A 41,359-nucleotide genomic window follows, 5' to 3' on the forward strand; every position below is an offset into this window, starting at 1 on the left:
TGATCTTCTAGCGGGCCGGGTTCTCGGGCGGACGGCGTCGGGCGGGGGTGCGGGCTGGGACCGCGCCCCCGCCCGACGCCTGCCCGGACCGCTCCAGCAGGGCGAGGTAGTCGTCGAGCCGGGCCGCGCCGGTAAGCAGCGCGCGGCCTCGGGCCAGGAGGCGGGCCTGCCACGCGTCGAGGAAGGCGGCCAAGTCCCCCGCGCCACCGGCGGCCCGCAAGGATTCCACGAAACGGGCCACCTGGGGCAGCGGGTGGTGGCCGCGGCGGAGCTGCCGGGCCACTTCGGCATCGCGCACGGACTCCGGCCCGTAGACCCGGTGACCGGTGGCGCGGTCGCGCTCGGGGCGCAGGATGCCCGCCGCCTCCCACGTGCGCAAGGTCGCCGGGTGCAGGCCGAGCCGCCGCGCGAGTTCGCCCACCGACAACGGCGGAGAAGCGGTGGCGGCGGGCGTGCCCGACAGGTCGTCCAGGGCGGCTGCCACCTCCGAGCGGGTGCGGCGCTCGGCGGTGAGGGCGGCGTGGGCCGAGTCGATGAGCCGGTAGGCGGCGTCGAGGTCACCCCGGTGGGTCGCGCGCAGGATCTCCACCGCCTGCTGGTGGCCGTGGCCGGGGCGCAGCGCGAGGAACGCGCGGAGAGCCTGGGCGTGCAGGGGCGTGTAGTGCCGGTACCCGGAGCCGGTGCGCTCGGCGGGCGGCAGCGCGCCCGCGTCCTCGTAGTTGCGCACGGCCTGGGCGGACAGGCCGTGCTCCCGCGCGAGGTCGACCGGCCGCACGTGAACCCCCTTTGAAGCTTTCGGCACTCAACACCACGGCAACGACGACGAAGTTTCACCCGAGTGTTCAACGATACTGTCAAGGACCGTTCCGAACGGAAGGGTCCACCATGTCCACCACCCACCCCGTCCCCCTCGACGACCCGGCGAGCCTGGGGCGCGCCCTGGACGACCTGTTGGTCACCCGGCCCGCACTGCTCGCCCTCGGGGAGCCGACCCACGGCATCGAGGCGTTCCCCCGGCTGCGCAACGACGTCCTGGCCCATCTCGTCGACCGCGGCTTCCGCTCGATCGCCCTGGAGACGGACGCCTTCGCCGCCGCCCTCGTCGACGACTACACCGCGGGCGGTAACTACGACGTCGACACCCTGGACGTCGACACCGTGCTGGCCCAGGGCTTCAGCCACGGGTTCGGCAACGTGCCGGGCAACCGCGAACTCCTCGACTGGCTGCGCGAGCACAACGCGGGCCGTGCCCCCGAGGACCGCGTGCGCTTCCACGGCTTCGACGCCCCGCTGGAGAGCTCGGGCGCGCCGAGCCCGCGCACAGCCCTTACCCGCGCCGTCGAGCACCTCCCCGAGGCGCTGCGCCCACCGTCCACGTGCGACCTCGACGCGCTGCTGGGCGAAGACGAGCCGTGGACGAACCCCGCGGCGATGTACGACCCGACCGCCTCGATCGGCGGCTCCGAGCGGGTCAGGTCCCTGCACGTCGCCGCCGACGACGTGGTGAGCGCCCTGCGCCGCGCGTCCCCCGCGCTGCGCCAGGCCGACCCCACGGGCTTCGACCTCGCCGTCGCCCACGCCCGCACGGCCCGGGGCCTGCTGCGCTACCACGCCGCCATGGCCCGCGACACCCCCGACCGCATCGGCACCCTGCTCAGCCTGCGCGCGGAGATGATGGCCGACAACCTGCTGTCCATCGTCGAGCAAGAGCAGCAGCGCGGCCCCACCCTGGTGTTCGCCCACAACGCGCACCTGAACCGGGCACTCTCCCGCATCCCCGTGGGTGGGCAGGACGTCAGCTGGGCGAGCGCGGGCGCTCTCGTCGCCCTCACCCTCGGCAGCCGCTACGCCGTCGTCGTGACCGACTCCAACCCGAACAGCGAACCGGGCACCCTGCAAGGTGAGATGGCCGCGCAGACCCGCACCCGCAGCCTGTTCCAGGGCGGTGCGCTGCCCAGCGGTGCGGCGGGGAAGCCGATCCTGCCCGGCCACATCCCGCTCACGCCGGACGACCTCGCCGCCGCCGACGCCGTCATCTTCGTCGCGGACACCGACGGCACGCGCCACCAGTACTGGTGACGGTCACTTCACCCCGGTGCGGCTCACCCCCTGCACGAAGTACCGCTGGAACACCAGGAACAGCAGCACCATCGGCAACACGGACAGCAGCGCGAACGCCATGGTGCCGCCGTAGTCCGAGCCGTACTGGCCCTGCAGGTAGAGCAGGCCCACCGGGGCGGTGAACAGGCGGTTCTCCTTCAGCGCGATCAGCGGCCAGGCGAAGTCGTTCCAGCTCTGGAGCAGGGACATGAAGAACAGCACCGCCAGCAGCGGCCGCGACAGCGGGAGCACGATGCCGAAGAACACCCTGGCGTGCCCGGCGCCGTCGATCCGCGCCGCCTCCACCAGCTCGCGCGGGATGTCCAGGATGGACTGGCGGGCCAGGAACACGCCGAACGCCGAGGCCACCGCGGGCAGGATGACCGCCCAGTACGTGCCGTAGAGGCCCAGGGAGATCACGAGCTTGAACTGCGCGACCATGATGACCTGCACGGGCACCATCAGCGTCGACAGCGCCACCAGGAACACCGCCCCGGACCCGCGGAACCTCAGCTGTGCCAGGGCGTAGCCCGCCATCGTGCTCGTGGCGACGATGAGCAGCGACGACACCAGCGCGATCGCCACCGAGTTGCCGAACCACGTCAGCACGGGGTAGCTGTCGAACAGCGTGGTGAAGTTGTCGGTGGTGGGCGCGCCCGGCCACAGCCGCAGCCCGCCGCCGAGCAGCTCGGCGCGGCTGGTGAACGCGACCACGACCATCCAGTACAGCGGGAACAGCAGCACGGCGGCGAGCACCAGCGCCAGCAGCAGCCGCACGACCAGCCCCACCCGCTCGCGCACCGCGGCGCTCATCCGGTCACCTCCGCGGACCTCGCCGCGCGCCAGCGCAGCACGGTGAAGGCGAGGGTGAGCAGCAGGAGCACCACGCCGATCGCGGCGGAGTAGCCGTGGTCGCGGGTGGTGAACGCGGTGTCGTAGGCGTAGGTGACCAGCACCGACGTGGCGTCGCGCGGGCCGCCGCCGGTGAGCACGAAGACGATGTCGAACACCTGGAAGGAGTAGATCACGTTCATCACCACCAGGAAGAACGACGAGGGCGCCAGCGCGGGCACCGTGACGGCGCGGAAGCGCTGCCAGCCGTTCGCGCCGTCCAACCGGCACGCCTCGTGCAGGGTCGGGTCGACGTTCTGCAGGCCCGCCAGGTAGATCAGCGCGTTGAACCCCACCCGCCACCACAGCGTCACCAGCACCACCGAGGCGAACGCGGCGGTGCCCCCGGACTGCCACTGCACCGCGGGCAGGCCCAGGGCGCCGAGCAGCCCGTTGAGCACGCCGTTGTTCTCGTTGAACACCAACGCCCCGGTGAGCGCGGTGGCCACCCCGGACACCGCCATCGGCAGCACGACGACGGAGCGGAAGAACCCGCGCGCGGGCAGCAGCGAGTTCAGCAGCACCGCCGCGCCCAGGCCCAGCGCCATCGACACGGGCGTCACCACGGCGGTGAACAGCGCGGTGTTCGCCGTGGCGCGCCAGAAGTGCGGGTCGCCCAGCAGGCGGGTGTAGTTGTCCAGACCCGTCCAGGACGCGTCGCCGAAGCCGGTGTCGCGCTGGAAGCTGATCGTGACCGCCCACACCAGCGGCAGCAGCGCGAACAGCACCAGCACCAGCAGGTACGGCGAGAGGAACGCCCACGCCGCGCGCGCCTCCTGCCCGCCGCCCGCCCGACGCGCACGGGCCACGCCCGCCCCCGCGCTCACGGGGTGCGCGCCGTGGCCGCGGCGATGCCCTCGGACAGCGCCGCCAGGGTCGCACCGGTGTCGCGGTCGCCCACGAACGCCTCCTCCAGTTCGTCGCTGAGCACCGCGTTGATGGCGTCCATCGCGGGCGAGGCCACCTGCTCGGCGTCCTGCGGCAGCACGGTCGTGGCCTGCCCGAGGAACACCGGCGTCAGGTCGGGCCGGGCGGTGAACCGCAGGCCGCCGGAGACCAGGTCGCGGCGGGTGGGCAGGGCCGAGGACGCCACGCAGAACGAGCGCATCGGGTCCTCGCGGGTGACCAGCTCCAGGAACGCCGCCGCCAACTCGGGCTTGGCCGTGCCCGCCGTCGCGACCAGGGCGTTGCCGCCGAGGTCCCCGCCGCCGCGCACCCCGCGCGGGGCGAACGTGGCCCCCCACTCGAAGTCCAGCGTGGCGTCGGCGTCGGGCAGCAGGAACGCGCCGCCGAAGGTCATCGCCGTCGTCTGCCCGTACCAGGTGTCGCTGGCGTAGGTGGTCGACTTGACCGAGGAGTTCGGCGGCACGAACCCGCGCCGGAAGAACCCCTGGGTGAACTCCAGCGCCGCCCGCCCGGCCGCCGAGTCCACCGCGGGCGCGCGCAGGTCCGGCGCCAGCACCCGGCCGTCGGCCTCGAACAGCCACGACAGCCACCGCGTCACCCCGGTCAGCTGCCAGTTGACCGCGAACGGGTACCGGTCCGGCGGCAGCGCCCGCCGCAGCGCCACCGCGACCTGCTCGAACCGCTCCCACGTCCACGCCTCGTCGAGGGTGGTGGGGATGTCGGTGATCCCGGCCGAGCGCAGCGCCTCGGCGTTGTAGAGCAGCACGGAGGTGTCGGTGTGGTGCGGCACCCCGAAGGTCCGGTCCCCGCGCCGCACCGCCCGCCACATCGCGGGGGTGAACCGGTCCCCGAACCCGGCGGGCAGGTGCGGGCCGAGGTCGAGCAGCTGCTGTCCCCCCGCGTACACCCCGAACGTGTCGTAGTCCACCCGGAACACGTCCGGCGCCTGCCCGGCCTGCAACTGCGCGTCGATGTTGGTGAAGAAGTTCTCGTACGGCGCGGTGTTGATGAGCACCCGCGTCCCCGGGTTCTCCCGCGTGAACGCGGCGGCCAGCTCGCGGAAGGCGCCGAGTTCGGCCTCCGTCCCCCACGTGGTGAACGACAACGCCCCCGGGTCGCCCGCCGCCGACCGCCGCGGCACGAACCCGCACGCGGAACCCCCCACCACCGCGACCACCGCACCCGCTGCGGCCAGGAACGCCCTGCGCCCCAACCGGTTCGGCCCAGCGCTCACCACACCGCCACCGACGCCCCGCCGCACGCCCGGCCGCCGACCGCCGTCTCCCCCGCAGGCTCTGCCATGGGCTCAATCTTGCAGCCTCACCCCCGGTTCGGCTGGCCGCCGAGCGCTCAGGGCTCGGGCGCGGGGCGGCCGCCCGAAGTGGACAGCGCCCGCTCGACCCTGACGCGCAGGTCCCGCACGACGTCGTGCCTGCCCTGTTCCCGGCACAGCCGCTCGGCCTCGGACCACGCCGCCGCCGCGCGGTCGGCGCGCCCGGCGCCGCTGTGGGCCTCGCCCAGCCGGATCAGGGTGTGGGTGCGGGCGTAGGTGCTGCCGAGGCTGTCCAGCAGCGCCGCCGCGCGCTCCAGGTGGCGGGTGGCGTCGGGGTCGCCGCCGCGGAGCGCGATCTCACCGAGGCTGTCGAGCGCCGCCGCCTCCAGGTCGCGGTCGCGCGCCCGCCGGGCGCGGCTGAGCGCCTCACCGCACAGCCGCGCGGCCGTGTCGTGGTGGTCCAGCCGGGAGTGGTAGAGGCCGATGGCGTTGAGCACCTGGATCTCGGCGCGCCCGAGGCCGAGCGCGCGATACCCGCCGAGCGCCTGCGCCGCGTGCTCGACGGCGCCGAGGTGGTCGTCGAACTCGCCGAGCGCCCACGCGAGGGTGTGGTGGGCCTGGGCGGTGCCGAGGTCGTCCCCCGCCGCTTCGCGCAGGGCCGTGCGCAGGTGGGTCAGCGCCACGCGCCGGTCGCCGCGGCGGGCGTGCGCGGCACCGAGCAGCCGGTGCGCGAGCGCGTGGGCCGTCGGGTCACCCAGCCGTTCCGCCGCCGCGCACCCGAGCGCGAGGGAGGTGACGTGGTCGGTGTCGTGGCCGCGCCGGTGGTGGTAGGTGTGCAGCGCCCACGCGAGGTCCCAGGCGCCGCGGTGGTCCCCCAGCCCGGCGGCGGTGCCCTGGGCGGCGAGGAGGCAGGCGTGCTCGGCGTCGAACCACGCCAGCGCGCGGTTCCTCGACCCCTCGTCCCCGCCCACTCCCGGCGGGTGCCTGCCCGGGTCGAGGGCGCGGTCGTGGGCGGTGGCGGCGCGGCCCAGGTGGGCGATGACCCGTCGCTGCGCGGCGCCCACCTCCTCGGGGTGGGCGCGCGCCTGCGCCTCGGCGTGCGCGCGGACCAGGTCGTGCATCCGGTACCGGCCCGGCACGGGGGCGTGCACCAGCGACACCGCCTCCAAGTCGTCGAGCAGGCGCGCCACCTGGTCGGCGTCCACGCCCACCAGCGCCGCGGCGTTGTCGACACCGGTGTCCGGGCCGGGGCAGGCGCCGAGCAACCGGTAGAGGCGGCGCTGCTCCGGGTCGAGGTGGCGGGTGGACCAGGACAGCACGGCGGGCACGCTGGCGGCCGGATCGGCGTCGGAGAGCGCGTCCAAGCCCGCGCGCCGGATGTGCCCGACCAGGTCCGCGACGCCGAGGTGCGACCGGGTGCGCAGCCTCCCCGCCGCCACCGCCAGGGCGAGCGGGAACCCCCGGCAGGCCTCGACGAGGTCGGCGGTACCGGGGTCAGCGCCGACGGCGGCGCCCAACCTGGCGGTGAGGAGCGCCAGCGACCCCGCCCGGTCCAGCGGCGCCAGGTCGACGTGGTGGGCCCACCGGGTGCTCACCAGGCCGGTGAGCCTGCGCCTGCTGGTGATCACGGTCGCGCACCGCCCACCACCGGGTAGCAGGTCGACGACCTGGGCCGCGTCGTGGGCGTTGTCGAGCACGACGAGCACCGCGCGGTCGGCCAGCGCGCTGCGCAGCAGGGCGGCGCGGTCCCGGGGATCGGTGCCCGCGTGCGCGGGGTCCACCCCCAGCGCGGTGAGGAATCCCCGGACAGCCGCGTCGGCGGTCACCGGTTCGCCCGGCCCGAAACCGCCGAGGTCGACGTGCAACTGCCCGTCCGGGAAGCGCGCCGCGCTGCGGTGCGCCCAGTGCAACGCGAGGGCGGTCTTGCCGATCCCCCCTGGGCCGGAGATCACCACGACGGGGTCCGGGCGTTCCCCCAGGACCGCGTCGAGGGCGCGCAACTGCTCGTCGCGGGCGCTGAGCACCGGGATGTCGGCGGGCAGCTGACGGGGCACGTCGGGCGGGGGTGCGGGAGCCCGCCCGGGGTGGGTGCCGTCGAGCAGTCGCGCGTGCAGCGCGGCGAACTCCGCACCCGGGCCGGTGCCCATCTCCGCGGCCAGGTCGCGCAGGTACACCTGGCAGGCCGCCAGCGCCTCGGCGTGGGCGCCCGCGGCGGCCAGGCAGCGCACGAGCAGCAGGTGCGTGGGTTCGCGCAGCGGGTTGGCCAGGGAGAGCGCCCGCAGCTCGTCCACCAGGGCGGGCGCGGGGCGGCCCGCGTCGAGCTCGCCTGCCAGCAGCGCCTCGGTGGCGGTGAGGCGCTGCTCGGCCAACCGCGCGCGGTCGCCGTCGAGCGCGGGCAGGTCCACGTCGGCGAACGGCTCGCCGCGCCAGCAGCCCAGCGCCGAGCGCAGCAGGTCGGCGGCGAGGTCGCGCGACGACGCCCCGCCCGCCCTGGACACCAGGTCGCGGAACCGGTGCAGGTCCACCGACTCGTCCGGCACGTCGAGCGCGTAGCCGTGCGGGGCGGACCGGACAAGGGTCTTCGCCCGGTCCCCGAGCAGTTGGCGCAGCGCCCGGATGGTCTGCTGGACCACGTTGCGCGGGTCCCTGGGCAGGGGACGACCGCCCGGGGACCACAGCAGGTCCACCACCCGGTCCACCGTGACGCCCGCGCCACGGGCCAGCAGCAGCGCGACCAGGACGCCCCGCCGGTTGGTGCCCGCGACCGCGACCTCGCGCCCCGCCGCGTCGCGGACCCGGAGCGGGCCGAGCACGTCGAAGGTGAAGCCCGCGACCCCCGAAGACGACACATCCTCAGCGTAGGTGGGGCAGGGGCGGCGCGCACGCCCCCCGGCAGGACAGATCGAGGACAACCCGGCAGCTCAGCGCCGGTTCAGCGCCGATTCAGCGATCCCGTCGACAGTTGACCAAGCCAACGAGCGGTTGGTGGACGACAACCGGAAGGCGGACGGCATGAAGCACATCGGCACGGTCCTCGCCCTGGCGGGGGCATTCGCGATCACGGGGGCGACCGTCGGGGCGACAGGCGCCTCGGCGTCCCCCGCGGGGGCGCAGAGCTGGCACGAGGCCAGCGTGGGGGGCGGCAACTCCGGCGGGGCGGTGACGCTCCGGGACTGCTACCACCCGACCCAGACCCCCACCACGAGCTGCGGCCCCGTCGCGTCGGTGCCCACCGGCACGGTGGTGCACGTGGTGTGCCAGGCGGGCGGCCAGAACATCTACGGCAACGCCGTCTGGGACTACGTCGTGACCCCCTACGGCGAGGGCTACATGGCGGACTACTACCTGTTCACCGGGTACGACGGCTGGATCCCGAGCGTCGACCGCTGCTAGCGCGCACCCCGCTCGGGGGACGGGCACCCGCCCGTCCCCCGAGCGCGACGGGGCTCAGGGCTTGAGGTCGCGCTTGAGGATCTTGCCGGTGGGGCCCTTGGGGAGGGTGTCGACGAAGGTGATGCCGCGGGGGTACTTGTAGGCGGCGAGGTGCTGCTTGCAGTGCTCGACCAGGTCCTGCTCGGTGGTGGTGGAGCCCGGTTCGAGGGTGACGTAGGCGATGACCTCCTCGCCGAGGCGGGAGTCCGGCTTGCCGATGACGGCGGCCTCGACGACGGCGGGGTGCTCGTAGAGGACTTCCTCGACCTCGCGGGGGTAGACGTTGTAGCCGCCGCGGATGATGAGGTCCTTGAGGCGGTCGACGACGAAGAAGTAGCCGTCCTCGTCCTGGTAGCCCAGGTCGCCGGAGTGGAACCAGCCGTCGCGGAGGGCGGCGGCGGTGTCCTCGGGGCGCTTGTAGTAGCCCTTCATGACGTTGTGGCCGCGGATGACGATCTCCCCGACGTGGGCCGCACCGCGCGGGAGCTCGGTGCCGTCGGGGTCGACGACCTTGGTGTCCACGCCCCAGATCGGCTTGCCGATGGACAGGACCTTGCGGTCCTGGGCGCTGGTGTTGAACGTGGTGGTGCTGGCGGTCTCCGACAGCCCGTAGCCCTCCAGCACGACCACGCCGGGGAACTTCTCCTCGAAGGCGCGGATCACCTCGCCGGGCATCGAGGCGCCGCCGGAGAGCGCGGCGCGCAGGCTGGTCAGGTCGCGGCCCTCGGCCGGGTGGTGCAGCAGGGCGACGAACATCGTCGGCACGCCCAGGAACAGGGTGCACCGGTGCGCCTCGACCGCGTCGAGGACGGCGGCGGGTTCGAAGCGCGGGACGAGCACGAGCGTGGCGCCGAAGCGCACCGCCACGTTGAGCACGCTGGAGAGCCCGAAGACGTGGAACAGCGGCAGCACGGCCACCGACACGTCGTCGGGGCGGGCGCCGAAGATCGAACCGGCCAGGGTGCAGTTCATGTAGAGCTGGAAGTGGCTCAGCTCGGCGCCCTTGGGCTTGCCGGTGGTGCCGCTGGTGTAGAGCAGCACGGCGGTGTCCTCGGCGGACCCGGCGTGGAACAGGCCGGTGTCCTGCGCGGCGAGCAGGTCGTCGAAGGGCAGCGCGCCCGCGGGCGGCGGGGCGCCGGTGGCGCTGACGACGTAGGTCGCCACCCCGCCCGCCCTGGCCGCGCCGTCGACGGCGGAGGCGGTGAACAGCTCGAAGGTGATCAGCGCCCGGGAGTCGCTGTCGGTGAGGTGGTAGGCGATCTCGGTCGCGGTCAGCAGCGGGTTGAGCGGCACCACGACCAGCCCGGCCTTGAGCGCGCCGAAGTAGGCGAGCAGGAACTGCGGCACGTTGGGCAGGTGCACCGCGACCTTGTCCCCCGGCCGCAGGCCGAGCCCGCGCAGCGCGGTGGCCACCCGCCCGGACAGCGCGTCCACCTGGGCGTAGGTGACCGCGCGGTCACCGGCGTGCGCGAGCGGTTTGTCCGGGTGGGCGGCCGCGGACTCGCGGAGGATCGTGGCGAGGTTGAACGACATCGATGTGGTTCTCCTTCACGCGTGCGGTGCCCGCGGCCGGGCCGGGTCAGCGGGCCTCTCGGGCGGCGGCCTGGCGGCGCAGCTCGCTCTTGGCCAGCGCGTTCTTGTGGACCTCGTCGGGGCCGTCGGCGAAGCGCAGCGTCCGCACGCCCGCGTACATCGCCGCCAGCGGGAAGTCCTGGGACAGGCCCCCGGCGCCGTGCACCTGGATGGCCTTGTCCAGGATCCACTGCACGGTCTCCGGGGTGGCGATCTTGATGGCCTGGATCTCGGTGTGCGCGCCCTTGTTGCCGACGGTGTCCATCAGCCACGCGGTCTTGAGCACCAGCAGCCGCAGCTGCTCCAGCTTGACCCGCGCCTCGGCGATCCAGGTGCGCACCACGCCCTGCTCGGCGATCGGCCTGCCGAAGGCCACCCGGTCCTCGGCGCGCGCGCACATCAGCTCGATGGCCCGCTCGGCGATGCCGATGCTGCGCATGCAGTGGTGGATGCGGCCGGGGCCGAGCCGGGCCTGGGCGATGCCGAAGCCCTCGCCCTCGCCGCCGATCAGGTTGGTCACCGGCACCCGCACGTCGGTGAACGACAGCTCGGCGTGCCCGCCGTGGTCGTGGTCGTCGTAGCCGAGCACGTGCATGGGCCGGTGCACCTCGACGCCCGGGGTGTCGCGCTCGATGAGGACCATCGACTGCTGGCGGTGCCGGTCGGCGGTGGGGTCGGTCTTGCCCATCACGATGAACACCGCGCAGTTGGGGTTCATCGCGCCGGTGATCCACCACTTGCGACCGTTGACGACGTACTCGTCGCCGTCGCGCTCGATGCGGGTGGCGATGTTGGTCGCGTCCGAGGAGGCCACGGCGGGCTCGGTCATCGCGAACGCCGAGCGCACCTCGGCGTTGAGCAGCGGGGTGAGCCAGCGCCGCTTCTGCTCCGGGGTGCCGAACAGCGACAGCACCTCCATGTTGCCGGTGTCGGGCGCCGCGCAGTTCATCGCCGCCGGGGCCAGGTGCCCGCTGCGGCCGGAGATCTCCGCGAGCGGGGCGTACTGGAGGTTGGTCAGGCCGCCGCCCTCGGCACCGGGCAGGAACAGGTTCCACAGGCCGAGCTCGCGCGCCCGCTCCCGCAGCTGCGCCAGGACCGGCGCGGAGTCCCAGGCCCACCTGTCGCCCAGCTCCGCGAGCTGCTGCCCGAAGACGGCCTCCGCCGGGTAGACGTGGCTGTCCATGAAGTCGAGCATCGTCGCCCGCAGCTCCTCGGTGCGGGCGTCGTAGGCGAAGTCCATCAGCGGTGCTCCTTCGGGGTCGGGCGGGCGTCGCGCTCCACACTGCCAGGCGCGGGTGCCCGCACGCCGTGCGGGCGCGATGGGCTCACGCCCGCTCCTCGGCCTGGTCGAGGCGCTGCTGGAGCTTGTTCATGCCCGCCAGCCAGCGGTCGGGCCGGGTGGCGCGGGCGCCGTAGTAGTCGGCCACCTCCGGGTGCGGGAGCACCAGGAACCGGTCGTCGGCCACGGCGCCCAGCAGCGCCTCGGCCACGTCCTCGGGCTCCAGCGCGCTGTCGCGGCTCAGCAGCTCCTTGAGCGGGCCGGAGGACTCCTCCAGCATCCGCGTCCGCACGCCCTGCGGGCAGATGGCGTGCACGCGCACCCCGCGGTGGTGGTAGGTGGCCGACAGCCACTCCGCGAAGGCCACCGCGGCGTGCTTGGTGACGGCGTAGACGGGGTTGCCCAGCATGGTGAGCAGGCCCGCGGCGGAGGCGGTGACGATGAACCGGCCCTCCCCGCGCTCGACCCACCCGGGCACCAGCAGCCGGGCGGCGCGCACGTGGGCGAGCACGTTGACCCCCAGCGCCAGCTCCCAGTCGTCCTCCGGGGTGCCCAGGCCGCGGCCGCGCTCGACGCCCGCGTTGGCGCAGAAGACGTCGACCTCGCCCAGGTGCTCGCGGGCCGCGGCGACCAGTTCGGCCACGCCCCGCTCACCCGCGGCGTCGCCGGGGACGGCGTGCCCGCCGACCTCCCCGGCCACCCGCGCGGCGGCGTCGGCGTCGAGGTCGTTGACGACCACCCGCGCGCCCTCGGCGGCCAGCCGCACGGCCAGCGCCCGGCCGATGCCGCGCCCGCCGCCGGTGACGACGACGCCCTTGCCCGCGAAGGCCCCGCTCACGACAGCCGCTCCAGCACCATCGCCATGCCCTGCCCGCCGCCGACGCACATCGTCTCCAGGCCGAACTGCTTGTCGTGCCAGCGCAGGGAGTTGATCAGCGTGCTGGTGATGCGGGCGCCGGTCATGCCGAACGGGTGGCCCACGGCGATCGCGCCGCCGTTGACGTTGAGCCGGTCCTCCTCGATGCCCAGCTCCCTGGCCGAGGCGATGACCTGCGCGGCGAACGCCTCGTTGATCTCCACCAGGTCGATGTCGGAGATCGCCAGGCCCGCCCGCGCCAGCGCCCGCCGCGACGCCTCGACCGGGCCCAGGCCCATGACCTCCGGCGAGAGCCCGGACACCGCCGTGGACACGACCCGCGCCAGCGGGGTGAGCCCGAGCGCGGCGGCCTTGGCGTCGGACATGACCACGAGCGCGGCGGCGCCGTCGTTGAGCGGGCAGCAGTTGCCCGCGGTGACCGTGCCGTCGGGCCGGAACACCGGCTTGAGCGCCTCGACCGCCGCCAGGGTGACGCCCCGCCGGGGGCCGTCGTCGGCGCTGACCACGGTGCCGTCGGGCAGGGTCAGCGGGGTGATGTCGGTGGCCCAGAACCCGGCGTCGATCGCGGCCTCCGCGAGGTTCTGGCTGCGCACGCCGAAGGCGTCCTGGTCGGCGCGGCTGACCCCCTTGAGCTGGGCGACGTTCTCGGCGGTCTGCCCCATGGCGATGTAGAGGTCGGGCAGCGCGCCCGCCTCGCGCGGGTCCGCCCAGACCTGCCCGCCCGCGGCGAACCCCTCGGTGCGCGCCTGCGCGTCGGCGAACAGCGGGTTGCGCGTGTCGGGCATGCCGTCGGCGTTGCCCTTGGGGTAGCGGCTGACCGCCTCGACCCCCACGGAGAGGAACGCGTCGCCCTCACCCGCCTTGATCGCGTGCAGGGCCATGCGGGTCGTCTGCAGGCTCGACGAGCAGTAGCGGTTGACGGTGGTGCCCGGCAGGTGGTCCATCCCCGCCAGCACGGCCACCGCCCGCCCCAGGTTGTTCCCCGCCTCGCCCGCGGGCTGGCCGACGCCGAGCACCAGGTCCTCGATCTCGGTCGGGTCCAGCTCGGGCACCTTGTCCAGCACCGCCCGGACCATCTGCACGGCCATGTCGTCGGGCCGCAGCGCGGTGAGGGAGCCCTTGGCGGCCCGCCCGATCGGCGAACGGGCGCAGGCGACGATGACAGCGTCCGGCATTGGGGAACCCCTTCCAGACTAAGCAGTCGCTTAGTCCGGCACCGAGCATGGCCCCCGCTCCCGACACCCGTCAACGCGCCGCCGATGTGACGGCGGACACAGTGTTGATGGGCTTCGCGTCCCGCCACCCGCCCCCGCGTCCCCGCCCGGCACGGTCCCCGACTCGGCACCACGGCCGCCTGTTCCGGCCAAGGCGACCCGGGCACAACGACATGGCCTTCGCGACCCGCCACCCGCCCCGTCGTCCCCGCCCGGCACGGTCCCCGACCTGCCACCACGGCCGCCTGCCCCGGCCGAGGCAACCCGGACACAACATCCGCGCTTCGCAACTGCCACCACGATGGGCCGCCCACCAGAGTGACAACCCTGGCCTAGCGTGCGGTCGCGCGGAGTCCGTCGAGGAAGAGGTCGGCGAAGGTGCGCCCCACCTCGTGCGGCGCGGGTCGCCCCTCCGGCCGCCACCACGTCGGCAGGTGGTGCACGGCCCCGAAGAAGAAGTCCACCGCCAGGTCCGCCCCCACGTCCCCGCGGAACACCCCGTCCGCCTGCCCCTCGCGCACCATCCCCCGGAACAGCTCGTGGTACCGCCTGCGCTCCCGCCGCACCTGCTCGCGCGACGCCTCCCCCAACTGGTGCAGCGACCGGAAGAAGATCGTCGTGCTCTCCAGGTTCTCGATCGTCGTCACCACCACGTCCGCCGCGGCCCCGTGCACCCGCTCGGCCACCGGCCCGGCCCCCGAGCAGAACCCCTCCAACCGCTCCACCTGCATCCGCAGCACCCGCGCGTAGATCTCCCGCAGCAGGTCGTCCTTGGACCGGAAGTAGTGGTACATCGCCCCCTTCGCCACCCCGGCCGCCGCGACCACGTCCGCCACCGACGTCCCCTCGAACCCCTTCTCGGCGAACAGCACCCGCGCCACGTCCACCAACCGCTCGGGAATGCGCTGCCCACCCCTGGACGACGGCGGCCGTCCCGTCCGCCGCACCGGTTCACTGGACACCCCGCCGATGCTACGTCCCGCCCCCACCACCCAACCCACCCCTGGTGGGTCACCACACTGGACGAGAAGGCGCCCACCACCCGCAGCCGAGCCCGGACAGCGGACCCACAAAGCAATCCCCCACTTGTCCAACGCAGCGAGAAGACCAGCGGTGCCGCATGCGTCCGCAGGTCAGCAGGAAGCCCCGGAACCCCTGCCCCTGCGGGCATCGCCGCCTGGTCCCCGCACTGCACGCGGGGGCAGTCCCGCGCCGCGCGGCGCACCTAGCGTGATGATCGCCTGCACCGGAGGACGGTGCGACTCCGGGAGGTTGTCATGGCGGGTCGGCGGCGGTTGTGGTCGTTGGTCGCGGGGGCCATCGCCTTCGTCCTGGTCGCGGTGGGGGTGGGGCCGGTGGTGCGGGCGGTCGCGCAGGCGGGGCCGACGCCGTTCCCGTGCGACGCGACGTACTACCTGATGCAGCCGTCCGGGGCGGGGACGGGGACCGACGACCTGGGGCGCGTCACGTTCCCCGCCGCCGGGCAGCCGGGTGGGGGCCGGTTCGAGCGGATCAGCACCCCGGACTTCAAGTTCAACGCCATCGGCTACAACCACCGCGACGGGCTCGTCTACGGGCTCACCCGCGGCGAGGCCGTGTCGCGGCTGTTCCGGGTGGGCGCCAACGGGGTCTACGACGTCCTGGGCGTGCCGCTCGACGGGGGGCTGCCCATGACCTACGACCAGTTCCTCGCGGGCACCTTCCTCGTCGACGGCACCTACGCCGCGCTCGTCGGCTCGGGCGGGCCGCTGGTGCGCTTCGACATCACCCAGCGGCCGCCGCGGATCATCTCCAAGGCGCCGCTGGCGGGCATCCAGTCCTCCGACATCGCGGTGAACCCCTACGACGACGGCGTCTACGCCTACGACCAGAACGGCGGCGGCCTGGTGCGCATCGACCCGGGCAGCGGCGCGATCACCAGGGTGGGCGGGTCGCCGGGGGCGGAGGTGATCCGGGCCCAGGGGTCGACGTGGATCGACGGCCAGGGGCGCATCACCCTGCTGGCGGGCGACGGCGGCGCGGACGGGCAGGACACCTTCTACCAGGCCGACTTCACCCCGGGCACGCGCACCTACGGCCCGTTGCGCCGCATCGGCGTCGAGCCGGGCCTCAGCGGGGCGGGCGACGGCGCGAACTGCGCCTACCGGGCCACCTTCGACAAGACCGCCGCGCCCACCTCCGTCGACGCAGGCGGCGAGGTCACCTACACCTACCGCGTGGTCAACGGTTCCGAGGAGGCCCGCTCCTACACCTTCCGCGACACCCTGCCCGACGGCCGCCGCTTCGTCGGCGACCCCACCGTCGACCCGCCGATCGGTTCGGTGGCGTTCAACGCCTCCCGCAGCAGGCTCACCATCAGCGGGTTGCAACTGCCCCGGGGCAACGACGTGACGATCACCGCCCGGGTGTCCGTGCCCGCCGACGCGCCCACCGCCACCGTGTACAACCAGGCGTTCCTCACCGGCGGGGGCCTGCCGGGCGACGGGCTGCCCTCGGACTTCCCCGGCACCGCCGACCCGGCCGACGCCACCCCGCTGGTGGTGCGCGCGCAGGCCGGGGCCGACCTGCGCATCACCAAGACGGTGGGCGGGTCGTCGGCGAACCAGGTGCAGCAGGGCGGCCGGTTCACCTACACGCTGACGGTCACCAACGACGGCCCCGCCGCCTCGCCGGCGTCGACCATCACCGACGACGTGCCCGCCCCGCTGACGCCCAGGGCGGCCTCCGACGGCGGCACCACCTCCGGCCGCACCGTGACCTGGGTGCTCGGCCCGATCCCCGCCCGCGGTTCGATCACCCGCACGCTGGAGGTGAGCGCGGACGGGCCTGCCGCGTCGTCGGTGTCGAACACCGCGACCGTGACACCCGGCGGGGGCGTGCCCGACCCCAACCCGGGCAACAACACCAGCACCCCGCCGGTGAGCACCACGATCACCACCCCGCAGCCCACCGCCGACCTCGCCATCAGCAAGCAGGGCCCGGACACCGCGCCGCCCGGCGGCGATGTCGTCTACCGCATCCTGGTGGACAACCTCGGGCCGTCCGCGGCCACCGGCACCCAGGTCGTCGACCGGCTGCCGGACGGCTTCACCCCGGTCTCGGCGTCGGCGGGGGGCACCATCAACGGCCAGACGGTCACCTGGAACCCCGCCGCCATCCCCGTCGACGCCGCGCCGATCGAGCTGACGGTGGTCGCGCGCGCCCCCGTCGAGGGCGGGACCGGCCGCAACACCGCCACGATCACCACCCTCGACGGCGGCCCCGCCGACCCGGTCCCGGGCAACAACACCAGCAACGAGGTCGTCACGGAGGTCACCCCCTCGGCGGATCTGGTGGTGACCAAGCGCGGCCCGGACACGGTGCAGCCCAACCAGTCCTACGACTACGCCATCACCGTCGACAACCTCGGCCCGTCCACCGCTCAGTCCACTGTGGTCACCGACCGGATCCCGGACGGCCTCGTCCCGGTCAGCGCGTCGGACGGCGGGGTCATCGACGGCCAGACGGTGACGTGGAACCTGGGCGCGGTCCCCGCCGCGGGCGGGCCCCGGCCGCTGACGGTGACCGTGCGGGCCCCGGCGGAGAAGGTGCAGGTGGCCAACCGGGTCACCGCCACCTCCACCACGCCCGACCCCGACCCCCGGACCAACACCAGCGAGGACGTCCCCACCGAGGTCGTGCCCTCCGCCGACTTGGTGGTGACCAAGGAGGGCCCGGAATCGGTGCCCGCGGGGAGCACGTTCGAGTACAGGGTCACCGTGGACAACCTGGGCCCGTCCACCGCCGAGTCCACTGTGGTCACCGACCGCGTGCCGGACGGGCTCGTGCCGGTCAGCGCGTCGGACGGCGGCGTGGTCAACGGGCAGACGGTGACGTGGAACCTGGGGGCCGTGCCCGCCGCCGACGGGCCCCGGCCGCTGACGATCACCGTGCGGGCGCCCGCGGAGGCCGTCCGCGTGGCGAACCGCGTGGTGGTCACCTCCCCGACCCCCGACCCCGACCCGGGCAGCAACACCAGCCAGGACGTCCCGACGGAGGTCGTCGCGCGCGCCGACCTCCAGGTCACCAAGTCCGGGCCCGCCGAGGTGGAGCCCAACCAGGAGTTCCCCTACGCCATCACCGTCGACAACCTCGGCCCGTCCACCGCCCAGGCCACCGTGGTCACCGACCGCGTGCCGGACGGGCTCGTGCCGGTCAGCGCGTCGGACGGCGGGGTCATCGACGGGCAGACGGTGACCTGGAACCTGGGGGCCGTGCCCGCCGCCGACGGGCCGCGCACGTTGACGCTGGTCGTCCGCGCCCCGGCCGAGGGCGCCCGGGTCGGCAACACCGTCGTGGTCGGCTCCCCCACCCCCGACCCCGATCCCGGGGACAACACCAGCGAGATCGTCACCACCGAGGTCGTGCCCCGGGCCGACCTGGCGGTGACCAAGACCGGCAAGGCCGAGGTGGTGCCCAACGAGGAGTTCTCCTACGCCATCACCGTCGACAACCTGGGCCCGTCGACCGCCACCGGCGTCGTCGTCACCGACCGCGTGCCGGACGGGCTGGTCGTGCTCGGGGCCTCGGACGGCGGGGTCGTGCAGGGCCAGACCGTCACGTGGAACCTCGGGTCGATCCCCGCCGCGGAGGGACCGCGCCCGCTCAGCGTCCGCGTCCGCGCCCCGGCGGAGGGGCTGACCGTCGACAACACCGTCAGCGCCACCTCGACCACCACCGACCCCGAGCCGGGCAACAACACCAGCACGACCGTGCGCACCGTGGTCGTCCCGGAGTCGGACCTGTCGATCGTCAAGACCGCGCCTGCCGAGGTCGTCGCCGGGCAGCCGTTCGACTACACCATCACCGTCACCAACCGGGGCCCGTCGACCTCGACGTCCTCGGTGGTCACCGACCGGGTCCCGGACGGGTTCACCCCGGTCAGCGCCTCCGACGGCGGCACGGTGGACGGCGCGGACGTCCGCTGGTCGCTGGGCACCCTCCCGCCGAACGGCACCGCCGTGCGCACCATCCGGGTCACCGCGCCCGCCGAGGGCGGGGTGGGCGACAACGTCGCCTCCGTCCGCCCCGGCCCTGGCGCCCCCCGCGACCCCAACCCCGCCAACGACGACAGCCCCACCATCCGCACGACCGCGACCCCGAGCGCCGACCTGGCCATCACCAAGACGGGACCGGCCACCGTCGTCGCGGGCTCCCGGTTCACCTACACCATCACCGTGGACAACCTGGGCCCGTCGACGTCCACCTCCTCGGTGGTCACCGACCGCATCCCGGACGGGTTCACCCCGGTCAGCGCCTCCGACGGCGGGACCATCGACGGGCAGGTCGTCACCTGGGCGCTCGGCGCCATCCCGGTCACCGCGCCGCCGGTGGTGCGCACCGTCGACGTGCTCGCCCCGGACGAGGGCGGCACGGCCAGCAACGTCGCCTCCGTCGTGCCGGGTGAAGGCGCGCCGGACGACCCGAACCCCGACAACGACCGCAACCGCCCGCAGGTCACCGTCGCCCAGCCGTCCGCAGACCTGTCCGTGGTGAAGACCGGGCTGGAGTTCGCCGACGCGGGCACCCCCTTCGACTGGACGGTCACCCTCACCAACGCGGGCCCCTCCACCGCCCGGCAGACCGTGCTCACCGACACCGTGCCCGCGGGGTTCACCGTGGGCACCGTCCCCGGCGCCACCACCGCTCCCGGCCCGGGTGGCACGACGGTCGTCACCTGGGCGCTCGGGGACGTCCCACCCGGGCAAACGCGGTTCACCGTGCCGGTGACCGCCCCCGCCACCGCGGGCTCGGGCCGCAACACCGCCGTGGTGCGCAGCAGCACCGACGACCCGGACGACCCCGGCGACCTCACCGGCACCAACACGGTGCAGGTGCGCGGGTTCACCCTGGCCAAGGCGGTGACCCCGCCGACGACCTCGGTGCGGCCCGGCGAGGTGCTGACCTACTCGATCACGGCCACCAACGGCAGCACCGTGGCCTACGACCAGGCCCACGGGCTCGCCTCCTTCCGCGACGACCTCACCGGGGTGCTCGACGACGCCGAGGTGGTGTCAGTCGACCCGGCTGCGGAGATCACCCGCGACGACACCGGGTTCACCTGGACCGGGCCCATCCCGGCGGGCCAGTCGCGCACGATCACCGTGGCGGTCCGGGTCGACAGCCCCACCGACGACGGCGACGACGTCCTGCGCAACACCGTCGTCGGCGGCACCAACTGCGCGACCGGGTCCACCGCGCCCGAGTGCTCGCCCGCCACCGTGCCGGTGCGCGAGCTGGGGCTGGTCAAGACCGTCGACCGGACCGTCGTGTCGCCGGGCGAGGCGGTGACCTTCACCGTCGCCGTCACCAACACCGGCGCCTACGACTACACCGAGCAGGACCCGGCCGCGATCTTCGACGACCTCACCGGCGTGCTCGACGACGCCGTGTTCGGCGACCTCGTCGTCGACCCCGAGGTGGGCACCCCCGGCCCGGCCCCCACCCGCGAGGACCCGGTGCTGACCTGGTCCGGCCCGCTCGCCGCGGGCGGCACGGTGCGGCTGGTCTACACGGCGACCGTGTCGAACCCGCAGACCGGCGACGGGCGCATCGTCAACCTCGTCTCCAGCGGGGAGGACCCGCGCTGCCTGCCCGCCGACCCGTGCGGACCCGCGGAGGTGCCGCTGGTGAAGGCGTTCCTGCTCGACAAGACCGTCGACCGCTCCGGCGGCGTGGCCCCCGGCGACGAGGTGACCTACACGATCACCGTCACCAACAGCGGCCAGGTCCCCTACACCGACGGCGCCGCCGCGTTCACCGAGGACCTGTCCGGCGTGCTGGACGACGCCGCGGTCGTCGAGGCCACCGCCGACTCCGGCACCCTCACCCGCGACGGCACCGACCTGCGCTGGGCGGGCGACCTCCCGCTCGCTGACCCACCGGGCACCGCGGGCGCGACGATCACCGTGCGCGCCAGGGTGTTCAACCCCGACCTGGACGGCGACCACTTCCTCGTCAACGTCGTCACCGGCTCCACCAACTGCCCACCGCCCGCGGGCAGCCCCACCGGCGGCAGCGAGTGCCGGGCGGGCGACCCCCTGCCGGTGAAGGGGCTGACCGTGGCCAAGTCCTCCGATCGAGCGGTGGTGCGGGCGGGCGCCCCCGTGGCGTACACGATCACCGTCACCAACACCGGCGAGGTCGACTACACCGACACCGACCCCGCCACCATCACCGACGACCTGTCCGGGGTGCTCGACGACGCCACCTACGCGGGCGGCGCCGAGGCCAGCACCGGGGAGCCCGTCACCGTCAACGGCACGATGTTGACCTGGCGCGGCCCCCTGGCCAAGGGCGCCACGACGACCATCACCTACCGGGTCACCGTGGCCCTGCCCGGCACCGGCGACCACCTGCTGCGCAACACCGTCACCGCCCCCGGCAGCAACTGCGCCCCCGAACCGGACGAGGGCACCACCCCCGACCCCGCCTGCTCCGGCGGCGACGACGGCCAGGACGGCACCGTGCGGGTCGCGGAGGTCCGCATCGAGAAGAAGCCCACCACCGACACCGCCACGGTGGGCGACACCTTCGGCTACGCCGTGACGATCACCAACGTCGGCACGGTCGACTACCTGGCCACCGAGCCCCCGACCACGACACCCGCGCCCAGCTCAACCGCGCCTCCCTCCACTGCACCTTCGTCGTCCGCGCCTCCGTCGACGGTGCCGGGTTCGACCGCCCCCGGCCCCGGGGTGCCCGCCACCCCGGCGGGCGTGGGCCCCGCGACCTGGACCGACGACCTCACCGCAGTCCTCGACGACGCCACCTACCTCGACGACGCCCAGTCCACGACGGGCAGCACCACCTACGCGTCCCCCCGCCTCACCTGGTCCGGCCCCCTCCCGGTGGGCGGCGCGGCCGCCACCACCTACTCCGTCCGCGTCAACGACCCCGCCTCGGGCGACGGCACCCTGCTCAACGCCGTCACCGGCCCGGAGAGCAACTGCGCCTGCGCGGTGACCACCCCGGTCCAGCCCAAGCCGGTCGCCCCCACCAAGCCCGGCGGCCTGGCCAGCACCGGCGCCGACGTCGGCTGGCTCCTGGTCACCGGCTTCGGCCTGCTGCTCCTGGGGTCCGCCGCCCTCGCCTACACCCGCCGCCGCACCATCCTCCTCGCCTACCGCCGCCGCCGCGCCGAGCGCGACTAGGAGCCCCCATGCGCCCCCACCTCCCCGCCCTGCTCACCACAGCCGCCCTCCTGCACACCGCCACCTGGGCACCGGCCGCCGCCACCCCGGAACCCGCCCTCACCATCACCATGACCGACGACACAGCGGAAACCAGCGAAGGCACCCCCCTGGACTACAAGATCACGCTCACGAACCCCGCGGCCGAGGAGCGCGCCGCGGACGTGGAACTGACCCTGCCGGTGGGCGCCAAGGCCACCGAGGTCCGGGACGGCGGAACCGCCCCCGAACCCTGGTTCGCCCACTGGTCCCTCACGATCCCCGCGAACGGGACCAGCACCGTGTCGGCCAGCTTCCAGGCAGGCGCCCCACGGCCCGACAGCAAGGGCTACACCGCCACCGCCTGCACGGTGCGGAACTACGCCCGGCTGTTGTGCGCCACGGACATCAACCAGGTCCCCGGCGCCCCGGACATCCACGCCGTTGCCGGGAAAGCGTCCACAGAGGATGGAGGGCCGCCCGTCCTGATCCCCATCGGCGTCGGCGTTCTCGTGGCTCTGGGGGCAGGGCTACTCCTCCACGCCCGGACCCGTTCCACTCCGTAGCTCTCCTTTCCGCTGCGCTCTCCTTTCCGCTGCGCGGGGCTCTCCGGCTGCGCCGGTTCTCCGCTGCGCGGGGCTTGCCGGCTACCGCCGGGGCCCCGACGTTCGCCGGGGATGGCGGGTTGGGTGGGTGGCCCGGTTGGGTGGATCCGCTTGGTCGGGGCCCCTATGACGATCATGTGCTGTCGGGCGGGAAAAGGCGGGCTGAAAAGATGCCCGCCCGTCCCGTTTGGGTAGCACATGATCGTCACCCCCGACCAAGCGAATCCACCCAACCGGGCAGAACCTGCCGCCCACGCTCGGCTTCTCGGGGTGATCACCTTGGCGGCCTCGTCATGCACGCTGGCGCGGGGGAAACCCGGGCAAGGGGACCCCTGTTTTCAACGTTACCGGCGGGGACCGGCAAAACTCGACCACCGCAGACGGGCTGTGGACAACTCGGCTGGCCAGCTCACAGCGCCGAACACCACGCCCTTCCTTCTTTGCCCACGACGCAACCACTTACGGATCGGGCAGCCCGGCTACGGACATGCTCGATGCGGTGGACTTGTTTGGGTGGGGAGGCGATCATGAGCTACCCTGTCCGGGTTGAGCGGGGCTCTTGTGGCCCCAGCTTTTCCCGCTCTCTCAGCTCATGATCGCCGTAGGGGCCTCGCCCAAACAGGTCCACCGCATCGAGCCCGCCACCACACGACCGGGCTTTCACGAGCCGAAGCCGCAGGCGAGGCGAGGTGGAGCAAACACCCACTCAGAGCAGGTTCGCTCGCCGGTACAGCGCCACGGCGGGCCGGGTCAGCAGACCGCAGGAGTCCAGGAAGTCCATCAGCCCCGCGCAACTCGTGCGCAGCACGGCCTTGTGGTGCTCGTTCGCCGCCGCCTCCCGGACAGCGCGGTCGACGTCGAGGCCTACGGTCGCGTAGACCTTCTTGCTCACCAGGCTCACGACGACGTAGTGGGCGACGAGCGCGATGAGGAAGGCGCTGGCGTGCCTGCGCAGGGGGGAGACCGCGGCGAGGTGTTCGCGGGTCTCGGCCCTGGCGAACTTCATGTGGCGGGATTCCTCGACCACGTGGATGTTGTTGATGGTGCGGATGAAGGGCAGCACCCGGTCATCGCGCATGCTGGCCCGCTGCAGGACGTCCAGGACCTCCTCGGCGACGAGGATGGCGGCGTAGGCGGCCTCGCCGCCCGCGGTGGCGCCGTACCAGCGGCCCGCGCGGACGAGGGCCTTGGGCGGGCGGTAGCCGGGGGAGCGCAGCTTGGCGGCGGCGCGGGCGAACATGATGGAGTGGCGGCACTCGTCGGCGACCTCGGTGAGGGCCCACTGGAAGTTGGGGTCCCGCGGGTCGTCGGCGTAGTAGTCGCGCAGGACGATCTGCTGCAGGACGGTCTCGAACCAGATGCCGGTGCACAGCACCGACGCGGTCTCCTGGCGGGTCAGCTCCGCGCGCTGGGCCTCGGTCAGCTCCGACCAGTACCGGGTGCCGTAGAGGGTGCTCCACTCCGGGCTCATGCCGTGCAGGGACTCGTCGAGCGGGGTGTCCCAGTCGACCTCGCGCAGGGGGTCGAAGGACAGGGTGGTGGCGGAGTCCAGGAGCCGCCGGGCGGCGGTCTCGCGCTTCTCGCCGGCGGTGCGGCGCTGCTCGACGCTGGTCATCCCGAACTCCTCGGTCAGCCGGTGCCCTGCTCCGGGCGGTCGGGACGCTCTAGGCTGGCGGGACCGACCACCCGCACCACCTCGGCGCGCCCAGCGACTTCGTTACACTTGACGCCCGAACTGTAAGGACACGCGGTGGGCGGTGTCAAGGATTTCGTTACAGGCGTCCGACGGTGTGTAAAGCGAGGCGGGTGTGGACGAGGCGGGTGCCTGCGGGGCGCGCGAGGCCAGGGCCGAGCGGCAGCGCGCGGCGATCCTCGACGCCGCCATGGCCTGCCTGGTGCGCGGCGGGCTCAAGTCCGACCGGATGCTCTCGGCGATCGCGCGGCAGGCGGGCATCTCCCGGCCCACCCTCTACCGCTACTTCGACAGCTACGAGGCCGTCCGCGACGCCCTCACCGAGCGCGAGCTGACCCGGCTGGTCTCCGACCTCGTCCCGCTGGCCGACGAGCTGACCTGGGACGTGCGCTCGTTCGGCGCGCTCATCGGCTACATCGTCACCTTCGTGCGCAACCACCCGCTGTTCAGCGCCGCCCCGGCCGACAACCGCGGCGCGCTGGCCCCGCAGTTCGCCAGCCAGGCCTTCCTGCCGCTGCGCTACGCCCTGTCGGTGCTCAAGCCGCGCATCGAGCAGCGCATCGCCGACGGCGCCATCCCGCCGATCGACGTCGAGTTCGCCGCCGACGTCTTCGGCCGCATCGTGCTGTCGTTCACCTTCACCAACGGCCTGGTCCCGCTCGACTCCGCCGACGACCTGGCCCGCTACCTCGAACGCGCGCTCACCCTGGTCCTGGGCATGGCCGTGGAGTCCCCCGGCGCCTGAGCCGCCCGGCGGTGCCCGCTCGGCGTGGTGCCCCGGACCCGCTTGAACGCCGCGCTGAAGCCGAACGCGTCGGCGTAGCCCACCGCGCGGGCCACGTCCGCCACCGTCGCCCCCGGCCGCTCCACCAGCAGGTCGGCGGCCAGGGCCATCCGCCGGTGCGCGAGGTGGGTCAGCGGCGGCTCGCCCACCAGGTCGGTGAACCGCTTGGCCAGCGTCGACCGCGACACCCCCGCGCGGCGGGCCAGCGCGGCCACGGTCCACGGCGCGGCCGGGTCGGCGTGCAGCAGGCGCAGCGCGGGGCCGACCACGGGGTCGTGCTGGGCCGCCCACCAGCTCGGGGGCGCGCCGCCGGGCCGGTCGAACCAGTCGCGCAGGGCGCAGACGAGCACCCAGTCCAGCAACCGGTCGAGCACGACCTGCTGGCCGGGGGCGTCCACGGCGACCTCGGCGGCGAGGTGGTCGAGCACCGGGTCCGCGGCGCCGCCGCCGGTGCGCAGGACCGGGGGCAGCGCGTCCAGCAGCCTGCCGCTGATCTCCCCGCGCACCGGGTAGGCGCCCACGACCAGGGTGGTGCCGCCCGCGTCGGGGTCGAGGTCGGCCCAGCCGAGCCGGTGGCGGGTGCCGCCCTGCTCGGGGGTGGCGCAGTCCTCACCGCAGACGATCGGCTCGGCGTCGGTGCCGGGGGTGTCGACGAAGGTGAAGGTGCCCGGGCCGCGCACGACGACCACCTCCCGGGCACCCACCGGCTCGGGTGGGGCGTCCTCGGGGACCACCCACCCGGACCCGGTGAGCACCGCGCACAGGGTCAGCGGCGCGCCGTCGACGAAGTGCAGTGCCCACGGCGGGGTCAGGGTGGAGCCGCCGAACAGCGACCCGTGCGCCCGGACCCCGCGGAATAGGTCGCTGAAGGCATCCACGTCGCCGAACCTACGCGATCCTGGACGCCCGCACAGGTGCCACGGCGTTCCACCCATGGCATCGTCCAGCCGGGGCGGGTTGGATCGGGGGCATGAGTTCGCAGAGCAGGCTGACCGACGACGACTTGGAGTTCCTGCGCAGGCCGCTGCACGGGTTCCTGTCCGTGGCCGCGGGACCGGTGCCCGCCCAGCCGCGGCCGGTGTGGTTCGAGGCGACGGCGGACGGGGTGGTGCAGCTGTTCACCGGGCCCGGCACGGCGAAGGTGCGGCGGCTGCGCGAGGACCCGCGCGCCTCGATCGTCGTCGCCGCGCCCGCCGGGGAGCGGGAGCGGTGGGTGGCGGTGGCGGGCCGCACCACCATCGAGACCGAGGGCGCGCACGACCTGGCGAGCAGGCTGGCCGAGCGCTACTGGGACCTCGACGACCCGGTGCGGGCCGCGGACCTCGCCGCGATCCTCGCCGAGGAGCAGGTGCGGATCGTCCTGCACCCCGAGTCCGTCCGCCGCTACACCTACTGACTCCCCGACTCCTGACGCCCCGGCCCCTGACACCCCGGCCGACCGATGCCAGCAGCCCCGACCGCCGGGCGACGGTCGGGGCTGCGTGTACAGCGGGGTGGGGCGGTCAGGGGTAGCTGACGACGTTCTGCGCCGAACCGCCGTTGGAGCTGTCGGCGCGCGGGCCGGTGTCGTTGACGACCGAGCGGATCGCGCCGCTGCCGTTGAGGAACACCGTGAGCAGGCTGGTCAGCCGCACGCCCGAGGTCCGCGGGACGCGGAAGGACATCCGGGACTCGATGTTGACGCCCTGGTTGAAGAAGCTGTAGCTGCCCAGGCCCCAGGCGCGGAAGGTGGTCACGCCGGGCACGACCTCCAGGGCCGGGTAGCCGGGGTTGGCCGAGTCCTCCTGCCAGGCGGCCTGGCTCGGCGGGTCGTAGGGGCGCTCGTTCTGGTACATGACCACGCGCCCGCGCTCGCCACGCCAGATCGTCTCGGTCTTCTGGAAGTGCTCGACGAACAGGCCGGTGGCGGTGACGTCCGCGCCGTTGACCACGAGGCCGTGGTCGCCGGTGTTGCGGGTCCAGCCGATGCCGGTGCCGTGGTCGCCGCGCCAGAGCCAGGTGTCGTCGAGCAGCACGTTCGCCGCGTTGACCTCCAGGCTGGTGGTCGCCTTGCCCTCCAGCGCGCCGCCGACCCGGACGAACAGGTCCTGGAGCACGACCGGGTTCGTGGTGCCGCCGCAGGTGCACGTGGTGCCCGAGCGGCCGACCTGCACCAGCACCGGCGAGCGGACCGGGCCCGCGTCGACGGTGAGGCCGTGCACCTTCACCCCGGCCACGTTGTCCACGGTCAGCGCGGCGTTGCCCGCCTGCGGGGTGATCGTGGGCAGCCCGAGGCCCAGCACGACGGTGTCGGCGCGGGTGACCCGGATGGGCTCGGAGTAGCGGTAGGTGCCCGGGGACAGCAGCAGGTGGCGGCCGTTGGCGAGCGCCTGGTTGACCTGGCTGACGCTGGTGCTCGGGGTGGCCACGAAGAACTGGCTCAGCCCCAGCACCCGCTCGCCGCTGTTGGTCCTGGTCGGCCCGCTGGAGTCGCGGCGCACCGGGGGCACGCGCACGGAGAAGCTGCCGCCCGAGCCGGACAGGTAGGGCTCCTCCATCGACACCGGCGTGGTCGCCAGGGTGGTGTAGGGCTGGGCGCCGGGCACGCCGAAGCTGGTGGCCGGGGCGCCGGGGGTACCTGCGAACACCTGGTTCCAGACGCCGTTGCTCCAGCTGCTCAGCTCGCTGTTGCGCACCAGGAACTGCTGCTGCGAGCCGTTGACGACCTCGCCGCGGAAGCGGGAGTCGGCGATGAACCCGCCGCTGGCGTACCAGGGGCCGTCGCCGCAGTAGTCCATCAGCGACAGCTTGCCGTTGACGTCCACGCGGCGCATCGGCGCGGCCTGCGACACCGCCCAGAAGTTCGTCGCGGCGCGGCAGCCGTCGCCGCCGGCGACGTTGATCGTGAGGTTGGACAGCGAGCGCCAGAAGTTGGTCAGCGCGATGCAGTTGCCGGTGCCGTTGACCTGGCACTGGTTGTAGACGCTGACCCGGCCGTTGATCTGCACGTCACCCGGCTGCGCGCCCAGGCCCGCGACCTCGGTGTAGTAGCCGACGCGCACCTCCAGCGGCGACTGCGCGCTGCCGTAGGTGCCCGGCTCGAACAGCAGGGCGTAGCGGCCGGGGCCGAACTCGGCGCCGGTCTGCTGGTTGGCGATGGCGTCGACCGTGGCCTGGATGTCGGCCTGCGCCATGCGGGGGTTGAACACGTAGACGTTCGCGCCCAGCTGCGGGGCGTTGGGCGCGATCACCGCCTGCGCGTGGACGGGGGCGGACGCCGAGGCCGGGGCGGCGGCGAGCACCGCACCGGCGGTCATGGCGACCACCGCGGCGGTGGCGAACCGCAGGGTTCGGGGGATCGATCTCAACGGGCTCTCCTATCCCGGGCTGGGACCTGCCCGGACCGCTGGTGACGGGCGACCGGGCGCGCGCCACTCCGTCGTGACTGAGGAGACCTGCACCACACTCTCGTGTGACGATCCGAGTACAGCACGCTTACTTACCGGTAAGCAAGTGAGTCGGGCAGAGCTTCGACCACCGAGAGGTGCGCCCGCGGTGGCACAGTGGCACCCATGCAGCCCCCCGCCGACCGAGAGGCCCCCGCGGGCACCACCACCGACCCGCTCAGCCGCAGCGACCGCACCCGCCTGCGCCGCGAGGAGATCGTCCACGCCGCCCGGGAGGTCTTCTCCGCCAAGGGCTTCCGCAACGGCTCGCTCTCCGACATCGCCGAGCGCGTCGGCATCACCCACCAGGGCGTGCTCCACCACTTCGGCACCAAGGAGCAGCTGCTCGTCGAGGTCCTGCGCGACCGCGACACCACCGGCCGGGCAGCCCTGGCCGACGCCAGCAACCCGCGCGGCGCGCGGTTCCTGCACCACGTCCTCAACACCGTCACCACCAACACCCGGCGTACGGGCATCGTGCAGGCCTACACGGTGCTGTCGGCGGAATCGGTGACCGAGGGGCACCCCGCGCAACCGTGGTTCCGGACGCGGTTCACCACGCTGCGCCAAGACCTGGCCGAGGCGCTGGGGGAGGCCTGCGACGCGGCGGAGCCGGTGGCGCGGGAGGAGTTGGAGCGGGGCGCGGCCGTGCTGGTGGCGGTGATGGACGGGTTGCAGGTGCAGTGGTTGCTCGACCCCGGGGCGATCGACATGACCGCCGCCGTGCGGATGACGATCGACGCGTTGCTGACCTCGTGGGGCGGCCGTCCGCTGGGTCCCGCCTAGAGTTGCACGACGGTAAACCCTGCCTTGATCAAACTGCACTGGAGTTAACCCGGAACCCCTCCTAGCGTTGTCCTCACAACGCCGAGGAGGACCCCGTGGACACCCTGACCCTGCTCCCCAGCATCACCGAAGCCGTGCGCGCCGCCGGTACCCGGCTGCTCGACGAGTACACCCCGGACGCCCGGCCCAGCGGGTCCGAGGCGATCTGGAAGGCCTTGCGCCACAACGACGAAGCCGTCCTCGACGTGCTGCGGCCCGCGCTGCTCGACCTGCGGCCGCAGGCGCGGTGGATGGACGACGAGCTGGAGTCCGGGGCGCTTCCCCCCGGTGAGTGGTGGGTCGTCGACCCGGCCGAGGGCAACATCAACCACGTGCACGGCCTGCCCGACTGGTGCGTCACCGCCACCCTCGTCCAGGACAACGCCCCCGTGCTCACCGTCGTCCACTCCCCCGTGGCAGACCGCGTGCACACCGCCCACGTGGGGCACGGCGCGCGGGTCGACGGCGTGCCGCTGCACGTGTCCGGCAAGGCGGACCTGGCGGCGGCGTTCGTCTCGACCGCGCAGGCCGCGCCGGGTGAGGACGCCGGGACGCTGTCGCGGATCAGCGCGTCGGTGGACGCGATGCTGCGCGCGGCCATGCTGGTGCGGGTGGCCGTGCCCGCCACGGTGCAACTGCTCGCGGTCGCCGAGGGGCACACCGACGCGTTCTGGCAGCACTCCCCCGTGATCTCCGGGCTCGCGGCCGGGGCACTGCTGGTCTCGGAGGCCGGGGGCGTCGTCACAGACCTCACGGGACGGCCGTGGGCGCCGGGCAGCACCGACTTCCTCGCCGCCGCACCAGGTCTGCACGCCGCCGCCCTGACCGCCCTCACGGCCTAAGCAACCAGGCCCTCACCAACCGAACGACAGGGGAACCACCATGACCACCATCGCCGTCATCGGCAGCGGGCGCGTCGGCACCGGCCTCGCCGCGGCCTGGCAGCGCGCGGGCCACGACGTCGTCATCGCCGCCCGCAGCACCCGCGCCGAGGCCGCGCGGGCCGCCGACGTCGTCGTCAACGCGCTGCCCGGGGACATCGCCGCCGAGCAGCTCGCGCCGCTCGCGGACGCCATCGGCGGCTCCGTCGTGCTCGACGTGAGCAACCCGCACTCACCCGGGCCGACCAGCGTGGCCGAGCAGGTCCAAGCCGCGCTGCCCCGCGCCAGGGTCGTCAAGGCGCTGAACACCATGCTGCACCCGGTCATGACCGCCCCGCTGCCCGGCGCCACGGCGTTCCTGTCGGGCGGGGACGCGGCCGCCAAGTCCACCGCGGTCGACCTGCTGGCCGACCTGGGGTGGGCGCGCGGGAGCGTGGTCGACCTGGGCGGGCTCGCGACCGCCCGGACCACGGAGTCGTTCACCGCCCTGGTGCCCGCGGTGTTCACCCACCACGCGGGCAGGCCGTTCGCGTTCTCCGTGGTGGCCTGACCCCGTCACCCCCACTGCCAGGCGATGCCGTGCACGCCGGGGCCGCACTTGGCCTGGAACGCGTGCACCACGTGCGACCCGTCCGGCACGAGCCTGCGCTTGCGGGTCGGCGGGGCGGGCACGGCGTCGCGGAAGTAGCTGTGGCAGCGCACCGGCAGCCGCGCCTCGTGGAAGCGGACGCGCTGGAGGAACCCGTGGACGGGCGTGCGGAAGCGGTGCTCGTGCAGGCGGGCGGGCGCGGGGCTGGGCCCCAGCTCGGTGGCGTACTCGACCACGGCGGTCTCGTTGCGCGCCAGGGTGCGGCCCAGGTGGATCTCGGCGGCGAGGTAGCCGTTGGCGTGGTCGGCCACCAGGTCGAGCAGGGTGCCGTCGCGGACCACCAGGTCCGAGGGCATGACCTCGCCCTCGTCCACCCCGTGCGCGACCAGGAAGCGGTCCTGGCCGTCGGCCACCGCGCGCAGCACCTGGGTGATCTCGACCCGGCGCAGGCAGCCGTCGGCGTCGAGGGTGCAGGTGCTGGCGACGTTGAGCGCCACCACACCCGCGTTGAAGTCGTCGAACGACCCGCCCAGCACCCGCTGGAACGGCGAGTCCGCGCCGTAGAGCTGGCTGCCGGTCACGCCCGCGCTGGCCGGGGTGCGACCGCGCGGCCGGGGCGGTTCCAGCAGGTCGAACAGGGTGTCGCGGGGCAGGTCGAGTATCAGCTCCAGCTCGCGCAGCGCGCGCAGCGACTTGTCCCGCTCCGGCCTGCTGCGGCCCTGCTGCCAGTAGCTCAGCGTGGCCAGGCTGATGTCCACGCCCCGGTCGGCCAGCCGGGAGCGCAGGCGCTGGAGGGTCAGGTCGCGGCGGGTGATGGCGGCGCGCAGGGTCTCGCTGAACCCCTGGGCGCCGACGACCTCGCCGCGCGGGGCCGGGGACCGGGTCACGGCAGCTCCCTCCACTCGCCACGGGGGTGGGAGTATCCCCCGCGGCGCGCCGCGACCGCCACCCGTGCGGCGACCGCGGCGCGCGCGCTCGGCGGGGGTCAGCTGGTGGTGTTGGCGGTGAGCCCGTAGTAGGACAGGGCGTCGCTCAGCGGCTGGAAGTACGACGACTTCCCGCTCTGGACGCCGCCGTTGTAGGCGCACTGCTGGCCGGTGGGGCCGCCGGAGGTCATGCCCTGCGCCTGGTTGCCGGAGATGTAGGCGCCGCCGCTGTCACCGGAGGACGTGCACACCGTGGAGCTGGCCAGGCCGCGGACGACGGTGTCGGGGCCGCCGTTCGGGTCGGTGTAGGTGACGGTGACGTTGTAGGCCCTGATCGTGCCGCAGGTCCAGCCGGTGGTGGCGCCGGACTTGCAGATCGAGGTGCCCACGGCCGCGCGCTGCGCGCCGCGCACGGCGATGGTGCCCGCCGCGCCCCAGGTGCCGACCGAGGTGGTGATGGAGTTGCCCGCGTCGAGCTTGGCGATGCCCATGTCGACGCTGGTGGTGCCGATGGCGAAGCGGGAGTTGGTGCCCTTGGCGAAGCGGGTGCCGTTGAAGTGCAGGGTCGGCAGACCCGCGACGCAGTGCCCGGCGCTGACCAGGTACTGCACGCCGGAGGAGCTGCGCGCGCCGAAGCCGACCGAGCAGTAGCCGGAGCCGCCGTTGATGGTCATCTTGCTGCCGGGGTAGATCGCGGCCTGGGTCGACAGCGGCGCGGTCGACTCGACCCGCACCGCGGGGCCGAACCGGGCCGCCTCGGCCAGGAACGCCTTGGCCTGCGGGCGGGAGGCGTCGTCGACGCGCACCGACACCACGTCGGCGGCCACGTCCACACCCCACTCCGCGATGCCGTCGGGCGCCTGGCGGGCGGCGAAGCGGTCCAACTGCTCCTGGACCCGGGTCAGCGCCGCCTCCCCGCGGGCCGGGGTGCGCGCCGCCAGGCCCGCCGACCGCGCCGTCGCCGCGGTGGCCGGGTCGGCGGTGTTGACGGTGAGCGTGCCGCCGCCGTCGACGAAGGAGCCGTCGACGACGAGGCCCGCCCGGGTCAGCTCGGCGAAGCGCTGCTGCTGCGCGGCCTCGCGGTCGAGCCGCGCGGCGGCGGTGGCCTCGTCCACCCCGAGGGTGCGGGCGAGCGCGGCCACCATCTCGGGCTGGTACCGGGCCTGCGCCGCCGTGGCCTGCGCCGCGGCGGGCTGCGCGGCCGCCGCCGACGCGGTGGCCACCGCGCCCGCGGGCACCAGCGCGCACAGCGCGGTGGCCGCGACCAGTGAGCGGTAGATCCCGGACCTGCCGAATCCGTTCGACATGCGTCGATGCCTTTCCTCGCCGGACCCCGCACGCGCAGGGGGTGGGCGGCACGGGGGCCACCCAGCGCGCGGATCTCCGGTGGCCGGCGGGACGACCGGCCGTGGAGCAGACTCTGCTCCCGTGCCCGCGCCCCGAGCAAGGGCCTCGACGACGGACTTTTTCACAGAGGGCGGACAATTCGTTGAACGCGGAATCCGACCGTCCACGTGCGACAGCGGGGTCGCGGACCGTTGCCGCGGGCCGACATCGACCGTCCCATCAGGAGAAGTCGAGCACCATCCTGCCGCGGACCCCGCCTGCGGCAAGGCGTTCGTGCGCCTCCCCCGCGTGCGCGGCGGGCAGCACGTCGGCCACCCGCAGCGCGACCTCCCCGGACTCGGCCTGCTCGCGCAAGCGCTCCAGGAGGTCGCGGCGCTCGGCACCCTCGCGCACGCGGATCGGGTGGAAGCGCAGCCCGCGCGTCCCGTCGCCCTCCCAGAAGCGCACGGTGGCCACCCCACCACCGTCCTTGACAGCGGCCGTCACCTTGTCGCCCTGCACCGCACCGTCGGCCAGCGCGTCCACCCCGTCCGGGAACAGCACCCGGATCCGCTCCGCGACGTCGTCGCCGCGGCGCACCACGTGATCAGCGCCGAACGAGCGCACCAACCCCTCGTCCTTCTCCGCCGCGTCGGCCACGACGGTGATCCCGTCCGCCTTGGCCAACTGCACGAGGTAGCCCCCGTAAGCACCCGCCGCGCCCGTCACCGCCAACACCTGCCCAGGCGCGAGGTCGAGCGCTTCCAGCGTCAACCGCGCGGTCAACCCGTTCATCGGCAGCGTCGAGGCCTCCGCGTGGCTCGTACCCGCGGGCGCGCGCACGACCGACCCCACGGGCAGCACCACCTCGTCCCGGTAGGCGCCGTGCTCGCCGGACGGCACCACGACCGCCATCACCCGCTCACCCGGCGCCAGGTCGGTGTCGGTGCCCGGCCCGACCTCCACCACCTCGCCCCCGACGTCCATCCCCGGCACGTCCGCCACGCCCGCCGCCCGATCCGCGTCCGTCCGCGACCCGTTCACGACCAGCGTGTCTGTCGGGTTCACCGCGGCGGCCAGCACCCGCACCCGCACCTGCCCGTCCCCCAACGCCTCCCGCGCGACGTCGACCTCCCGCAGCGCCTCGGGTCCGCCGTACTCCACCACTCCGACTGCACGCATACCGCGCACCTCCCTGGTCCGGATCCCGGTCCCCAGGTCCAACACCCCCGCCCCCGCCCGCTGTTCCACCCCGGAGCGCGACGCCCGGATGCGCTCGGGGTCATGCGGCGACCTCCACCGGCCTGCCCGGCAGTGACCAGCGGTGGTGGACCACCACGCCGAGAGCGGCGGCGACCGCGCCTGCGATCGGGATCCAGCGGAAACCCGCGGACAGCAGCAGGCCGCCCACGGCCGAGCCCAGCGAGGTGCCCAGGTACATGAAGGAGCTGTTCCACGCCAGCACCGATCCGCTCTCGGCCGGGAAGGTGGCCACCAACCTCGACTGGTACGCGGGCAGGCACGGGTAGGCCAACAGCGCGAACAGGCCGAGGCAGGCGATCAGCAGCCAGGCGGGGGCACCCAGGAGGGCATCGACGACGAGCAGGACCACGCCAAGCACCAGCAGGCTGGTCGCCACCACGCGGCCCGCGCCGTGCCGGTCGGCCAGGGTGCCGCCGCTGAGGCTGCCCGCGACGGCGCCGAGCCCGTAGACGACCAGGGCGAGGGCGGTGGTGCCGGTGGTGAAGCCTGCGACGTCCGCCAAGCCGGCACCCAGGTAGGTGTAGAACGAGTACACCGCGAACGCCCAGGTGCCGGTGACCGAGGCGGCGCGCAGCTTGGTGGTCAGGGGCAGCTTCCGGGCGCCGGGTGCGGCGGCCACCGCACCCGCGCCGCGCGGCCAGGTGAACCGGTTCACCACGGCCAGCACGAGGGTGAGGACGCCCAGGCCGAGGAACGCCGCCTCCCAGCCGAGCGCCGCGGCGACGGCGGTGCCGGTCGGGGCGCCGGTGGTCAGCGAGACGAGGAAGCCCGCCATGGCCGTGGACAGCCACACCCCGCGGCGGGCGGGCGGCGCGGACTGGCCGACCAGGGCCAGCAGCGAGGGGGTGACCCCGGCGGCGAACAGCCCGGCGAGCACGCGGGCGACCAGCAGCACCGCGAAGCCGAGGGGCAGCCCGGTCAGCACGTTGGCCAGCGCGAAGCCGGTCAGCCCGACCACCAGCACCCCGCGCCTGCCGACGCGGTCGGCCAGCGCCCCGCCCAGGGGCGCGCCGACGACGTAGGCCGCGGAGAACGCGGTGACGGAGGTGCCCGCCGCGCCGGTCGAGACGCCGTGCGCGGCGGCGATCGCGGGCAGCAGCGGCGAGACCAGGAACAGGTCGGTGCCGATCAGCAGCAAGGTCAGGAACGCGATACCGAGCGCGAGCGGCGACCCGCCGGAGCGCGCCGTCCCGGTGCCCCTGGTCGTGCCGGGTGTGCTCACGGTGCCTCCATGGTGCGCCGATTAGTACGCTGGCAAACAATTTGCCAGCGTACTATATCCGGGGAAACCACCGACCCCCTCGACGCTAGGCTGGGGCCATGGATGGCCAGGACGTCGTCGACCGCATGCTCGGTGAGTGGTCGTGGTCGGACTACGACCTCGACCTGGACCAGATGGCGGTGTCCAAGCGCATCAGCCTGCTGGCCCGCAGGCTGGAGCGGCTCGCCGCCGACACCCTCGCCCCGCTCGGCCTCGACCCCGGCGAGTTCGAGGTGCTGGCCGTGCTGCTGCGCAGCGGGCAGGCGCACGAGCTGTCCCCCAGCGCGCTCAACCGCTGGTTGATGATCTCCGGCGGTGGCCTGACCAAGCGGCTGGCGCGCCTGGAGGAGCGCGGTCTGGTGACCCGCAGGCTGGCCCCGGACGACCGCCGCTCCCTGCTGGTGGCCCTCACCGGCGCAGGTGCGGGGTTGGCGGAGGCCGCCGTTCGCGCGCACTCCGCGGCCACCGCCGCACTGGTCGACCGCATCGGCACCGAGGACCGCGACCGGCTCTCCGGCCTGCTCCGCGACCTGCTGCGCAGCGTCGACGACACCGGCCACCCGACCGGCACGGCGTCCCGGGGCGAGCGTCCCGCGGACAGCCCCGAGCAGGGCACGCCCTCGACCACCGGGGCGCAGGTCAGCGGGTAGCGCCGAGCAAGAGCCCGCTCAACGGAGCGACACGCGGCTGGGGCTGCGCTCAACAGCGCTCACCACGCTCCCCCACGGAGACCACAGTGGACCTTTCGGGTCCACCGCCGCCTGGCGCACGACCCCGCTCCTGCGGCGGCCCAACCTGGCCGGCGACAGGGCGACGTGGCCGAGGTGCCCGTCTCGTCGGGCCACCCGCGGTAGGGCCGCACACGGCGTCGAGCAGCCGCGCAGCACCGACGCCACCGGGCACGGGACCGACCGCGCTGGGTGACCGGCGCCCTCCGACCGGTGGGCGTTTCCGGGTCTCGCGGGCCCGGCGGGCCCCCGATGTCGGCCGGAGGTCGTACCGTGTCGCAGGTGGGCGACAAGTCCGAGCACGCACCCGTGCTCGACCTCCTGGAGGCGGTGGACCTCGACCGGCGCGGGGCCGCGGCGGTGGGGGCGTGGCTCGCCGGGCACCGGGCCGACCTGGTGGCCGGGGTGCGCGCCTGCGACCGCGACGGGGTGCGCCGCGCGGGCCTGCGGCTCGCGGGTGCCGCCTGGGCCGCCGCCGGGCTGGTGCCCGAGCCCCGGTGGTGGGCGGAGCTGGCCGAGGCCGGGGAGGCGCTGGCCATCGCCGAGCGCGACCCGGAGGCGCTGGTCGGGCTGCTGGACGCGGCCGCGGCGGTCTTCGCCGACCACGGCGACCGGGTGCGGGCGGAGGAGCGGTGGGTGCGCGCCCTGTCCGTGGCCCGCCGGGCGGGGTCGCCGGGCCAGGACCGGCTGCTGGTGGCCCTGGCCGGGCTCTACCGGGGGTGGGGGCGGCTGGGCAAGGCGCTCGACGCGCAGTGGGCGCTGGTGGAGCTGCGCGCGGCGGCGGGCGACGCGCTCGGCTCCGCGCTGGCGCGGGCCGAGGTGGGCGCGACCATGCACGCGGCCGGGCGCACGGCGTCGGCGGTGGAGCACCTGGAGCGGGCGCAGGAGGCCGCTGCGCTGGCCGGGGCGGGGCCCGTCGAGCACGCCCGCCTGCTGGTGTGGTGCGGCTGGGCGCGGTGGGCCCAGGGCGGGCCCGGCGCCGCCAAGCGGTGCTGGAGCCGGGCGCTGGCCCTGCTCGTCGACGTCGACGAGGACGCCGCCCAGCGGGTGCGCGACCTGCTCGCGCACGGCCCCGGTGACGGCGCCACCGCGCCCTACCTGTCGACCGGCGCCTCGTCGTCGGACAGCTCGTCCTCCGCGGGGGCGCCGACCAGCGGGCGCACCGGGTCGCCGAACACCGCGTCGTCGCCGTCGGGCGGCGCGGGGTAGCTCAGCTCGAACAGCTCCAGCACGTCCGGCACGGTGAACAGCTGCGGGTGGCCGCGCCCGCTGACGGCGCGCACCACGCCCAGCCGCCGCAGCTGCTTGGTCAGGCTCGCCGCCTGCTGCACGGTGATCCCGCAGCGCTGGGCGATCCGCAGGTTGGTGGTGATCGGGGTGGCGGCCAGGTCGCGGGTGACGCGCACGATGCCGTCCATCCGCCTGCCCAACCTGCTCACGTGCTCCTCGGTGATCCGCTCCACCCGCTCGACGAACCGCAGCTGGGCGCGGCAGAGCTCGGCGACGCCGCGGGCGAAGAAGGCGCAGTACCCGTCGAGGTCGCCATCGTGCACCACGCCCAGCACGCGCGCCCGGTGCTCGTCGCGGTGCCTGCTCAGCCACTCCGACACCGGCAGCAGCGGGTCGCGCAGCGCGCCCTCGCGGATCAGCGCGAGCGAGACGTAGAGCCGCGCCAGGTGCCCGGAGTGCGCGACCGGGGCGAGCACGGACAGCTGGTAGTGCCCCAGCGCGACCCGCGCCAGCAGCGGCGCCTCGCACCCGGAGTCCACCCACGCCGACCACTGCATCCCGGCGATCTGGAGGTCGGGCCCCGGCGGGGCGGCGATGAGGTGGGCGCCTGCCGGGTCCGGGCCGCCGAACCAGCCCGGCCCGGTGCGCCACGGCACGGCGGTCACCTCGTCGTCGACGACCGGGCCCAGCTCGTCGGCGGTGCCGTCCAAGACGCGGGACAGCTGCCCCAGCAGCGCCAGGTTGAGCGCGCCGCCGGAGCGCACCCGCTCCACCGCGGCGTCGCCCGCGCGCAGCTGCCGCAGCAGCCCCAGGTCGACCGCGGCGCCGCCCGCGGCCCCGGGCAGGTCGGCCACCAGCAGTTCGCGCAGCGCGCCGAACACCCCGCCCAGCTCGCCGGAGCCGTGCACGTCGCGCAGCCGCGCCAACCGCACCAGCCCGGCCCGGTCGGGCACCCGCGCCGCCGCCTCGTCCAGCCTGCCGACCGCCTGCTCCGCCTCGGCCAGCACCCGGTAGGTGCGCGGGCGCAACCGCACCAGCGACGGCAGCGGGCGCGGCAGGAACGCGCCCTGCGCGCGCAGCCGCGCGGGGAACCCCGTCATGCCCTCGGCGGAGAACCACCGACCCGTCTCGTCGGGCACTGCGTCAGGCATGGGGGGAAGACTGGCCGACCGGACCGAAGATCGGCAAACGTTTCAAACCGCACACTCAAGATCACCGTCCAGGCGTTCCGCACGATCCGGGGGGGAAGCCCGGGTGATCCACCCCGCACGGCGCGCGCCGGGGTCACGACTGACCACCGCGGGCCTCTCCCCCCGCGGCACGACCTGTCTCCAACACCCTGTAGTCGAACAAACGTTCGACCCGGTGTCAAGGTGAGGCACCCGGTGGGGACACCCGGCCGCGACGCCCGTGTGGCGATCGCCATACCGCCGCGGCCCCCTCCCGGCGCCCCGGTCCGCGGTGCCCGTCCGGGCGCGGCGGCGTTCCCGCCACCCGAGGGGCGAAGGTGCACCACATGGTGTGAAGCAGCCGCCGTCCCGGCCGCTGTTGTGGTTCGTTGTCCGGACACAGATCACGACCGCCCCAGGAGGACCGAGGGTGTCCACCGCATCACCCGTGTGCACGGTGTTGTTCGTCTGCCAGGGCAACCAGTGCCGATCCCCGCTGGCCCAAGCGCTGTTCATCGCCGCCATCCCCCGCTGCCGGGGCACCCGCTGGCGCGTGGAGAGCGCCGGGACGCACGCCGAGGACGGCAGGCCGGTGGTCGACGGGTGCGGCGAGCACCTGCACGACCCGCGCGTGGACCTCAGCCGCTTCCGCAGCAGGCGGCTCACCACCGCCATGGTCGACGACGCGCAGGCGATCATCACCATGACCCGCGAGCAGGCCGCCACCGTGCTGCGCAGGCAGCCGCGCGCGCTGCGCCGCACCGCGACCCTGGCCGAGCTGGCCCGCTGCGCCGAGCGCAGCGACCGCGAGCTGTTCACCCGCGGCGGCGACGCCCTGCTGGAGCTGCTGCGCCTGACCATCCGCGACCGCGGCCCGCGCAGGCCCCGGCACGCCGCCGACGACGACATCCCCGACCCCGTGCGCGACCTGGCGACCCTGCTGCCCGGCACCGAGGCCACCATCGCCGCGGCCATCGAGCAGATCGCGCTCGTGGTCAACCCGGTCGCGGGGCGGGCGGTGCGCCAGGCGGGCTGAGCCCACCCGGCAGCGGCGCGGGCAGCGCAACGCGCCCCCGCCGCCGATCCCGGGGCCTCGACACCGCCCACGCGCAAAGATGGCCGGAAGCGGCGGGGTTCCAGGTGCGGCTCTAGGGCCACCGAGATCACGAGCTGGAGCACTAACGGCGGCCGACCGCCCCAGTGCCGCCAGGGTCAGGTGGGCTGGTGCGCGCCCCAGTCCACGGGGTGCAGCTCGAACTGCCCGCTCAACCCCTTCAGCGCGGCGGCGCGCCCCGGGCCCAGGCGGAACCGACCCGGGTCGGCCAGCCCGCGCAGGGTGTCGTCGCTGACCAGCACCTCGCCGCCGCCCGCCTGCGCCGCGACCCGCGCCGCGGTGGCGACCGCCCGGCCGAAGAAGTCCCCGTCGCGCGAGACCGCGGCGCCGCGGTGGATGCCGATGCGCACCGCGACCGGGGTGGCGCGCAGGGCGCCGCGCTTGGGCCCGGCCAGCGCGTGCTGGATCCCGATGGCGGCGCCGATCGCCTGCTCCGGCTCGCTGAAGGCGAGCATGAAACCGTCCCCTTGGGACTTCACCACGTGCCCGGAGCGCGCGGCGACCTGCTCGCGCACCAGCGCGTCGTGCGCGCGCAGCAGGCGCACCCACCCCTTGTCGCCCAACCGCTCGTTGAGCGCGGTCGAGTCCACGATGTCGGTGAAGGCGAAGGTGACCGTCCCGTCCGCGCCGCTGACCCGCACCAGCTCGGTCCGGTCCTCCTCGGCCCACCGCGCCAGCTCGTCCAACGAGCTGACCAGCATGCCGCCCACGCCGCCGCGGCGCAGTCGGGACGCGGCGCTGACGGCCACCTTCACCGCCCGCTGCAACCCGGCCTCCCGCCGGGGCCGCGCCGAGGCCAGCAGCTCGGCGTACCGGCGGCGCTCCCGGACCAGCAGCACCGACAGCACCACCACGCCCGCCACCGCCGCGACGGCCACAACGGACACGACCACGAACCAGACGCCGATGACGGGCCCCCTTCGCGACGGGCAGCAGGACCGGTTCCCGACGGCATCCTACCCACCGGTAACCCGCTACCGCGGACCGCGGCCACAGCGTGCGGCACCGCGTGGAGCCCTCCCGGGGCGGACTCTTCCCGGCCGGGTCGCCGCCCCGACCGCGGGCGGGCGAGACCAGGCATCAGCCCGACAGCCGCGCCTCCGGGTCGGTCCGCCGCAGGCTGCCCATAGGGTGTGCCGCGTCGGACGGTCAGGGGGGCGCGGGGTGGACCTGGGGCTGGTGGGCCGGGCGGTCGGCGTCTTCGCGGTCACCAACGTCGACGACATCGTGCTGCTGGCCCTGTTCTTCGGGCAAGCCGCCGGGCACCGCGGCGCGGCGGCGCGGATCGTGCTCGGGCAGCACCTGGGGTTCGCCGGGATCCTGGCCGCCTCGGTGCTCGGCGCGCTGGGGGCGGGCCTGCTGCCCGAACCCGCGATCGCCTACCTGGGGCTGTTCCCGCTGCTGCTCGGCCTGCGCGCCGCGTGGACCGCCTGGCGCGACCGCGACGAGGCCGACGAGACCATCGGCACCGCCCCGGGCCTGCTGGCCGTCGCGGCGACCACCCTGGCCAACGGCGGCGACAACATCGGCGTGTACGTCCCGGTTTTCACCGCGGTAGGCACCGCGGGGCTGGTCGCGCACGTGGTCGTCTTCCTCGTGCTGGTGGGGGTGTGGTGCGCCCTCGGGCGGTTCCTGGCCACCCGGCCCCCGGTCGCGCGGGCGCTGGCCCGCTGGGGCCACGTGCTGCTGCCCGTGGTGCTGGTGGGCATCGGCGTGCTGATCCTGGTCGAGGGCCTCACAGGATCCAGAAGCCCTTCAGCGGACCGCCGAGGTCGAACAGGTACCA

Annotated in this window: 33 protein-coding genes (1 of these 33 only partly in view); 14 read left to right on the forward strand and 19 right to left on the reverse strand. The window is 74.4% G+C overall.

From position 1 onward, the window contains the following. Positions 1-11, forward strand: the 3' portion of a protein-coding gene (locus BJP25_RS35050; RefSeq protein ID WP_198943538.1) for a hypothetical protein. 142 nt of this gene lie to the left of the window's left edge; the window shows 11 of its 153 coding nt (coding positions 143-153); its start codon lies off the left edge, out of view; it ends in the stop codon at positions 9-11. Here BJP25_RS35050 and BJP25_RS18235 read toward each other — a convergent pair. Continuing rightward, complete coding sequence (locus tag BJP25_RS18235) at positions 8-775, reverse strand: MerR family transcriptional regulator (RefSeq protein ID WP_084794138.1); 768 nt, start codon at positions 773-775, stop codon at positions 8-10. The genes BJP25_RS35050 and BJP25_RS18235 overlap by 4 nt on opposite strands. Before the next feature lie 110 nt (positions 776-885). Here BJP25_RS18235 and BJP25_RS18240 point away from each other — a divergent pair, with 110 nt between their 5' ends. Further along, positions 886-2,079 carry an erythromycin esterase family protein gene (locus BJP25_RS18240; RefSeq protein WP_075976144.1) on the forward strand — a complete coding sequence of 398 codons (1,194 nt, stop codon included), beginning with the start codon at positions 886-888 and terminating at the stop codon, positions 2,077-2,079. A gap of 3 nt (positions 2,080-2,082) precedes the next feature. On the opposite strand, the gene BJP25_RS18245 is transcribed toward BJP25_RS18240, so the two are convergent. The 4 genes from BJP25_RS18245 to BJP25_RS18260 all read right to left on the reverse strand — a co-directional run bounded on the left by BJP25_RS18245 (position 2,083) and on the right by BJP25_RS18260 (position 8,019). After that, a complete protein-coding gene (locus tag BJP25_RS18245) occupies positions 2,083-2,913 on the reverse strand; it encodes a carbohydrate ABC transporter permease (protein ID WP_075976145.1) in 831 nt (276 codons plus the stop codon). Beyond that, positions 2,910-3,800 carry a carbohydrate ABC transporter permease gene (locus tag BJP25_RS18250; protein WP_075976146.1) on the reverse strand — a complete coding sequence of 297 codons (891 nt, stop codon included), beginning with the start codon at positions 3,798-3,800 and terminating at the stop codon, positions 2,910-2,912. The genes BJP25_RS18245 and BJP25_RS18250 overlap by 4 nt, the downstream gene beginning before the upstream one ends. A 14-nt stretch (positions 3,801-3,814) precedes the next feature. Continuing rightward, positions 3,815-5,131, reverse strand: coding sequence for an ABC transporter substrate-binding protein (locus tag BJP25_RS18255; protein ID WP_198943539.1), 1,317 nt, complete (start codon positions 5,129-5,131; stop codon positions 3,815-3,817). 116 nt (positions 5,132-5,247) lie between these two features. Next, the gene (locus BJP25_RS18260; RefSeq protein ID WP_075976148.1) at positions 5,248-8,019 is read right to left on the reverse strand and encodes a BTAD domain-containing putative transcriptional regulator; all 2,772 of its coding nucleotides are present in this window, start codon (positions 8,017-8,019) and stop codon (positions 5,248-5,250) included. Positions 8,020-8,155: 136 nt separating this feature from the next. On the opposite strand from BJP25_RS18260, the gene BJP25_RS18265 reads away from it, so the two are divergent. Beyond that, positions 8,156-8,563: a hypothetical protein gene (locus BJP25_RS18265; RefSeq protein ID WP_075976149.1), complete on the forward strand. Its 408-nt coding sequence runs from the start codon at positions 8,156-8,158 to the stop codon at positions 8,561-8,563. A 54-nt stretch (positions 8,564-8,617) separates the two neighbouring features. Here BJP25_RS18265 and BJP25_RS18270 read toward each other — a convergent pair whose 3' ends face one another. The 5 genes from BJP25_RS18270 to BJP25_RS18290 all read right to left on the reverse strand — a co-directional run bounded on the left by BJP25_RS18270 (position 8,618) and on the right by BJP25_RS18290 (position 14,506). Continuing rightward, on the reverse strand, positions 8,618-10,135 hold the full coding sequence (locus BJP25_RS18270; RefSeq protein WP_075976150.1) for a long-chain-fatty-acid--CoA ligase: 1,518 nt from the start codon (positions 10,133-10,135) through the stop codon (positions 8,618-8,620). 46 nt (positions 10,136-10,181) lie between these two features. After that, the gene (locus BJP25_RS18275) at positions 10,182-11,414 is read right to left on the reverse strand and encodes an acyl-CoA dehydrogenase family protein (protein ID WP_075976151.1); all 1,233 of its coding nucleotides are present in this window, start codon (positions 11,412-11,414) and stop codon (positions 10,182-10,184) included. A gap of 85 nt (positions 11,415-11,499) precedes the next feature. Next, positions 11,500-12,291 carry an SDR family oxidoreductase gene (locus tag BJP25_RS18280; protein WP_075976152.1) on the reverse strand — a complete coding sequence of 264 codons (792 nt, stop codon included), beginning with the start codon at positions 12,289-12,291 and terminating at the stop codon, positions 11,500-11,502. After that, entirely contained in the window at positions 12,288-13,505 is a 1,218-nt protein-coding gene (locus BJP25_RS18285; protein ID WP_075976153.1) for an acetyl-CoA C-acetyltransferase, read from the reverse strand. Before BJP25_RS18285 ends, BJP25_RS18280 begins: the two co-directional genes overlap by 4 nt. Positions 13,506-13,876: 371 nt before the next feature. Then, a complete protein-coding gene (locus BJP25_RS18290) occupies positions 13,877-14,506 on the reverse strand; it encodes a TetR/AcrR family transcriptional regulator (protein WP_233158139.1) in 630 nt (209 codons plus the stop codon). Positions 14,507-14,821: 315 nt separating this feature from the next. Between BJP25_RS18290 and BJP25_RS18295 the strand changes: the two genes are divergently transcribed. Both BJP25_RS18295 and BJP25_RS18300 read left to right on the forward strand, forming a co-directional pair. Then, entirely contained in the window at positions 14,822-21,736 is a 6,915-nt protein-coding gene (locus BJP25_RS18295) for a DUF11 domain-containing protein (RefSeq protein WP_075976155.1), read from the forward strand. 8 nt (positions 21,737-21,744) lie between these two features. Further along, the gene (locus tag BJP25_RS18300; RefSeq protein ID WP_075976156.1) at positions 21,745-22,320 is read left to right on the forward strand and encodes a hypothetical protein; all 576 of its coding nucleotides are present in this window, start codon (positions 21,745-21,747) and stop codon (positions 22,318-22,320) included. A gap of 745 nt (positions 22,321-23,065) precedes the next feature. Here the strand turns inward: BJP25_RS18300 and BJP25_RS18305 are convergent. Further along, positions 23,066-23,974, reverse strand: a complete 909-nt coding sequence (locus BJP25_RS18305; protein ID WP_075976157.1) for an AurF N-oxygenase family protein — start codon at positions 23,972-23,974, stop codon at positions 23,066-23,068. 193 nt (positions 23,975-24,167) lie between these two features. Here BJP25_RS18305 and BJP25_RS18310 point away from each other — a divergent pair, with 193 nt between their 5' ends. Beyond that, on the forward strand, positions 24,168-24,797 hold the full coding sequence (locus tag BJP25_RS18310; protein ID WP_075976158.1) for a TetR/AcrR family transcriptional regulator: 630 nt from the start codon (positions 24,168-24,170) through the stop codon (positions 24,795-24,797). Here the strand turns inward: BJP25_RS18310 and BJP25_RS18315 are convergent. Beyond that, entirely contained in the window at positions 24,737-25,714 is a 978-nt protein-coding gene (locus BJP25_RS18315) for an AraC family transcriptional regulator (protein ID WP_075976159.1), read from the reverse strand. The genes BJP25_RS18310 and BJP25_RS18315 overlap by 61 nt on opposite strands. 92 nt (positions 25,715-25,806) lie before the next feature. On the opposite strand from BJP25_RS18315, the gene BJP25_RS18320 reads away from it, so the two are divergent. After that, the gene (locus BJP25_RS18320) at positions 25,807-26,232 is read left to right on the forward strand and encodes a pyridoxamine 5'-phosphate oxidase family protein (protein WP_075976160.1); all 426 of its coding nucleotides are present in this window, start codon (positions 25,807-25,809) and stop codon (positions 26,230-26,232) included. Between the two features lie 106 nt (positions 26,233-26,338). On the opposite strand, the gene BJP25_RS18325 is transcribed toward BJP25_RS18320, so the two are convergent. Further along, complete coding sequence (locus BJP25_RS18325) at positions 26,339-28,183, reverse strand: hypothetical protein (protein ID WP_075976161.1); 1,845 nt, start codon at positions 28,181-28,183, stop codon at positions 26,339-26,341. A 204-nt stretch (positions 28,184-28,387) separates the two neighbouring features. Between BJP25_RS18325 and BJP25_RS18330 the strand changes: the two genes are divergently transcribed. The 3 genes from BJP25_RS18330 (at position 28,388) to BJP25_RS18340 (ending at position 30,517) form a co-directional block, all read left to right on the forward strand. Further along, positions 28,388-29,047 carry a TetR/AcrR family transcriptional regulator gene (locus BJP25_RS18330; RefSeq protein ID WP_084794141.1) on the forward strand — a complete coding sequence of 220 codons (660 nt, stop codon included), beginning with the start codon at positions 28,388-28,390 and terminating at the stop codon, positions 29,045-29,047. Positions 29,048-29,142: 95 nt separating this feature from the next. Beyond that, positions 29,143-29,928: an inositol monophosphatase family protein gene (locus BJP25_RS18335; RefSeq protein WP_075976162.1), complete on the forward strand. Its 786-nt coding sequence runs from the start codon at positions 29,143-29,145 to the stop codon at positions 29,926-29,928. Between the two features lie 40 nt (positions 29,929-29,968). Continuing rightward, positions 29,969-30,517: an NADPH-dependent F420 reductase gene (locus BJP25_RS18340; protein ID WP_075976163.1), complete on the forward strand. Its 549-nt coding sequence runs from the start codon at positions 29,969-29,971 to the stop codon at positions 30,515-30,517. Positions 30,518-30,522: 5 nt separating this feature from the next. Here BJP25_RS18340 and BJP25_RS18345 read toward each other — a convergent pair whose 3' ends face one another. The 4 genes from BJP25_RS18345 to BJP25_RS18360 form a co-directional block, all read right to left on the reverse strand. After that, the gene (locus BJP25_RS18345; protein WP_075976164.1) at positions 30,523-31,443 is read right to left on the reverse strand and encodes a helix-turn-helix domain-containing protein; all 921 of its coding nucleotides are present in this window, start codon (positions 31,441-31,443) and stop codon (positions 30,523-30,525) included. Between the two features lie 98 nt (positions 31,444-31,541). Continuing rightward, complete coding sequence (locus BJP25_RS18350; protein ID WP_075976165.1) at positions 31,542-32,789, reverse strand: S1 family peptidase; 1,248 nt, start codon at positions 32,787-32,789, stop codon at positions 31,542-31,544. A 259-nt stretch (positions 32,790-33,048) separates the two neighbouring features. After that, complete coding sequence (locus BJP25_RS18355) at positions 33,049-33,990, reverse strand: NADP-dependent oxidoreductase (RefSeq protein ID WP_075976166.1); 942 nt, start codon at positions 33,988-33,990, stop codon at positions 33,049-33,051. 100 nt (positions 33,991-34,090) lie between these two features. Further along, positions 34,091-35,293 carry an MFS transporter gene (locus BJP25_RS18360; RefSeq protein ID WP_075976167.1) on the reverse strand — a complete coding sequence of 401 codons (1,203 nt, stop codon included), beginning with the start codon at positions 35,291-35,293 and terminating at the stop codon, positions 34,091-34,093. Between the two features lie 98 nt (positions 35,294-35,391). Here BJP25_RS18360 and BJP25_RS18365 point away from each other — a divergent pair, with 98 nt between their 5' ends. Both BJP25_RS18365 and BJP25_RS33510 read left to right on the forward strand, forming a co-directional pair. Further along, on the forward strand, positions 35,392-35,982 hold the full coding sequence (locus tag BJP25_RS18365) for a MarR family winged helix-turn-helix transcriptional regulator (RefSeq protein WP_075976168.1): 591 nt from the start codon (positions 35,392-35,394) through the stop codon (positions 35,980-35,982). Between the two features lie 360 nt (positions 35,983-36,342). Then, positions 36,343-37,269, forward strand: coding sequence for a tetratricopeptide repeat protein (locus BJP25_RS33510; protein ID WP_143219160.1), 927 nt, complete (start codon positions 36,343-36,345; stop codon positions 37,267-37,269). On the opposite strand, the gene BJP25_RS18370 is transcribed toward BJP25_RS33510, so the two are convergent. After that, positions 37,155-38,441, reverse strand: coding sequence for a Fic family protein (locus BJP25_RS18370; protein ID WP_143219161.1), 1,287 nt, complete (start codon positions 38,439-38,441; stop codon positions 37,155-37,157). The genes BJP25_RS33510 and BJP25_RS18370 overlap by 115 nt on opposite strands. 466 nt (positions 38,442-38,907) lie before the next feature. Here BJP25_RS18370 and BJP25_RS18375 point away from each other — a divergent pair, with 466 nt between their 5' ends. Further along, positions 38,908-39,495: an arsenate reductase/protein-tyrosine-phosphatase family protein gene (locus tag BJP25_RS18375; RefSeq protein ID WP_075976170.1), complete on the forward strand. Its 588-nt coding sequence runs from the start codon at positions 38,908-38,910 to the stop codon at positions 39,493-39,495. Between the two features lie 176 nt (positions 39,496-39,671). Here the strand turns inward: BJP25_RS18375 and BJP25_RS18380 are convergent, their stop codons facing one another. Then, positions 39,672-40,460: an adenylate/guanylate cyclase domain-containing protein gene (locus BJP25_RS18380; RefSeq protein ID WP_143219162.1), complete on the reverse strand. Its 789-nt coding sequence runs from the start codon at positions 40,458-40,460 to the stop codon at positions 39,672-39,674. A gap of 277 nt (positions 40,461-40,737) precedes the next feature. On the opposite strand from BJP25_RS18380, the gene BJP25_RS18385 reads away from it, so the two are divergent. Continuing rightward, the coding region (locus tag BJP25_RS18385; RefSeq protein WP_075976172.1) for a cadmium resistance transporter at positions 40,738-41,359 on the forward strand (622 nt) is incomplete at its 3' end.

The sequence above is a fragment of the Actinokineospora bangkokensis genome, from assembly GCF_001940455.1.
Lineage (GTDB): Bacteria > Actinomycetota > Actinomycetes > Mycobacteriales > Pseudonocardiaceae > Actinokineospora > Actinokineospora bangkokensis.

Bases quoted from the DNA above. Each gene is read 5' to 3' on its own strand.
- BJP25_RS18340 (WP_075976163.1), top strand. From the start codon at position 29,969: ATGACCACCATCGCCGTCATCGGCAGCGGGCGCGTCGGCACCGGCCTC.
- BJP25_RS18355 (WP_075976166.1), bottom strand. From the start codon at position 33,990: ATGCGTGCAGTCGGAGTGGTGGAGTACGGCGGACCCGAGGCGCTGCGG.
- BJP25_RS18285 (WP_075976153.1), bottom strand. From the start codon at position 13,505: ATGCCGGACGCTGTCATCGTCGCCTGCGCCCGTTCGCCGATCGGGCGG.
- BJP25_RS18305 (WP_075976157.1), bottom strand. From the start codon at position 23,974: ATGACCAGCGTCGAGCAGCGCCGCACCGCCGGCGAGAAGCGCGAGACC.
- BJP25_RS18240 (WP_075976144.1), top strand. From the start codon at position 886: ATGTCCACCACCCACCCCGTCCCCCTCGACGACCCGGCGAGCCTGGGG.
- BJP25_RS18295 (WP_075976155.1), top strand. From the start codon at position 14,822: ATGGCGGGTCGGCGGCGGTTGTGGTCGTTGGTCGCGGGGGCCATCGCC.
- BJP25_RS18320 (WP_075976160.1), top strand. From the start codon at position 25,807: ATGAGTTCGCAGAGCAGGCTGACCGACGACGACTTGGAGTTCCTGCGC.
- BJP25_RS18365 (WP_075976168.1), top strand. From the start codon at position 35,392: ATGGATGGCCAGGACGTCGTCGACCGCATGCTCGGTGAGTGGTCGTGG.
- BJP25_RS18270 (WP_075976150.1), bottom strand. From the start codon at position 10,135: ATGTCGTTCAACCTCGCCACGATCCTCCGCGAGTCCGCGGCCGCCCAC.
- BJP25_RS18275 (WP_075976151.1), bottom strand. From the start codon at position 11,414: ATGGACTTCGCCTACGACGCCCGCACCGAGGAGCTGCGGGCGACGATG.
- BJP25_RS18245 (WP_075976145.1), bottom strand. From the start codon at position 2,913: ATGAGCGCCGCGGTGCGCGAGCGGGTGGGGCTGGTCGTGCGGCTGCTG.
- BJP25_RS18330 (WP_084794141.1), top strand. From the start codon at position 28,388: ATGCAGCCCCCCGCCGACCGAGAGGCCCCCGCGGGCACCACCACCGAC.
- BJP25_RS18300 (WP_075976156.1), top strand. From the start codon at position 21,745: ATGCGCCCCCACCTCCCCGCCCTGCTCACCACAGCCGCCCTCCTGCAC.
- BJP25_RS18370 (WP_143219161.1), bottom strand. From the start codon at position 38,441: ATGCCTGACGCAGTGCCCGACGAGACGGGTCGGTGGTTCTCCGCCGAG.
- BJP25_RS18350 (WP_075976165.1), bottom strand. From the start codon at position 32,789: ATGTCGAACGGATTCGGCAGGTCCGGGATCTACCGCTCACTGGTCGCG.